This is a genomic window from Actinoallomurus sp. NPDC052274, assembly GCF_040679475.1.
GTDB lineage: Bacteria > Actinomycetota > Actinomycetes > Streptosporangiales > Streptosporangiaceae > Actinoallomurus > Actinoallomurus liliacearum.
Genome location: NZ_JBFAUT010000056.1, coordinates 14,546 through 64,257, shown reverse-complemented (window position 1 = coordinate 64,257; position 49,712 = coordinate 14,546). Strand labels below are relative to the sequence as shown.

49 protein-coding genes and 2 pseudogenes are annotated in these 49,712 nt (G+C 71.3%); 34 read left to right on the top strand and 17 right to left on the bottom strand.

Annotation, left to right across the window (positions count from 1 at the left end; translation table 11 throughout):
- On the bottom strand, nucleotides 1-666 hold a 666-nt coding region (locus AB0K82_RS35025; protein WP_364405299.1), incomplete at its 3' end, for a cobalamin-dependent protein.
- On the bottom strand, nucleotides 663-2,267 hold the full coding sequence (locus tag AB0K82_RS35020; protein WP_364405297.1) for a PP2C family protein-serine/threonine phosphatase: 1,605 nt from the start codon (nucleotides 2,265-2,267) through the stop codon (nucleotides 663-665). The genes AB0K82_RS35025 and AB0K82_RS35020, both read right to left, overlap by 4 nt.
- Before the next feature lie 366 nt (nucleotides 2,268-2,633).
- On the opposite strand from AB0K82_RS35020, the gene AB0K82_RS35015 reads away from it, so the two are divergent.
- The 8 genes from AB0K82_RS35015 to AB0K82_RS34980 all read left to right on the top strand — a co-directional run bounded on the left by AB0K82_RS35015 (nucleotide 2,634) and on the right by AB0K82_RS34980 (nucleotide 9,964).
- A complete protein-coding gene (locus AB0K82_RS35015; RefSeq protein ID WP_364405295.1) occupies nucleotides 2,634-2,771 on the top strand; it encodes a hypothetical protein in 138 nt (45 codons plus the stop codon).
- Nucleotides 2,772-2,797: 26 nt separating this feature from the next.
- Nucleotides 2,798-3,223, top strand: coding sequence for a GNAT family N-acetyltransferase (locus AB0K82_RS35010; RefSeq protein WP_364405293.1), 426 nt, complete (start codon nucleotides 2,798-2,800; stop codon nucleotides 3,221-3,223).
- 5 nt (nucleotides 3,224-3,228) lie between these two features.
- Nucleotides 3,229-4,521 carry an acyltransferase gene (locus AB0K82_RS35005; protein WP_364405291.1) on the top strand — a complete coding sequence of 431 codons (1,293 nt, stop codon included), beginning with the start codon at nucleotides 3,229-3,231 and terminating at the stop codon, nucleotides 4,519-4,521.
- Nucleotides 4,522-4,756: 235 nt separating this feature from the next.
- Entirely contained in the window at nucleotides 4,757-6,565 is a 1,809-nt protein-coding gene (locus AB0K82_RS35000) for a SulP family inorganic anion transporter (RefSeq protein WP_364405289.1), read from the top strand.
- Between the two features lie 57 nt (nucleotides 6,566-6,622).
- Complete coding sequence (locus AB0K82_RS34995) at nucleotides 6,623-7,084, top strand: universal stress protein (RefSeq protein ID WP_364405287.1); 462 nt, start codon at nucleotides 6,623-6,625, stop codon at nucleotides 7,082-7,084.
- A 175-nt stretch (nucleotides 7,085-7,259) separates the two neighbouring features.
- Nucleotides 7,260-7,667, top strand: a complete 408-nt coding sequence (locus tag AB0K82_RS34990) for a DUF202 domain-containing protein (protein ID WP_364405285.1) — start codon at nucleotides 7,260-7,262, stop codon at nucleotides 7,665-7,667.
- Nucleotides 7,664-7,954: a DUF202 domain-containing protein gene (locus AB0K82_RS34985; protein WP_364405283.1), complete on the top strand. Its 291-nt coding sequence runs from the start codon at nucleotides 7,664-7,666 to the stop codon at nucleotides 7,952-7,954. The genes AB0K82_RS34990 and AB0K82_RS34985 overlap by 4 nt, the downstream gene beginning before the upstream one ends.
- A gap of 222 nt (nucleotides 7,955-8,176) precedes the next feature.
- Complete coding sequence (locus AB0K82_RS34980) at nucleotides 8,177-9,964, top strand: adenylyl cyclase (RefSeq protein ID WP_364405281.1); 1,788 nt, start codon at nucleotides 8,177-8,179, stop codon at nucleotides 9,962-9,964.
- 153 nt (nucleotides 9,965-10,117) lie between these two features.
- Here AB0K82_RS34980 and AB0K82_RS34975 read toward each other — a convergent pair whose 3' ends face one another.
- Entirely contained in the window at nucleotides 10,118-10,363 is a 246-nt protein-coding gene (locus AB0K82_RS34975; protein WP_364405279.1) for a hypothetical protein, read from the bottom strand.
- Between the two features lie 594 nt (nucleotides 10,364-10,957).
- Nucleotides 10,958-11,176 (bottom strand): hypothetical protein, encoded by a 219-nt coding sequence (locus tag AB0K82_RS34970; protein ID WP_364405277.1) that lies wholly within the window; start codon nucleotides 11,174-11,176, stop codon nucleotides 10,958-10,960.
- Nucleotides 11,177-11,275: 99 nt separating this feature from the next.
- Between AB0K82_RS34970 and AB0K82_RS34965 the strand changes: the two genes are divergently transcribed.
- Nucleotides 11,276-12,691, top strand: coding sequence for an NAD(P)/FAD-dependent oxidoreductase (locus AB0K82_RS34965; protein WP_364405276.1), 1,416 nt, complete (start codon nucleotides 11,276-11,278; stop codon nucleotides 12,689-12,691).
- A gap of 32 nt (nucleotides 12,692-12,723) precedes the next feature.
- Nucleotides 12,724-13,149, top strand: coding sequence for an SPW repeat protein (locus AB0K82_RS34960; protein ID WP_364405274.1), 426 nt, complete (start codon nucleotides 12,724-12,726; stop codon nucleotides 13,147-13,149).
- A gap of 154 nt (nucleotides 13,150-13,303) precedes the next feature.
- On the opposite strand, the gene AB0K82_RS34955 is transcribed toward AB0K82_RS34960, so the two are convergent.
- Nucleotides 13,304-14,968: a beta-N-acetylhexosaminidase gene (locus AB0K82_RS34955; RefSeq protein WP_364405272.1), complete on the bottom strand. Its 1,665-nt coding sequence runs from the start codon at nucleotides 14,966-14,968 to the stop codon at nucleotides 13,304-13,306.
- A gap of 495 nt (nucleotides 14,969-15,463) precedes the next feature.
- On the opposite strand from AB0K82_RS34955, the gene AB0K82_RS34950 reads away from it, so the two are divergent.
- Nucleotides 15,464-15,985: a hypothetical protein gene (locus tag AB0K82_RS34950; RefSeq protein ID WP_364405270.1), complete on the top strand. Its 522-nt coding sequence runs from the start codon at nucleotides 15,464-15,466 to the stop codon at nucleotides 15,983-15,985.
- A gap of 445 nt (nucleotides 15,986-16,430) precedes the next feature.
- Nucleotides 16,431-20,033 (top strand): discoidin domain-containing protein, encoded by a 3,603-nt coding sequence (locus AB0K82_RS34945; RefSeq protein ID WP_364405268.1) that lies wholly within the window; start codon nucleotides 16,431-16,433, stop codon nucleotides 20,031-20,033.
- 204 nt (nucleotides 20,034-20,237) lie between these two features.
- Here the strand turns inward: AB0K82_RS34945 and AB0K82_RS34940 are convergent, their stop codons facing one another.
- Complete coding sequence (locus tag AB0K82_RS34940; protein ID WP_364405267.1) at nucleotides 20,238-21,149, bottom strand: NAD(P)-dependent oxidoreductase; 912 nt, start codon at nucleotides 21,147-21,149, stop codon at nucleotides 20,238-20,240.
- Nucleotides 21,150-21,273: 124 nt separating this feature from the next.
- Between AB0K82_RS34940 and AB0K82_RS34935 the strand changes: the two genes are divergently transcribed.
- The 3 genes and pseudogenes from AB0K82_RS34935 (at nucleotide 21,274) to AB0K82_RS34925 (ending at nucleotide 22,443) form a co-directional block, all read left to right on the top strand.
- Nucleotides 21,274-21,498: a YciI family protein gene (locus AB0K82_RS34935; protein ID WP_364405265.1), complete on the top strand. Its 225-nt coding sequence runs from the start codon at nucleotides 21,274-21,276 to the stop codon at nucleotides 21,496-21,498.
- A pseudogene (locus AB0K82_RS34930) lies at nucleotides 21,498-22,001 on the top strand (sigma factor); the annotation flags it as partial. The gene AB0K82_RS34935 and the pseudogene AB0K82_RS34930, both read left to right, overlap by 1 nt.
- Before the next feature lie 211 nt (nucleotides 22,002-22,212).
- Nucleotides 22,213-22,443 (top strand): tetratricopeptide repeat protein, encoded by a 231-nt coding sequence (locus AB0K82_RS34925; RefSeq protein ID WP_364405263.1) that lies wholly within the window; start codon nucleotides 22,213-22,215, stop codon nucleotides 22,441-22,443.
- A 4-nt stretch (nucleotides 22,444-22,447) separates the two neighbouring features.
- Here the strand turns inward: AB0K82_RS34925 and AB0K82_RS34920 are convergent, their stop codons facing one another.
- On the bottom strand, nucleotides 22,448-23,071 hold the full coding sequence (locus AB0K82_RS34920) for a DedA family protein (protein ID WP_364405261.1): 624 nt from the start codon (nucleotides 23,069-23,071) through the stop codon (nucleotides 22,448-22,450).
- A gap of 39 nt (nucleotides 23,072-23,110) precedes the next feature.
- Nucleotides 23,111-23,356 carry a hypothetical protein gene (locus AB0K82_RS34915; RefSeq protein ID WP_364405259.1) on the bottom strand — a complete coding sequence of 82 codons (246 nt, stop codon included), beginning with the start codon at nucleotides 23,354-23,356 and terminating at the stop codon, nucleotides 23,111-23,113.
- Nucleotides 23,357-23,504: 148 nt separating this feature from the next.
- Between AB0K82_RS34915 and AB0K82_RS34910 the strand changes: the two genes are divergently transcribed.
- The 3 genes from AB0K82_RS34910 (at nucleotide 23,505) to AB0K82_RS34900 (ending at nucleotide 25,625) form a co-directional block, all read left to right on the top strand.
- Entirely contained in the window at nucleotides 23,505-24,422 is a 918-nt protein-coding gene (locus AB0K82_RS34910; RefSeq protein ID WP_364405257.1) for an aminoglycoside phosphotransferase family protein, read from the top strand.
- A 118-nt stretch (nucleotides 24,423-24,540) separates the two neighbouring features.
- Nucleotides 24,541-25,149, top strand: coding sequence for a hypothetical protein (locus tag AB0K82_RS34905; RefSeq protein WP_364405255.1), 609 nt, complete (start codon nucleotides 24,541-24,543; stop codon nucleotides 25,147-25,149).
- A gap of 215 nt (nucleotides 25,150-25,364) precedes the next feature.
- Nucleotides 25,365-25,625 (top strand): hypothetical protein, encoded by a 261-nt coding sequence (locus tag AB0K82_RS34900; protein ID WP_364405253.1) that lies wholly within the window; start codon nucleotides 25,365-25,367, stop codon nucleotides 25,623-25,625.
- A gap of 21 nt (nucleotides 25,626-25,646) precedes the next feature.
- On the opposite strand, the gene AB0K82_RS34895 is transcribed toward AB0K82_RS34900, so the two are convergent.
- From AB0K82_RS34895 to AB0K82_RS34880, 4 genes are all read right to left on the bottom strand, one after another.
- On the bottom strand, nucleotides 25,647-26,633 hold the full coding sequence (locus AB0K82_RS34895; protein WP_364405251.1) for an aminoglycoside phosphotransferase family protein: 987 nt from the start codon (nucleotides 26,631-26,633) through the stop codon (nucleotides 25,647-25,649).
- A 57-nt stretch (nucleotides 26,634-26,690) separates the two neighbouring features.
- The gene (locus tag AB0K82_RS34890) at nucleotides 26,691-27,128 is read right to left on the bottom strand and encodes a hypothetical protein (protein WP_364405249.1); all 438 of its coding nucleotides are present in this window, start codon (nucleotides 27,126-27,128) and stop codon (nucleotides 26,691-26,693) included.
- A gap of 473 nt (nucleotides 27,129-27,601) precedes the next feature.
- Nucleotides 27,602-27,862, bottom strand: a complete 261-nt coding sequence (locus AB0K82_RS34885; protein ID WP_364405248.1) for a hypothetical protein — start codon at nucleotides 27,860-27,862, stop codon at nucleotides 27,602-27,604.
- On the bottom strand, nucleotides 27,859-28,185 hold the full coding sequence (locus AB0K82_RS34880; RefSeq protein ID WP_364405247.1) for a hypothetical protein: 327 nt from the start codon (nucleotides 28,183-28,185) through the stop codon (nucleotides 27,859-27,861). Before AB0K82_RS34880 ends, AB0K82_RS34885 begins: the two co-directional genes overlap by 4 nt.
- Before the next feature lie 33 nt (nucleotides 28,186-28,218).
- On the opposite strand from AB0K82_RS34880, the pseudogene AB0K82_RS34875 reads away from it, so the two are divergent.
- The 3 genes and pseudogenes from AB0K82_RS34875 to AB0K82_RS34865 all read left to right on the top strand — a co-directional run.
- A pseudogene (locus tag AB0K82_RS34875) lies at nucleotides 28,219-28,380 on the top strand (helix-turn-helix transcriptional regulator); the annotation flags it as partial.
- Entirely contained in the window at nucleotides 28,363-29,016 is a 654-nt protein-coding gene (locus AB0K82_RS34870; protein WP_364405301.1) for a DUF5753 domain-containing protein, read from the top strand. The pseudogene AB0K82_RS34875 and the gene AB0K82_RS34870, both read left to right, overlap by 18 nt.
- Nucleotides 29,017-29,028: 12 nt before the next feature.
- Nucleotides 29,029-29,133, top strand: coding sequence for a DUF397 domain-containing protein (locus AB0K82_RS34865; RefSeq protein ID WP_364405246.1), 105 nt, complete (start codon nucleotides 29,029-29,031; stop codon nucleotides 29,131-29,133).
- A gap of 131 nt (nucleotides 29,134-29,264) precedes the next feature.
- On the opposite strand, the gene AB0K82_RS34860 is transcribed toward AB0K82_RS34865, so the two are convergent.
- Nucleotides 29,265-29,660, bottom strand: a complete 396-nt coding sequence (locus AB0K82_RS34860; RefSeq protein ID WP_364405245.1) for a hypothetical protein — start codon at nucleotides 29,658-29,660, stop codon at nucleotides 29,265-29,267.
- A gap of 97 nt (nucleotides 29,661-29,757) precedes the next feature.
- On the opposite strand from AB0K82_RS34860, the gene AB0K82_RS34855 reads away from it, so the two are divergent.
- Nucleotides 29,758-30,363, top strand: a complete 606-nt coding sequence (locus AB0K82_RS34855; protein ID WP_364405244.1) for a TetR/AcrR family transcriptional regulator — start codon at nucleotides 29,758-29,760, stop codon at nucleotides 30,361-30,363.
- 367 nt (nucleotides 30,364-30,730) lie between these two features.
- On the opposite strand, the gene AB0K82_RS34850 is transcribed toward AB0K82_RS34855, so the two are convergent.
- The 3 genes from AB0K82_RS34850 to AB0K82_RS34840 form a co-directional block, all read right to left on the bottom strand.
- On the bottom strand, nucleotides 30,731-31,312 hold the full coding sequence (locus AB0K82_RS34850; RefSeq protein WP_364405243.1) for a helix-turn-helix domain-containing protein: 582 nt from the start codon (nucleotides 31,310-31,312) through the stop codon (nucleotides 30,731-30,733).
- A gap of 77 nt (nucleotides 31,313-31,389) precedes the next feature.
- Nucleotides 31,390-31,827, bottom strand: a complete 438-nt coding sequence (locus AB0K82_RS34845; protein WP_364405242.1) for a nuclear transport factor 2 family protein — start codon at nucleotides 31,825-31,827, stop codon at nucleotides 31,390-31,392.
- Nucleotides 31,824-33,401, bottom strand: coding sequence for a cytosine permease (locus tag AB0K82_RS34840; RefSeq protein ID WP_364405241.1), 1,578 nt, complete (start codon nucleotides 33,399-33,401; stop codon nucleotides 31,824-31,826). The genes AB0K82_RS34845 and AB0K82_RS34840 overlap by 4 nt, the downstream gene beginning before the upstream one ends.
- A 150-nt stretch (nucleotides 33,402-33,551) precedes the next feature.
- Between AB0K82_RS34840 and speB the strand changes: the two genes are divergently transcribed.
- From speB to istB, 12 genes are all read left to right on the top strand, one after another.
- Nucleotides 33,552-34,526 (top strand): agmatinase, encoded by a 975-nt coding sequence (gene speB / locus AB0K82_RS34835; RefSeq protein WP_364405240.1) that lies wholly within the window; start codon nucleotides 33,552-33,554, stop codon nucleotides 34,524-34,526.
- Between the two features lie 2 nt (nucleotides 34,527-34,528).
- Complete coding sequence (locus AB0K82_RS34830) at nucleotides 34,529-35,965, top strand: gamma-aminobutyraldehyde dehydrogenase (RefSeq protein WP_364405239.1); 1,437 nt, start codon at nucleotides 34,529-34,531, stop codon at nucleotides 35,963-35,965.
- A gap of 34 nt (nucleotides 35,966-35,999) precedes the next feature.
- Nucleotides 36,000-37,346, top strand: a complete 1,347-nt coding sequence (gene gabT, locus AB0K82_RS34825) for a 4-aminobutyrate--2-oxoglutarate transaminase (RefSeq protein WP_364405238.1) — start codon at nucleotides 36,000-36,002, stop codon at nucleotides 37,344-37,346.
- 21 nt (nucleotides 37,347-37,367) lie between these two features.
- The gene (locus tag AB0K82_RS34820; RefSeq protein WP_364405237.1) at nucleotides 37,368-38,801 is read left to right on the top strand and encodes an aldehyde dehydrogenase family protein; all 1,434 of its coding nucleotides are present in this window, start codon (nucleotides 37,368-37,370) and stop codon (nucleotides 38,799-38,801) included.
- A 205-nt stretch (nucleotides 38,802-39,006) separates the two neighbouring features.
- Nucleotides 39,007-39,960 carry a hypothetical protein gene (locus tag AB0K82_RS34815; RefSeq protein WP_364405236.1) on the top strand — a complete coding sequence of 318 codons (954 nt, stop codon included), beginning with the start codon at nucleotides 39,007-39,009 and terminating at the stop codon, nucleotides 39,958-39,960.
- A gap of 322 nt (nucleotides 39,961-40,282) precedes the next feature.
- Nucleotides 40,283-41,185: a hypothetical protein gene (locus tag AB0K82_RS34810; protein WP_364405235.1), complete on the top strand. Its 903-nt coding sequence runs from the start codon at nucleotides 40,283-40,285 to the stop codon at nucleotides 41,183-41,185.
- 151 nt (nucleotides 41,186-41,336) lie between these two features.
- Nucleotides 41,337-43,601: an Orn/Lys/Arg decarboxylase N-terminal domain-containing protein gene (locus AB0K82_RS34805; RefSeq protein ID WP_364405233.1), complete on the top strand. Its 2,265-nt coding sequence runs from the start codon at nucleotides 41,337-41,339 to the stop codon at nucleotides 43,599-43,601.
- Between the two features lie 156 nt (nucleotides 43,602-43,757).
- The gene (locus AB0K82_RS34800) at nucleotides 43,758-44,105 is read left to right on the top strand and encodes a hypothetical protein (protein WP_364405231.1); all 348 of its coding nucleotides are present in this window, start codon (nucleotides 43,758-43,760) and stop codon (nucleotides 44,103-44,105) included.
- 117 nt (nucleotides 44,106-44,222) lie between these two features.
- The gene (locus AB0K82_RS34795) at nucleotides 44,223-45,698 is read left to right on the top strand and encodes a tetratricopeptide repeat protein (RefSeq protein WP_364405230.1); all 1,476 of its coding nucleotides are present in this window, start codon (nucleotides 44,223-44,225) and stop codon (nucleotides 45,696-45,698) included.
- A 221-nt stretch (nucleotides 45,699-45,919) separates the two neighbouring features.
- A complete protein-coding gene (locus AB0K82_RS34790) occupies nucleotides 45,920-46,714 on the top strand; it encodes an SDR family oxidoreductase (protein WP_364405229.1) in 795 nt (264 codons plus the stop codon).
- A 99-nt stretch (nucleotides 46,715-46,813) separates the two neighbouring features.
- Nucleotides 46,814-46,993 (top strand): hypothetical protein, encoded by a 180-nt coding sequence (locus tag AB0K82_RS34785; protein WP_364405228.1) that lies wholly within the window; start codon nucleotides 46,814-46,816, stop codon nucleotides 46,991-46,993.
- Between the two features lie 107 nt (nucleotides 46,994-47,100).
- Entirely contained in the window at nucleotides 47,101-48,135 is a 1,035-nt protein-coding gene (gene istB, locus AB0K82_RS34780) for an IS21-like element helper ATPase IstB (protein ID WP_364405226.1), read from the top strand.
- Between the two features lie 282 nt (nucleotides 48,136-48,417).
- On the opposite strand, the gene AB0K82_RS34775 is transcribed toward istB, so the two are convergent.
- The gene (locus tag AB0K82_RS34775; RefSeq protein ID WP_364405225.1) at nucleotides 48,418-49,011 is read right to left on the bottom strand and encodes a hypothetical protein; all 594 of its coding nucleotides are present in this window, start codon (nucleotides 49,009-49,011) and stop codon (nucleotides 48,418-48,420) included.
- Nucleotides 49,012-49,712 lie beyond the last annotated feature (701 nt).

Here is a 49,712-nt window from a genome sequence, read left to right as displayed (position 1 = left end):
TGGGACGTACGGCCGGGCGAGGATCTCCTCGAGGCGGGCGGCCGCGGTGCGGGCGTCGGGCGCCCAGGCGTCGGCGCCCAGCCGGTCGGCGTAGCGGCCGTCGGGGCCGAAGGCCGCGCCGCCGGCCATGACCGGGACACCGGCGGCCTGGGAGGCGGTGATCGTGGCGTGCGCGGTGGGCAGGCGCGTGGGGATGGAGGAGGACAACGCCAGCGCGTCGGGTCCCGTACGGTGCAGGTGGTCGATCAGGTGCGGGACGGGTACCTGCGCGCCGAGGAAGTCGACGTGCCAGCCCCGCAGTCGCAGGGTCTCGGCCAGCAGGCGGGCGGGCAGCGCGTGCCACTCGCCGTCGACGCACGCCACCGTGATCCGGCCCCGCCGCGGCCGCCGGGGCGCGGACGCGTGGTGGGCCAGGGCGGCGACGACACGGTCGTTGATGGCCGTCGCGGTGTGCTCCCGGGCCACGCTGATCCGGTTCGCGGCCCACTCCGCGCCGACCCTGGCCTGCACCGGCGCGATCACATCGAGCAGCGCCGACTCGGCGTCCAGCCCGGCGTCCACCGCCGACAGCACGACGTCGACGGCGGTGTACTCGTCGCCCTCCCGCACGGCGTCCCACAGGCGGTCGGAGACCGCCTCGGATTTCAGGCGGTCCGTGACGGTCATCGCCGGGTCTCCTCGTGTCGTGAGCGTCGTTCCGCCGGCTCCGGTCCCCCGGTGTGCGGAGCGGTGATCGCCACGACGGCCATGTCGTCGTGGTCGCGGCTCCCGGCCCACTGCGCCGCGAGCATCTGCACGCGCTCCACCACCGCTCCGGCCGGCATTCCCCCGCATTCGGACAGCGCGTCCTTCAAGCGCTCATCACCGAACATGGCGTCGCCCAAGGGGCCGCCGCGGGCCTCGGTGATGCCGTCGGTGTACAGCACGCACGTCTCACCCGGCGCCAACTCGACCTCGGCGGTGGACGCGAAGATGTCGGGGAATGCCCCGATCAGGCAACCCCGCGTGGCGGCCTCCTCCACCGCACCGCCGGAACGGACGATCAACGGCGGCGGATGCCCGGCGGCGGTCAGCCGCAACCGCACCCGATCCCCGGCCCGCGCCGCCGACGCGAGCACGAGAGTGGCGAACCGGCTCGATCCCGTGGTCAGCAACGCGCCGTTGAGCAGGGACAGCATCCTCAGATGGTCATCGGCCATGGGCAGCAGCGCCCGCAGCGTGGTACGGATTCGGCCGGTGGTGACCGCCGCCTCCAGTCCCTTGCCGCACACGTCGCCCAGCACGACGAGAGACTCCTCGCCCTCCTCCGCGCCGGGATGGACCTCGTAGAAGTCACCGCCGACGAGCTCACTGCGCACCGACGCGCGGTACCCGCCGGCGAAGTCCACACCGTGCACGTGGTGCAACTGCGGCGGCAGCAGCTCACGCATGAGGACCTCGGTGATCGCGGCTTGATCGGCGAACGCGCGGGCCGCCGACAGCGCCGCGCCCGCCCGCGCGGCGAACAGCCGGGCGAAGTACTCCTCGTCGTCGCTGAACGCCGACCGGTCGTTGCGCCGCAGCAGGACGAACGCGCCGGCCGGGATGCCGTGTCCGGGCAGCGGTGTGATCGCCACCGCGCCGACCGGCCCGTCGAAGCCCTCCGGAATCACCCACGGCGACAGGTCGCGCGGGTCGATCCAGCGGGAGGGAATCGGCGGGAAGCCCCGCAGCGCCTCGCTCAGTCCGGGCACCTCGGCGGGGTCGGCCTGCACCGTGCGGCGGTGGACCGCGCCACCCCGGACGGCGAAGGCCGCCGGCAGCCGTTTTCCGACCGCGGGCGCGACGAGGACCGCGGCGTCGGCCAGGTGCTCGGCCGCCAGCCGTACCGCGACCTCCATGCACCGCTCGAAGTTCAGGGTCGACAGCAGCGCGTTGGACGCCTCCGCCAGGAGCGCCGTGCGCTTCCGCTCCTTCTCCAGCGCCGTCTCGGCGCGCCGCCGCTCGGTGTCGTCGGCCAGCCACCAGACCACGTTCCCGTCCGGCGAGCGGGTCGGGTACGCCGCGAGACCGTGCTCCCCCACCTCGCCCCGTACGGGCCCGGCCCCGTCTCCTCCCAGAGTGCGGTGCGCCTCCGCCAGCCACCCGGCCGTCGTCGCGGCGAGGCTCGCGCCCGGCGTCGCTCGCGGGAACAGCCGGACGGCGGCCTCGTTGAGCTCGACCACCCGGCCGTCGGCGTCGGCCGTCACGAGGGGGTACGGGGCCGCGCTCCCCGGTGCGCCGGTCACCCGCCCGGGGTCAGACCGGTCCGCGGAAGCAGTGCTGGAGACATCCACGCGTCGGGCCCACGGACGCGCGAGCCCCCACCACCTTTCCGGTCGAAAAGCTTGCCTGACGACAACCGTCCCTTATGGACGGTATAACAGCAAGTTCCGGCAGCGTCTGTCACGCTAGCCGCTCACCGCGGGTGCCCTGTCACAGGGTCACGGCCCCACGCGCCGCCCCGCCGCCGCCTCCTCGGGTGTCCGGGCCGTACGAAATCGCAAGTCATTCGACTCGTGCGCGCGCCGCGCCGCCGCGGGGCGTTGGGACGGCGGTGGCCTCTCGGCCGTCCGCCGGCCCGACCTCCCCTCATCGCACCGCGAGGAGCCGCCGTGCCTCCTGAGGCCAAGGACACCGAGGCCGTCACGGTCCGCCGGGTTCCGCTGGACCTGTTCGGGATGGCGTTCGGCATCGCCGGCCTGGCGGGCACGGCGTCCGCACCGGGCGGCCCGCCCCTACGTCCGCCGTGACCGGCGGATGAGCCTCCGTCTCGAGCGTGTTCACGCAGGTGATCCTGAGGAGCAGCCGTAGCTCCAGCATCCGGCATCACGCCGGTAACTGGCACAATACGGACCACGTGCAGCAGGGAGGACGCCTCATGACGGCCACCGTCCGCGACAACCCGGCCGAGAACCGCTTCGAGATCTTCGAAGACGGGCGACGGGCCGGGTTCGCCGTCTACAAGCTCAACGGCGACACGATCGCCTTCACCCACACCGAGGTCGACTCCGCGTTCGCCGGCCGCGGCCTGGCCCGGCGGCTCGTCACGACCGCGCTCGACGACGCCCGCCGACGCGGACTCGCCGTCCTGCCGTTCTGTCCGTACGTCCGCAAGGTCATCGCCGCGGACCCGGAGTCCTATCTCGACCTGGTCCCCCAGGACAGGCGGAGCCGGTTCGGGCTGCCCGAGACCACCGGCTGACGCCTGTGGACACGGACCGCTCCGCCTCGTCCGGCGCCCGGCTGGCCTGGCTCGACCTGCTGCGCGGGATCGCGGCCATGGTCGTCGCGCTGCACCACGCCACGTACTACTACACCCCACGGTGGCGGGCCGGGCTGGTCGACTGGTTCGATCCGGGGCTGTACGGCGTCCTGGTCTTCTTCCTGGTCAGCGGCTACATCATCCCCGCCTCGCTGGAACGCCACGGGCAGGTCCGCCGCTTCTGGATCAGCCGGGTGCTGCGCATCTATCCCCTGCTGACGACCGCCTGCGCGATCACCCTGCTGCCCTACCTGCTCGGCGTCCGCGGCCTGCGCGCCGGGCTGGAGGGCTACCGCCCGGCGACCGCCGTCCTGGCGCACCTGACCATGCTCCAGGACGTCCTCGCGGTGCCGAACGTGATCAACATGCTGTGGACGCTCTCGTACGAGATGCTCTTCTACCTGCTCGTGGTGGCCCTGTTCGTCACCAGGACGCACCGGTTGTCCGCGCCGATCGCCGTGACGCTCGCGACCGCGGCCGTGCTGGTCGGCGGGCTGCTGCCGATGGCGGCGCTGTCCAGGAGGGTCGGGATCGGACCGGTCGTCGCCCTGACCGCGGTGGTCATGGTGACCGCGATCGCCGCGGCGGTGTCGGCCCGGCCGTCGGTGCGCGTCGCGGGCGGGGTCCTCGGCGGTGTCCTGGCGCTCGCCCTGGTCTGCGTTAACGGCCGCGTCGGCCCCTGGCAGAGCCTGATCATCCTCGCCGTGATGTTCACCGGCACCGCGCTGTACCGCGCCGAACACCGGCAGATCCGCCCCCGCACGGCGGTGCTCTCGGCGGCCGCCGTGCTGGCCTGCGCGGTGCTCGCCGGAGCCTGGCACGCACAGGTCAGCATGCCACCGGCGCAGGCGGACGCCTTCGCGGTCTACTGGGCCGGCTCGCTGCTCCTGGCCGCCGTCACGTTCGCGGCGGGCTGGGCACTGCGCCGCCGCCGGATCCCCCGGTGGCTGACCGGCCTGGGCGCCATCAGCTTCTCCCTCTACCTTCTGCACCCGGTCCTGCTCATGGTGTCCGACCAGTTCGGCGGCACCCCCGACCATGACGACGCGTTCCGCCTCGCCGTCTTCGTCGCCGCCCTGATCGCGACCAGTGCCCTGACCTACCGGTACGTCGAGGTCCCGTTCCAACGCCTCGGCCGCCGCATCGGCCGCCGCGCGGCCCCGGCCGCCCGGCGGCCCGCCGACGGCGTCGCGGCCGCCCCGCTCGCCGCGCCGACAGCGGACAACGTCTCGTCGTAGTACGAGGCGGGACCGGTTCGTCCGGGCTTGTCCCCCCGCGTCCCGGAACCCGGCCAGCCTCGATGCGGCCGGTGGGGATGTGACCGGAGGGACCGAGCGTGTTGTCCCTCGGGATAGTCCATCGACGTCCTCGCCACTCATCGCGGCCGACGCCGTTACCGTCGGTAGTTGCCGCTGGTCAGGAAGTTCAGAACCGGCGACGACGGGAATTTCCGCACCTGCCGAGGAGCGTGAGATGCCGGGACGCACGCCATCCGGGTCGTCGTTCGAAGGTCCGGCGTACGGAGCGCCGCAGACCGGCATCGCCGTCGGGCGGCGCCTCGGCGGTCGTCTCTCCCGGCTCGGCGAGTTGCTGCCCGGCCGGGCGGACCTGGCGGCGATGCGCTGCCATCCCCGGCGGGACGTGCTCGCCGGGCTGTCGGTCGCGGTGGTGGCCCTGCCGCTGGCGCTGGCGTACGGCGCCGCTTCGGGCCTGGGGGCGCGGGCCGGGCTGGCGACCGCGGTGGTGGCCGGCGCGCTGGCGGCGATCTTCGGCGGCGGCGCCCTGCAGGTGTCGGGCCCCACCGGCGCGATGACCGTCGTGCTCATCCCCGTCGTGCATCGCTTCGGTCCCGGCGGCGTCATGCTGGCCGGGGCGATGGCCGGTGTCGTACTGATCGTCGCGGCCCTGGTCCGGCTGGGCCGGTTCGCGCGCTGCGTGCCCGCCGCGGTGGTGGAGGGGTTCGCGGTCGGAGTCGCGGTGGTGATCGCCCTGCAGCAGGTCCCGGCCGCGCTCGGGCAGGCCACCCGCCGCCACGACAAGGTGTGGCGCGAGGCCGTCCGGGCGGTCACGGACCATATCCACGAGCTCCGGCCGGCGCCGCTGCTGATGGCCGCGGCGGTGGCGGCGGTCGTGATGACGGGCAACCGGTGGCTGCCCAGGGTGCCGTTCCCGCTCGTGGCGATCGTCATGGCCACGGTGATCGCCGAAGCCTTCCCGCTCGGCCTGCACCGCATCGGCGCGGTGCCCGCCGGGCTGCCCGCGCCGTCGCTGGACTTCATGCACCCTGACCTGCTGGCGGCCCTGCTGCCGTCGGCGCTGGCCATCGCCGTACTGGCCGCGTTGGAGGGGCTGCTGTCGGCGGCCGTGGTGGACGCGATGGGCGGCAACCGGCCCAGCGACCCGGACCGGGAACTGTTCGGGCAGGGCCTGTCCAACCTGGCGGTGCCGCTGTTCGGCGGGGTGCCGGCCACCGCCACGCTCGCCCGGACGGCGGTCAACGTACGGTGCGGCGCCACATCCCGGCTGGCCGCGCTCACCCACGCCATCGTGCTCGCGGTGATCGCGTTCGCCGCCGGGGGCCTGGTCGCCGACATCCCACGCGCGGCGCTCGCCGGGCTGATGTTCGGCGCCGCCGTCCGGATGATCAAAGTGGCGTCGCTGGCGTCCATCCTGCGGACCAGCCGCATCGACACCCTGATCGTGGCGTTCACGTGCACGGTGACCGTCGCGGTCAACCTCATCGCCGCGGTCGCCGCCGGGGTCGTGATCGCGACGTTGGTGACGATCGCCACCCTCGCTCGCGGCAGCCGCATCGAGGCCGTCCCCTGTACGGCGGACGGTGCCGGCACCCCGCGACCGGACACCGCCGACGGGATGACCGGCGGGGTGCCCCGTGGGATGGCCGCCGACGGGGCGACCGACGGGGTGGCCGCCGGCGGGATCAGCCTGTACCGCCTCGACGGGCCCTGGTTCTTCGCCACGACGCACCGGCTGCTCGCGAGCTTCGCGCACCTCACCGGGCCCGGCGTGATCATCCTCAACATGGCCGGCGTCTCGGCCCTGGACCTCACCGCGGCCCGCGTCATCGGCGAAGTGATCACCTTCCTCCGCGCCCGCGGCGTCACGGTCCTGCTCGCCGGGGTGCGGCCCGACCACCAACGGCTGCTCGTCAACGCGGCCGACGCGCGACCGTCCCTGGTCGATCTCATCCATTCCGATCCGGACGCGGCGATCTCCCACGCGCGATCGCTGCTGGCCGGCGCCGACCGCCACCTCTCATGACGTCCGTTCGCGTCGATCGGCGCACGCCGACCGCGGCCGCCGCACCCGAGGTCCGACATGGGCGGTGGTGAGACCGTACTGGTGGGGGTGGACGGCGGCGACTCGGGTCGGGCGGCGCTGCGGGCGGCCGCGGCGCACGCGGCGGAGGACGGCGTCCGGCTGCGGGCCGTTCACGTACGGCCCGGCCCGCTGCCCGGCGAGTGTTTCGGCTGGCCGGCGATGGACCTGTACGACACGTCCTGGCGCGACGCCCTCGAACTCGACGCGTGGTTGTGCTGCACGCTCCTGCTCGGCGGGCGGAGCCTGGAGTGGGAGTTCGTCGTCACCGAGGGCAGGCCGGCCGAGGCACTGCGCGAGCGGGCCCTGCTCGACACCGCGTGCGCGGTGTACGTCGGCGCGCGGGTCCGTTCCCGGTGGGCGGCGCGCCTGCATCGGTGCACGGCCATGGACCTGGCGCGGGACTGCCCCTGCCCGGTACGAGTGATCAAGTTCGCGGACCGGGGTCCGATGACGCCGTGAGCCGTTCACCCGAGCCGTCCCGGCCCGCGAGTGGGTTCCAGGGACAGCAAGTGCTTCCCTTCGGTGCACATTCAGCACACCGATCGGCGATGTCACTTAACGTTAGATTCTGATTATTCTGCGTGAAAAGCACCATCGGACGCCTGTCGACACCGATCCTGGAGGCCATCCGCGCATGAACACGCCGCGTCAGCCTCAGCTCTCCGATCGCCGGCCGGCCGCGGCCGACCCGGGCGAAGCCGCGGCACCGGACGTACGGTTCCTGTTCGCGAACGAGCGGACGTTCCTGGCCTGGAGCCGGACGGCGCTCGCCCTCGTGGCCGCCGGACTCGCCGGCATTCAGGTCCTACGACCCTTCCCCGGGATCCCCTGGAGCCGCGACCTGCTCGGCGTTCCCCTCATGGTGCTGGGCGCCGTCATCGCGACGGTCGGCTATCTCGAGTTCCGGCGCAATCATCGCGCTCTGCAGCAGCGGAGGCCGCTGCCACGATCATGGCTGCCGACGATCCTGGCGGTGGCCGTCACCGTGACCGCGCTCACCTCCGTGGTGTTCGTCCTCGTCTCCACGGTCCGCAGCCGATGACCCCGGCGTCGCGGCCGGACCGCGACCCCGGCCTGGCGACGGAACGCACGCGCCTGGCCTGGACCCGGACCGCCGTCGCCGTCACCGCGCTCGACGTCGCGATCACCAAGGCCGACCCGGTCATCGGCCTGCCCGTCCTGGCGGCGACCTCCGTGTTCTGGGCGGCCTGCCGCCACAGGGGGCCGTACGGCCCTGCGTGGCGGTTCATGCTCACGACCGGGACCATCGTCGGGGTCTGCGCGGCGGCGCTCGTCGCGGTGCTGTTCGGCGGCCACGTCTCCCACTGAGCGACCGACGCGGCCTCGGACTTTCGCGGCCTCATGTCTGTTCAACGACTTATTTCATGCCTTAAATTGTCGCCGGACACACCAGCCGCCCGCCCGTCCGCACCCCGGGCGGAGCTTCGCCGACAGCAGAGGCAGGCCCGAATCCCGATGCACATCAGCGCGGCGCGAGGCCGCACGATCGGCCCGGGGCGTCGTCGCCCCTGGCGTCCGTCCCGCCGGGCGATGGGCGCCGTCGCCCTGACCGGCGCTCTCCTGACCGTCGCGATCCCGGGCGGGGTCGCCGCCGCGGCACCGCCCACGGCGGGCCCCGACCTCGGCCCGGGCGTTCTCGTCTTCGACCCGAGCATGCCGCAGGCGGACATTCAGGCCGCCGTGGACGCGGTCGCCAGGCAGCAGGTCGACAACGAGATGGGCACCCAGCGCTACGCCCTGCTGTTCAAGCCGGGCGTGTACGGGTCCGCCGCCGATCCCCTCAAGTTCCAGGTCGGCTACTACACGGAGGTCGCGGGGCTCGGCCGGTCGCCGTCCGACGTGACGATCAACGGCTCGGTCGACGTCTTCAACCGCTGCCTCGCACCGGACAACTGCATGGCGCTGGACAACTTCTGGCGCTCGATGGCGAATCTGACGATCAATCCGGCCGGGGGATCCGGGTGCCGTACGAACACCGAGTTCTGGGCCGTGTCGCAGGCCGCGCCGCTGCGCCGGGTGAAGATCACCGGTAACACCACGCTGATGGACTACTGCACCGCCGGGCCGCAGTACGCCAGCGGTGGCTTCATCGCCGACTCCGCGATCTCCACGTCGGTCACCAGCGGATCCCAGCAGCAGTTCTACACGCGCGACGGCAGCGTCGGCGGCTGGAGCAACGGCGTCTGGAACCAGGTGTTCTCCGGCGTGGCCGGCGCGCCGGCACAGTCCTTCCCCAAGCCGCCGTACACCACGCTGGCGACGACCCCTGCCTCGAAGGAGAGGCCGTACCTCTACGTCGACGGGTCCGGCGCGTACAAGGTCTTCGTGCCGGACGCCGCGCGCAACTCTCAGGGCACCACCTGGCGGGCCGGCCCGACCCCGGGCCACTCGCTGCCGCTGAGCTCCTTCTTCGTCGCACACCCGTCGGACCGCGTTTCGAAGATCAACTCGGCGCTCGCGCGGGGACGCAACCTGCTGCTCACCCCCGGCGTATACGACGTGGCGCACAGCATCGCGGTCAAACGCGCCGGCACCGTCGTGCTCGGTCTGGGCCTGGCCACCCTGACGGCGCAGCACGGCGCCGTCCCCCTGACCGTCGCCGACGTGCCGGGCGTCGACATCGCCGGTCTGACCATCGACGCCGGGCCGGTCGAGTCCCCGGCGCTGCTCCGGGTCGGCACGCCGCACGCCAAGGGCGGGCCGCACGGATCCGACGCGAGCCGGCCCACCGCCCTGCAGGACGTCTTCTTCCGCATCGGCGGACCGCACGCGGGCAAGGCCGCGACCAGCCTCGTGGTCGACAGCGACCACACGATCCTCGACGACATCTGGGCGTGGCGCGCCGACCACGGCACCGGCGTGGGATGGACACGGAACACGGCCGACACCGGCGTCGTGGTGAACGGTGACGACGTGACCGCGACCGGCCTGTTCGTCGAGCACTACCAGAAGTACAACGTCGTCTGGAACGGCGAGCGCGGCCGGACCGTGTTCTTCCAGAACGAGCTGCCGTACGACGCGCCCGACCAGGCGGCCTGGCGGCACGGTGGCGTGGACGGCTGGGCGGCCTACAAGGTCGCCGACGGCGTGCGGACCCACGAGGCATGGGGTTTGGGCAGCTACATCTACACCAACGTCGACCCGAGCCTGCACGCCACGAACGCCTTCGAAGTGCCGGTGACGCCGGGGGTGCGGATGCACGACCTGCTCACCGTCTCGCTCAACAAGGCCGGGACGATCGACCACGTGATCAATGGGATCGGCGACCCGGTGACACCGACCTACCAGGGCCCCACCAACGTGGTCGCCTACCCCTGAACCGCGGGAGCCGCGCCGCCGGCTCCCTTCGGATAGGACGTCGCCGGCACCCGCGGACGCGGACGCGGAGCCCGGATCTCCCGGGCTCCGCGTCCGCGATGTTCCAGCCGGTCTGTGATGTAAGTGGTTCAGCGACCCGCTGCCCACTGGCGTCTACCTCGGCGCTGTCGGGTCATGGGCGGTAGCCCTCGTGATGCCCAGGGTGCTCACCGGGATGCCCACCCTGTCCCGGGTGATGCCCAGGATGATGTCCGGGGTGATGTCCGGGATGCTCGCCCGGATGCCCACCGAACCCAGGATGATGCCCCGGGTGATGTCCAGGATGCTCGCCCGGATGCCCACCGTATCCGGGGTGCCCCGGATGGCCGGGGTGGCCGGGGTGGCCGCCCGGATGACCACCGTATGTAGGGTGCCCAGGATGGCCCGGGTGCGCGGGCTTTGTCGGCTTGGGATGCACCACCGGCGGCTTCGAATACACGGGCTTCGTCGGTTTCGGGTGCACAGGTTTCGTCGGCATGGGATGCACCGTGGGATGCACTGGATGCGTCGGCTTCGGGTGCACTGGATGCGTTGGATGCCCCGGATGCGTGCCGTGCACGCCGGGGTGAGTGGGATCGGGATGCACGCCGGTACCGATGACCGGTGACGCACTGCGTGCTGCGGCGACCGCCGCCTGCGGCGGTGTGGCCGATTGAGCGCTGGTCCCGAGCCCGATGAAACATCCAGCTGCGAGTGTGGCCGAGGCCGCGCACCCCAGAGGTTTCTTTATCGCAAACATTGCGTTCTCCGGAAATTGCGCGTAGATGGCGAAATCAAGCGCCATTCGCGAGATTTCCGGCAGCCTCTGCGCCTAACCGCAAGCCACGGTTCATCTTCCGTAAAGCATCGGCTGTCTCCCTGTCGATCCGGCCGTGGAATGCCCAGCCGACGTTCATGATCTCCCTGGGGCCCGCAGCCGCGGCGACTTGATCAGTGGGCTCGGTGCCACGTGGGTCAGGGCAGGGAGTGCAGACGGCGGCGGGCCTCGGCGACCAGGTCGGCGTCACCGCGCGCGGCGGCCTGGCCGTAATGGTCGCGCTGCCGCATCCGGGCCTGGCCGAGCGTCTCCTCCGCGGTCACCCTCTCCAGGTGGAACCGGAACACGAACTCCCGGGCCCTGCGCACCCGGTCGTCGGCGGGGTCGCCGCCGATCCACAGGATGCTCTCCGTCACCGGGCGACCCTTGCGTGAGAAGCTCATCGCCTCGGCCGGTGCGGCGCGGAGGCGCGCCCGAGCGCGAGTACGAGCAGGGTGGATCAGGGAGGACGAACGGTGGACGAGTTCGATGTCGTGGTGGTGGGCGCCGGCCCGACCGGGGAGAACCTCGCGGAGCGGGCCCACGCGGGCGGGTTGACCGTCGCGATCGTGGAGAGCGAGCTGGTGGGCGGGGAGTGCTCGTACTGGGCCTGCATGCCCAGCAAGGCGCTGCTGCGCCCGGCGGCCGCGCTGGCCGACGCGGGCCGGGTCGCGGGCGCGCGTGAGGCCGTGACCGGGTCGCTGGACGCGACGGCCGTGCTGAAGCGCCGGGACGAGTTCGCGTCGCACTGGAAGGACGACGGTCAGGTCGACTGGCTGGACTCGGCCGGGATCACCCTGGTGCGCGGCCACGGCCGGCTGGACGGGGAACGCCGGGTGGTCGTGGACACGCCCGATGGCGGGCGGCGCGTGCTGTCGGCGCGGCATGCCGTCGCGGTGTGCACGGGCACCCGGGCCGCGCTGCCGGAGCTGCCCGGCCTGGCCGAGGCGCGCCCGTGGACCAGTCGCGAGGCGACCGGTTCGCCGCGGGTGCCGGGGCGGTTGGCGGTGGTCGGCGGGGGCGTGGTGGCCGTCGAGATGGCCACGGCCTGGCGGGCGCTGGGCAGTGACGTGGTCCTGCTGGTGCGGGGTGACCGGCTGCTGCCGAAGCTCGAGCCCTTCGCGGGAGAGCTGGTGGCCGAGAGCCTGCGGGCGGCCGGCGTCGAGGTGCGGTTCGGCACGACGGTGACGGGGGTGCGCCGCGACGGCCCGGCGGTCCTGACGCTGAGCGACGGGGAGGCGCTGACGGCGGACGAGGTGCTGTTCGCGACCGGCCGGGTCCCGGCGACCGCCGATCTGGGCCTGGAGAGCGTCGGGCTCGAGGCGGGTAAGCCGATCGAGGTCGATGACACCGGCCTGGCGGTCGGCGTCCCGGGCGGCTGGCTCTACGCGGCCGGCGACGTCAACGGCCGCGCGCTGCTGACGCATCAGGGCAAGTACCAGGGACGGATCTTCGGCACGGTTATCGCCGACCGCGCCGCGGGCCGTGAGCTGGACCGGGCCCCCTGGGGCCGCAGCGTGGCGACCGCCGACGACCGGGCGCTGCCGCAGGTGGTCTTCACCGATCCCGAGGTCGCGGCCGTCGGCCTCAGCCTCGAACAGGCCGAACGCCGGGGGCACCGGGTGCGGGCGGTCGACTACGATCTGGGCGGCGTCGCCGGGGCCTCTCTCTACGCCGACGACTACCGCGGCCGTGCCCGTGCCGTGGTGGATCTGGACCGGGAGACGCTGCTGGGGGTGACCTTCGTCGGCTCCGGTGTCGCGGAGCTGCTCCACTCGGCGACCATCGCGGTGGCCGGTGAGGTCCCGATCGCGCGGCTGTGGCACGCGGTGCCCTCCTACCCGACCATCAGCGAGATCTGGCTGCGCCTCCTGGAGACCTACCGCGGCTGACACCGCCTTCCAGCCCAGCCACCGGCAACTCGATGCTGGAGCGCGAGCACGGCGTCGCCGAGGTCCGGGCACGGTACGACAGCGTCGCCGAGACACCGCCCGCACAGGTGGTCAACGGCCTGACGTTCCTGTCCGCCCTGTACCTGGCCATCTCCGCATGGGTCGTCGGGTTCAACGCGCGCGTGCCGCTGACCGTCAACGATCTGATCGTCGGCGCGGCCCTCGCCCTGTTGGCCATCGGCTTCACCTCCGCCTACGGACGGACCCACGGCCTGATGTGGACCACTCCCCTCATCGGGGTCTGGACGATCATCGCCCCCTGGGTGCTTCCCCGGCATACGGCGAGCACCGCTGAGATCGTGAACAACGCTCTCACCGGCACCGTGATCATCCTCTGCGGCCTCGCCGCGATCGGCATCGGTTTGATGCCCGCGGTCCGGCGGGAGTCCCGCTTCTGAATGAAGCACGTCCGGGCCGGCCCGTACCGACCGACCCGGACGCCGAGCCGACCCCGCGAGCGCGGGAACCGGCGTCGCGGCCGTTGGGCCGCGCGGACGCCGGACCGATCGTCCCAGCCGACGCGGGCCGGCCGGGACGATCGACGCGACGGGGTCAGCCGGCCTGGTCCCAGGGGATCTCCGGCGAGCGGTAGAAGTTGACGCCGAGCGCCGTCCAGCGCGGGCCCTGCGCGGCCAGTCGCGTCCGGTACTCATCCCACGACCGGCCCTGCTGCCGCGACCAGCCGATCTCGGCGATTCCGGGGAGCCGCGGGAAGGCCATGTACTCGACCTCGTGGATCTTGGTGAGCGTCTCGCTCCAGATCGGCGCCTCAACGCCGCGCACGTCCTTCTCCGTCACACCGGTGAAGATCGTGGTGGGGTCCCACTGGTACGACTTCTGGACGCTGACGTAACCCGCCCAGTGCAGGCCGTACGGCGAGTTCTTGTCGTACTGCATGTCCAGGTAGGCGTGGTTGGCGGGCGCCAGGACCAGTTGGACGCCCTTCTGCACCGCCGCGGTGGCGAGCGCGTCGCTGACCGGCTTGGTCCCGTCGGCGATGCTCCAGTTCTGGGCGAGGGTGGCCGGGCCCGGCTTGACGTCCGCCTGCGCGATCTCGTTCCAGCCGATCATGTTCTTGCCGTGCGCGTGGACGATCGGCTGCAGGCGGTCGATGAACTTGACGTAGTCGGCGAGCGGTGTGCTGTGCGCCTCGTCCCCGCCGATGTGGACGTACGAGCCGGGGGTCAGCTTCGCCAGCTCACCGATCACGTCGTTGAGGAACCGGTACGTGATGTCCTTGTCGACGCACAGTGAGCTGAAGCCGACGTTCGTGCCGGTGTAGAGCGGCGGCGCCTTGCCGTCGCAGTTCAGCTCCGCGTACGACGCGAGCGCGGCGTTCGTGTGACTCGGCGTGTCGATCTCCGGGACGACCGTGATGAAGTGCTTCTTGGCGTAAGCGACGATGTCCTTGTACTGCGCCTGCGTGTAGTAGCCGCCTTGGCCGCCGCCGACCTCGGTGCTGCCGCCGTAGGTGGCCAGCCTCGGCCAGCCGTTGATGGCGATGCGCCAGCCCTGGTCGTCGCTGAGGTGCAGGTGCAGAACGTTGATCTTGTACATCGAGACCTCCTCGATGTACCGCTTCGCCTCGTCGACGGTGAAGAAGTGCCGGGCCACGTCGAGCATCGCGCCGCGCCACGTGAAGCGCGGCTGGTCGGCGATGTGCACGGACGGGACGGTCCAGGGGCCGGGCCGTACGCTGCGCGCCTCCACCTTGGCGGGCAGCAGCTGCCGGAGCGTCTGGACGCCGTAGAACAGGCCGGCGGCGGTGGCGGCCTGGATCTGCACGCCGCCGCCCGTGACGTCGAGCCGGTACCCCTCCGATCCGAGGCCGGCCGCCGAGCTCAGGCGCAGGGAGATGGCGTGCGGCGAGCCGGCGGGTCCGGACACGACCGGCAGGCGGTACCCGGTCGACGGGCGGACCAGTCCGGCCAGGAACGTCGCCACGCCGGCCGCGTCGCGGGAGCGCGACGCCACCACGATCTTGGTTGCGCGGGTCAGAGTGAAGGATTTCCCGGGGACAGTCCGCATGGACACCGGAGCCGGGATGATCCGGGGTCCCGCCGTCGCCGCCTCCGCCTGCAGCGGCCCGGTCAGGGCCGTGACCAGCGGGCTCGCCGTGGCCACCACCGCGGCGGCGGTGAGCCACGTGCCGGGATGGCCGGCTGTCCGGTCGGCGCGCCGCTGGGGCGTCAGTGCGCCAATTAGTTTCCTCACCATGAGTTAGATCGAACATAGATTTCGAAATGTCGTCAAGGGGGCCGAAAAGGTCTCATGACCTTCGAATCGGCGTCTTGCACTGGGCGCCGCGCCCGCCGACCGTCGTGATGCGATCCGCGCGGCGCTCGAGTGGCCTGATCCGGCCGCCCCTGCCAGTGCGGGCCCCATTACGATCAACAGGCTGCGCGCCGGACCATGAGGCCTGTCCCGGGTCGAGTCACGGGTGCCGTCTCCCTACGATCGCTCACCCTCTGAAGGTTGGCAGATGCCAAGGATCTTCGCTCGCCTACGGACACCTCGGGCACGTCTGGACCTCACCTACGGAGTGCCGGAGCTCCAGGCGGCCCGGAAGGCCGTCCACGAGGAGAACCGCCGGGAGCTGAGCCGCTTGGTGAGGGACTGCACGGATGACGACGACAGGTCGGATCGCGTGTTCGTCGCCGCCTCCGCCGCGGTGGAAACACGCCCGAGGATCCGACTCCGTGGGTCTGGCTCGTGCAGATGGCCCGCGGCCAGCAAGTCGGTCTCGAAGAGACAATGCGCCGCTGGAACGGGCTGACGGCGCTCGCGCCGCAGCATCGCCGCGGACATCACCAGATGCTCATCTCCATCTCTCCCAAATGGGGATATCCAGGGGATGTGATGGATGAATTCGTGGAGAGCGTGGTCGATACCGCGCCGGACGGGTCGGCGCTCCACCTGCTGCGGGTGGCCGCCCAGGTGGAGCATTGGTTGGACCTTTCGGAACGGCCGTCCATCGCCTACCTCATGGATGAGACGCAAGAGACGCGAGCCCGTACCGCGATCGCCCGGTGGCTTCATCCCAGTGGCACCGATCCCCGAGGTATCATCAGCGGCCATAACCTGGCCGCGTTCTGGCACTGCATTCGCGGTCGTCTCGACGAAGCCAGGCCGCACTTCGAGCAGACCCGCGGTTATTGCGATCAGTTCCCCTGGGCCTATCTCAACGGCGACGCGCTCGAGACGTATGCGGAGTACCGCCGCAAGGCCGGTTGACCGGCGCGCGTACCAACCATCCTCGGCCTGCGCCCCACCCGCTCCGACGCGCCGGCGGCACCCGTGCGGAAGTCTCGGGAACCAGCGCCGCGGCCGCACGGATCGCCCCTTTCGTTTCCTTCGCGAGCCGGCGCGGTCGGCGTTCACCGAGCGTTCCGTCCCCGCCGATGACGCGGGCAGGGCGAACAGCGGGCGGCAGGCGTACGCGATCTCGGTGCGCCGCGGTGGCCTGATCCGGCCGCGCCGGACCGAGCCGGAGGCCTTGACCACGGTCGACTTCCTCGAGCTGCATACCGTTCTTGCGGCATTCTGTTCGTATCTTGCAATGAACTGTCGGTGAATTTAGCCTCAAGGGTGCGTCCCCCCACATGCCCCGCCCGGCAGGTGGCCCCGCCCAACGCGCCCCGCCCGCGTGCGGTCGGCGCTGTTCGAAACGAGAGGCGCAATGAGACCGAAGCACGCACGGCTGCGGTTGCTCGCAGGAGGCGCAGTCATCAGCCTCATCACATCCGTGGCCGCCGTCCTGGGGGTGGCATCGCCCGCGTCCGCCGCGGACGGCCCCAACCTGGCGGCGGGCAAGACCGTCTCGGCCAGCAGTCACACCGACGTCTACACCCCGGCCAACGCCAATGACGGGAACCAGTCGACCTACTGGGAGAGCGCCAACAACGCCTTCCCGCAGTGGATCCAGGTCGACCTCGGCGCGGCCGTCAGCACCGACAAGGTCGTGCTCAAGCTGCCGACCGCGAACTGGGGCGCGCGGACCGAGACGTTCGCCGTCCGGGGCAGCACCGACGGCACGAACTTCACCGACATCGTCGGCTCGGCGGGGCACACGTTCGACCCCGCGAGCGGCAACACGGTGACCGTCGGATTCAACGCGGTCGTCACCCGGTACCTACGGCTCGACATCACCGCCAACACGGGCTGGCCGGCCGGGCAGATCTCGGAGTTCGAGGTGTACGGGCCGGCCACCGGCGACCAGCAGCCGCCGACCGCGCCGACGAACCTGGCCTACACCGAGCCCTCCTCCGGCCAGATCAAGCTGACGTGGAACGCCGCCACGGACAACGTCGGCGTGACCGGGTACGACGTGTACGCCAACGGCGCGCTGCGCGGGAGCGTGGCGGGCAACGTCCTGACCTACACCGACACCCAGCCGGCCGGCGCGACGGTCACCTACTACGTCCGGGCGAAGGACGCCGCGGGGAACCAGTCGCCGAACAGCGACACGGTGACCCGTACGGGCAGCGGCGGGACCGGCACCGACCTCGCCGCGGGCAAGCCGATCACGGCCTCGTCCCACATCTACGACTTCGTGGAGACGAACGCGAATGACGGCAACGTGGGCACCTACTGGGAGGCCGCGGCCAACGCCTACCCGGACACGCTGACGGTGAACCTGCGGGTCAAGGCCGACCTCGGCTCCGTCGTCGTCAAGCTCAACCCGGACGCCTCCTGGGGCAGGCGCACCCAGACGATCGAGGTGCTCGGCCGGGCGAGCCACTCCGGGTCGTTCACCAGCCTCGTCGCCGCCAAGTCGTACACCTTCGACCCCGCCTCGGGGAACACGGTGACGATCCCGGTGACGGCCACGGCCGTCGACGTGCAACTGAAGTTCACCGCCAACTCCGGTGCCACCGGCGGCCAGGTCGCCGAGCTGCAGGTCATCGGCACCCCGGCGCCGGCCCCCGACCTGACGATCACCGACGCGTCGTGGACCCCGGCGTCGCCGACCGAGACCGACTCCGTCTCGCTCAAGGCGACGGTGAAGAACACCGGGACGGCCGCGTCCGACGCGACGGACGTCAACTTCTACCTCGCCGGGCAGAAGGCCGGCACCGCGGCGGTCGGCGCCCTGGCGGCAGGGGCCTCCACCACGGTCACCGCGTCCATCGGGACCCGCGCCGCAGGCACCTACCCGCTGACCGCCAAGGTCGACGAGGCCGACAACGTGGTGGAGCTGAACGAGGACAACAACTCCTACACGAGCCCGTCCGCGCTGGTCGTCGCGCCGGTCGCCAGCTCCGACCTGGTCGCCTCGTCGGTGACCTGGACGCCCGGCAACCCCGCGGCCGGCAACACCGTGACGTTCGCCGTGACGGTGAAGAACCAGGGCACCGTCGCCTCGGGCGCGGGCTCGCACGGCGTCACGCTGACGCTGCTCGACGCGAACGGCAACACCGTCAAGACCTTCACCGGCTCGGTCAGCGGGACGATCGCCCCGGGCGCCACCGCCGGAACGGTGAGCCTCGGCTCCTGGACGGCGGTGAACGGCAGATACACCGTCAAGGTCGTGCTGGACAATGACGCGAACGAACTCCCGGTCAAGCAGGCGAACAACACCAGCACGACGCCGCTGTTCGTCGGACGCGGCGCGAACATGCCGTACGACACCTACGAGGCCGAGGACGGCGTCCTGGCCGGCGGGGCGACCGTCGTCGGCCCGAACCGTACGATCGGCGACCTGGCCGGTGAGGCGTCCGGCCGCCGCGCGGTGAAGCTCGCCACCACCGGCAGCAGCGTGGAGTTCACCACCAAGGCGAGCACCAACACGCTCGTCACCCGCTTCGCCATGCCGGACGCCTCGGGCGGCGGCGGGATCAACTCGACGCTGGACATCTACGTCGACGGGACGTTCCTCAAGGCCATCGACCTGACCTCGCACTTCGCGTGGCTCTACGGCAGCGAGACGAGCCCGGGCAACTCGCCGGACTCCTCGCCGCGGCACATCTACGACGAGGCGCACGTCATGCTCGGCACGACCGTCCCGGCCGGGCACAAGATCAGGCTGCAGAAGGACGCGGCCAACACGGCGGCCTACTACTCGATCGACTTCATCGACACCGAGCAGGTCTCCCCCATCGCCAACCCCGACCCGGCCAAGTACGCGGTGCCGGCCGGCTTCACCCAGCAGGACGTGCAGAACGCCCTGGACAAGGTGCGGCAGGACGCCACCCTGGTCGGCGTGTACCTGCCCGCGGGCACGTACCAGACGTCCGGCAAGCTCCAGGTCTACGGCAAGGCGATCAAGCTGGTCGGCGCCGGCCCCTGGTACACCCAGTTCCAGGCGCCCACCGGCCAGGAGAACACCGACATCGGGATCCGCGCGGACGCGACGGCGAACGGCTCGACCTTCTCCGGCTTCGCCTACTTCGGCAACTACACCTCGCGGATCGACGGGCCGGGCAAGGTGTTCGACCTCCAGAACGTCGCGAACGACACGATCGACAACATCTGGGTCGAGCACATGGTCTGCATGTACTGGGGCAACAACACCGACCACATGACGATCACCAACGCGCGGATCCGGGACACGTTCGCCGACGGGGTCAACATGACCAACGGCAGTTCGGACAACCTGGTGTCAAACGACGAGGCCCGCAGTACCGGCGACGACAGCTTCGCGCTGTTCGCCGCGACCGACTCCGGCGGCACCGGCGAGAAGAACAACGTCTTCCAGAACCTCACGGCGATCCTGCCGTGGCGTGCGGCGGGCGTCGCGGTGTACGGCGGGCAGGACAACACCGTCAAGAACGTCTACATCGCCGACACGCTGACCTATTCCGGCATCACGATCAGCTCGCTGGACTTCGGCTACCCGATGGAGGACTTCGGACCGGATCAGACGACGTTCGGCAACATCTCGATCGTGCGGGCCGGCGGCCACTTCTGGGGCGCGCAGACCTTCCCCGCGATCTGGATGTTCTCCGCCTCGAAGCAGTTCCGGGCGATCCGGGTCAGCGACGTCGACATCATCGACCCGACGTACTCCGGGATCATGTTCCAGACCGACTACGACACCAGCGGCCGGCCGCTGAACCCGGTCACCGACACCGTGCTCACCAACATCACGATCACGGGCGCGCACAAGAGCGGCGACGCCTACGACGCCAAGTCGGGGTTCGGCCTCTGGGCTAACGAGCTGCCCGAGCCCGGTCAGGGCCCGGCGGTCGGCTCGGTCACCTTCCACAACCTCAAGCTGAGCGACAACGCCGTCGACATCAGGAACACGACGTCCACCTTCACGATCAACGTCCAACCGTAGGAGACGACGAGACGCCCGGCCGGGATCTCCCGGCCGGGCGTCCTCCTCGTCCGTGCGACGCCGCCGGGATCACTCGACGCACGGCCACGAGCCGGGTCACTCGGCGCACGGCCACGAGCCGGGTCACTCGGCGCACGGCCACGAGCCGGGTCACTCGGCGCACGGCCACGAGCCGGGTCACTCGGCGCGCGGCCAGGAGCCGGGTCACTCGGTGCGCAGCCACCGGCCGGACTCCTCTTCGAGCAGTCTGACGGCCAGCAGCTCCCCGTCCGCGGTCCCGTACCGCGCGGCGGCCCGCTCGTAGATTCGCCTGACCGCCTCCGACAACTCGAAGGGCACCTGGTGCGCGCGGGCGAGATCGGTCACGGCCGCCAGCTCCTCGTAGCAGCGGTCCACGCCGAAGGTCGTCATGTAGTCCCCGGCGAAGAGCGCGTCGAGGTCCCGGCGGATGAACCGGCTCTCGGCGGCGCTGTCGGCCAGTGCCCGGCGGAGCGTGGCCAGGTCGACTCCCATCCGCAGGCCCAGCAGCAAGGACTCGGCCGTGGCCACCGCCTGCCCGAACCAGAGCAGATTGACGATCAGCTTCACGGTGTACCCGCTGCCGTGTCCCCCGACGTGCGTGATCCGGGCGGGGTCGCCCAGCACCTCCAGGAGCGGCCGGTGACGCTTCAGCACCGCGCCGTCCCCGCCGACGAAGAACTGCAGCGTCCCCGCCTCGGCGGCGGGCACGCCTCCTCCGACGGGCGCGTCCAGGACGTCGATCCCGCGCGCGGCGGCCAGCCGCCGGATCGGGTCCGCGGCGGCCGGGGAGTTGCTGGACATGTCGATCCACACGGCACCGGACGGCAGCGCGTCGACCAGCCCGCCGCCGACCATCGCCGCGGCGACCGCCTCGGCGCCGGGCAGCATCGTGATCAGCACGTCCGCGGACCGCGCGGCCTCCGCGGTCACCGGAGTCCAGGCGGCGCCGCACGCCTCGACCACGTCCGCGCGCGCCGGGTCGATGTCGCTCGCCAGCACCCGGTAACCGTCGGCCCGTGCGAGGTTCCGGCACATCGGAGTGCCCATGCGGCCCACGCCGACGAATCCGACCCTCGTACCGTCCGCACCGCCCATGACCGACTACTCCCCCGAGGACCAGGAGGCGAACCCGCCTCGCTCGCCAAGGATGTCGCACGTGTCGAGAACCGCCCTTCGCCGTTCGTCGTTCCTGACGGACGATCCCCTTCGAGGAGGAGACATGAAATACCTGCTGCTCGTCTGCATGGACGAGGACGTGGAGCGCAACGCCGATCCCAGCGCCTGGATCGAGGAGATGGAGGGCCGGGGCGTACGGCTGACGGGCAACCGGCTCCGTCCGGTCCGGGACTCGACGACGGTACGCCGGAGGGACGGCGAACTGCTCATCGCCGACGGGCCGTTCGCCGAGACCAAGGAGCAGATCGGCGGATTCGACATCCTCTAGTGCGCCGACCTCGACGAGGCGATCGAGGTGGCGTCGAAACATCCGGCGGCGGAGTTCGGCACCGTCGAACTCCGGCCGTTCTGGACCGAGTGAGCGCCCGGGACGCCGTCGCCGCCGCCTACCGCGACGAACGGGCCACGGTGCTGGCGACCCTCATCCGCCTCACCGGCGACTGGGAACTGGCCGAGGAGTGCGTCCAGGACGCCTTCGAGGCGGCCCTGATCCACTGGCCCGGCGAGGGCGTCCCCCGCCGCCCCGGGGCGTGGCTGACCACGACCGCGCGCAACCGCGCCCTGGACCGGCTGCGCCGCGGCACGGTCGAGGCGGCGAAGCTCAGGGAGGTGGCCGAGGTGCCGGGTTCCGGAGACGGCGCGTGGGACGACGACCGGCTGCGGCTGATCTTCACCTGCTGCCACCCCGCGCTCGCGCTGGACGTCCGGGTCGCGCTCACCCTGCGGACGGTCGCCGGCCTGACCACCGAGGAGATCGCCCGGGCGTTCCTGACGCCGGTGGCGACGATGGGGCAGCGGCTCTTCCGCGCCAAGCGGAAGATCAAGGAGGCGGGCATCCCGTACCGGGTGCCCCCCGCCGGACCTGCTGCCGGAGCGCACGCCCGAGGAGACCGACTGGGCGCGAATCGCCGCCCTGTACGAGCGGCTGGCGGGCGTCGCGGCCTCCCCCTTCGTCGAACTGAACCGGGCGGTCGCGGTCGCGATGGCCGAGGGGCCGGCGGCCGGGATGGCGCTCGTCGACGCGCTGTCCGGCTCCGGCGCGCTGGAGGGCTACCACCTGCTCCCGGCGACCCGCGCGGACCTGCTGCGCCGCCTCGGCCGGTGGGCGGAGGCCGACACCGCCTACCGGCAGGCGCTCGCCCTCGCGCCCGGCGAACCCGAGCGGCACTACCTGCGCCGCCGCCTCGACGAGATCCGCGGCCGGATCGGGTGAACGATCAGTCGGTGCGGCGGCGACGGCGGTACCAGTGGTACAGGAAGCGGGCCAGGAGCACCGCGCCCAGACCGGCGAACAGGTAGATCTGGTACCGGAAGACCTGCTGGGAGATCGACGCGATGTGGGTGCCCGCCGCGTACCCCAGCCCGGTCCACATGCCGACCCACAGCACCGCGCCCAAGAGGTTGAAGGCCAGGAACCGTGGCCAGGGCATGCCGGTGATGCCGGCGAGGATCCCGTTCGCCTGGCGGATCCCCTCGACGAAGCGGGCGATGGTCACCACCTTGCCGCCGTGGTGGACGAAGAAGTGCTCCGCGCGGCGCAGGCGCTCGGGCGTGAGCAGCACGTACTTGCCCCACCGGTGGACGAGGGCGGAGCCGCCGGTGCGGCCGATCAGGTAGCCGACGTTGTCCCCCGCCACCGCCGCCGCGACGGCGATGACGCCGATGAGGACGATGTTCAGCCGCCCGGCCCCCGCGTAGACGGACGAGGCGACCAGGATGGTCTCGCCGGGAGCGGGCACGCCGAAGTCCTCGACGAAGATCAGGATCCCGACCGCGGCGTAGCCGTACTTGTCGAGCACCGGGGCGAGATGGGCCAGCGGACCGGGCAACGGCGGCGCCATGCCCCTCCCCCTACCCGTTCGGGTGCTCCGGCCGCGGGTTCAGGCCTCCTCCATCGCCTCGCCCAGGGCGTGCAGCACCCTCCGGTGCTGCTGGTCGGCGAGCCAGTGTCCCGCGCCGATCACCAGCGCGACCGGCCACTCCACCACCTCGAAGGCCGCGAGGAGCCCGAGGCCGGCGTAGTAGATGAGCTTCTCGGGCGGCGGCAGCACCACCTGCCCCAGGACCGGCAGCTCCACAGACCGTCCCAGATGATGTTCGATCTTCTCGATCGCCAGCTCGGACATCGCACGGCACCTTCGGCTCGGCATCGCCGTCACCACGGCATACCCCCTCCGACCTGGCCTCATGCCAGGAGCCGGTCAGATCCGCCCGTCCCCAGCACGGCGGCGAAACCGGTTGCCCGCGCGGCGTGGTGGCCGTCACACTCCTCCGGTGGTCGATACGTACGAGGACGGGCGCGCGGGGATCGACGCGGGGCTGGTGAGGCGGCTGCTCGCGGCCCAGTTCCCCCAGTGGAGCGACCTGCCGGTCAGGCCGGTGGAGGTCGACGGGTGGGACAACCGCACCTACCGGCTCGGCGACGAGATGACGGTACGCCTGCCGACCGCGGCGGGCTACGTCCCGGCGATCGACAAGGAGCACCGCTGGCTGCCGGTCCTCGCCCCGTCGCTGCCGGTCCCGATCCCCACGCCGCTCGCGAAGGGGACGCCGGGCGAGGGATATCCGTTCCCCTGGTCGATCCGCCGCTGGCTGGACGGACGACTCGTCAGGCCGCACCGCATCGCCGACCTGCCCGCGTTCGCCGCCGACGTGGCCGGCTTCATCCGCGCCCTGCAGCGCGTCGACGCCACCGGCGGGCCCGCGGCGGGCGCGCACAGCTTCTACCGGGGCGCCTCCCTGACCCACTACGACGACGAGACGCGGCGCTGTCTCGCCGCGCTCGACGGCCGCGTCGACACCCGCCGGGCGGCGGCCGTGTGGGACGCCGCCCTGGAGGCCGAGTGGAACGGCTCGCCGGTCTGGTTCCACGGCGACATCGCCGTCAACAACCTGCTGGTCAGAGAGGGAAGGCTGGCCGCCGTCATCGACTTCGGCACCTCCGGGGTCGGCGACCCCGCCTGCGACCTGGTCATCGCGTGGTCGTTCTTCGCCGGCGAGAGCCGGGAGACCTTCCGGGCCGCCGTCGACCAGGACCCCGGCACCTGGGCGCGAGCCCGCGGCTGGGCCCTCTGGAAGGCCCTCCTCTGCCTCACCGAGAACAGCCCCGGTGCCGCCGATCACCACCATGTGGTCGACGAGGTCCTCGCCGACCACGCGTCCCTGCCCCGTACGGCTCCCCCCGTCGGGTGACCACGGGATCCCCCGGCGAGCCGGCCGGTCCGGTCATCCGGGGGGAGGTCGCGGATCGCGCCGCCTGGAAGCTTCGAGGTACGGGCAACACGGCCCGTACGTTCGCAAGGAGCCGTACATGGCAATTCCCCTCGCCCGGATCGCGGCGGCCGGGGCCGGTGGCCTCGTCCTGCTGACGGGCGCCGCGTCGCAGGCCGCCGCCGCACCTCCCAGGGAAGGGCACGTCACCGGGGACGCCTGGGTGAGGTACTCCCTCGACCCGCAGAATCCCCTGCGGCGCTTCGTCTTCGACGCGCACGGCAACGCGTTCCGGTTCGACGGCAAGCAGATGGTCATGGGGGCCGCCCACGGCACCGTACGATTCGACCATCCCGTTCCCCAGCCGGACGGCACCGTGCGGCACTACTGGGGCACCGTGCGGGTCGACTACCTGATGACCGCCGGTCCCGTCGCCGTCGTCTCGGGGACCAGCGAGGGCGTGATCGGCGAACCGGACGGCACCCGCATGGCGTTCAGCGTCTACGCCGACCCCCGCGGCCACCGGTACGACCGGATCGGCTTCTCCTGGGGCGCCGTCGACGGCCGCTGCCTCCGCATGGGCCTGGCCCCCGCGCCCTTCACGACGTACGCGTCCGGCAGGGGATACCGGGTCCAGCACGCCGAACTGCCCGCGGTCCCGGACGGCGCCCAGCCACCTGTCGACCCGCCACCCTGCACCGAGAAATAGAATGTGAGATCATTGTCCTTGTCGTCCTCGATGACCGAGGGCGGCAAGGACCGGTAACGATGTCCTGACCTACCCCGTCTTCGACGGACGGTACGACCGTCCGGGGCCGTGCGGACACGGCCGCAGAGGACGTCGCGGGCGAGAAGGTCGCACTGAAGACCACGGACGACTCCGGGTCGGCGGCCTTGCCTCGGACTCAATGGCGAGTCGGGGCGGTGGCCGTCATGTGGAGGTCGGCGCGCTTCCGTTACCGGCTGATCCACAGGAAGAGCTCATTGAAAATCCCCCGCGATCTACGACAGCTTGCCCGCCGTGCCGAAGCCGCCGGCTGGACCATCACCCTGACCAGCAACAACCATCTCGCCTGGAAGCCGCCGTCAGGGCGCACCGTGTTCTGCCCTTCGACTCCGTCGGATCACCGTTCCGTCCAGAACGTCATCGGCAAGCTCCGTCGGGCCGGGCTGAACACCCGCTGACGGCCGGGTCGAAACGGCTCGTCACCGCGCCGGGCAGCGCGCGAGACGGTCGAGGACCCGCGTCAGCGAGGCGGTGGTGAGGTCGCGGACGCGCGCGTACTCCTGCTCCGGATACTGCCGGGGCCCGTTCTCCACCAGCATGATCAGGTACAGGTAGGCCCGGTAGAGGTCGAGGCGGACGCGGGCCGCCGAGGTCAGCTCGAGCGGGGTCACCTCCCGGTAGCCGGCCAGCAGCGGGTCGTCCTCACGCAGTTCGCCGAAGATGGTCGGCGTCACGAACTCCGCGAGCGGGTCACCCCAGAACGCCCGCTCGTGGTCGATGATCGCCTGGATCCGCGGCGTGGCGGTCAGGTCGAGGAAGACGTTCCCCGGCCACACGTCGAAGTGCACGAGGCGCGGCGTCACCACCTCGTCGAGGACGGGTGAGGCCGCGGTGAGCACCGCGCCGATCTCCTCGACCGGCAGCGGCAACGGCGTCGGGTACCGCTCGACGTCGGCCAGCAGGGCTCCGGCCATCGCGAGGTACGCCGCACGCCAGGTGGGCCCGGTGATCCCCGCGTACGGGTAGCCGAAGACCGCGCCGGTGACCGTGTGCAGCCGCGCCAGGTGGCGGCCCAGCTCCCGGCGGAGCGCGTCCGCCCCGTCCGGCTCGACGTCGTTCCAGGAGACGCCGTCGAGCGCGTCGAGCAGCAGACAGTCACCGCCGAGCACCGGATCGTCGAACACCGCGCCCAGCAGCGCCGGCACCGGCACCCCCGCCGCCGCGGCCAGCTCGTACGCCTCGGCCTCCGTCCGCAGCAGGAAGCGCTCGTAGCTGAGCTGTTCGAGCTCCGGGGACGGCGACAGCTTCAGCACCACCTCGCGACCGTCGTCGAGGGTGAGCCTCCAGACCGCGTTGACGAACCCGTCCGTCAGCTCGACCGACGCGACCACGCCCGCACCGAGGGCCCGCCGCGCCAGCGCGTCCAGTTCGACACCGCTCAGGCGCCTTTTGGTCCTGCTCTCCACGGCCCGATTGTGCGATCAGACCCGTCGCCCGTCCACCGCGTTCCATCGCCCGCCGCGTCAGGCCGTACGCTCCGGCCGCCGGTCGGCCCGGCCTTCCGGACACCGCTGATCCCCATCCCGGTTCGGACAGCAGACCACGGTCAGGTCGACGAAGCCGCCGCCCCTGAGCCACCAGGCCCACACGAGGTCGTTGCCCCGGCGCAGGGTGTCGAGGGCGTTCGCGGCCATGGTCTCCAGGGACGGTGCCTGCCGTTGTTGTTCGAGGTGCATCCGCTGGTCGGCGATGTCGGCGTACTGCTGCGCCAGCCAGGCCACCGCGTCGGTGGGGTCGTCCCAGGTGCCTTTGACCATCCGTGCGGGCTTGGCGAGCCAGGCGCTGGTGGCCTCGGGCGGGACGACGGCGCTCTGGAAATCTGTAGTGCCGGCGCGACGCGCGTCATCGAACGGTTTGATCGCCTCGCCGGCGCCTCGGAACAGGTACGCGTGGAAGTGCACTGGTCAGTCCTTAGGATCGTGGGTGCGTCCCCCCGACTTCGCCTCGGGGGGACGCACCATCACTCACCGCATGCCGATGACGGCGATCTCGACGCAGGCCTCACCGTCCTCGCCGGTATAACCACCGCACCGACGCACGGCCCTGCGCCACACCGCTTCGTTCACGAACCTCACCCCCTTCTCTCCTCGCGGTGCCCCTCCACGAACAGCGGAGGGAGTCAGAACACGCCGCCTCCAGCGCCGACGCTCCTGCCGGGCCGCGACCGCGTCCGGGGAACCGCCGTCGGCTTGGCGGTGATCAACTTCTGGATGAGGACGGCCGGGGGTGGTGGCCAGGGGGTGAACGTCCAGCCGGAGCCGAGGGGCCGCGCGCAAGGCTCGGCAAGGGCCCGCACCACCGGCGGTTCGTGCCCTTTCGAGACCCGTTCCGAGCGACTTCACCGAGCATTAGCCCGCGCCGGCCGGAGCCGACATCACCAGACCGGCGTCGTCTCAGGAATGGCGGAGTTCTCCGGGTCCGGCGAGGGCGGGCGGGGCCAGGTCTCGGCGATGGCCTGGCGAAACTCGGCCAGCACCCGGCCGTACAGCGCCCAGCGCTGTTGCTCCAGCTCCCGCTGCGTGCGGCCACGGATCTTGTACTTGCCTGACGCGGAAACGGCGACCCACTCCCGAGTGAGTGGATCCTCCCCCACGGTGTAGCCGGGGATCACCGGAACCGGATGTCGCCCGTTCATCGGACGAAGCCCGCGACGTCGGCCCGGGACAGGCTCACCCCGGGCTTGGCGAAGACGGCATGGACGACCTTGCCGGTGTCCGAGACCTCGGCCCAGAGGAAGTCGGCCACGGCCATGCTGATCAGGACACCGCGACCACTGGTGTCCATCGGATCAGGCCGCCTCTCCTCCGGCAGCGCTCCGGGATACGGATCCCGAACCCGCAGGTGGATCCAGCGAGCATGGGTCTTGATGCCGATCCAGACGCCCGGATCGGCCTGGGACGACGGCGCCCCTAAAGCGCGGACGCAGGTGATGGCGTTGGTGAGGCTGACGCCAGGCACAGCCCGACGGTCCGACGACGCCGTCTCGCCCGCGAACTCCGCAAGCTGCGCGAACATGCGGGATTTACGGCAGACCAGGTGACCCGCAAGCTCGAGTGGGCGGAAGGCAAGGTCAACCGGCTGGAGAAGGCGCAGACTGTTCGGCCGCGCGTCACCGACATCAAGGCGCTACTCGAGTTGTACGACCTGACCGACGAGACAACGCACGAAGCCCTGCTCACCCTCACTCGCGAGGCACGCCAGCGCGGTTGGTGGGCGGCCTATGGCCCGCTGTCCGACAGCTACGTCGAGTTCGAGGCCGAAGCCAACAAGATCTTCACATTCGAGCTCGCGGTCATCCCCGGCCTGCTTCAAACACCCAGCTACACCGCCGCTCTACAGCGGGCGTGGACGACACGAGATGAGGCTGAGGTCAAGCGGCTCGTCGACCTACGGATGGAGCGACAGAAGATCCTCGACTCGGAGAACCCGCCTCTCCTGTGGGCAATCATCGACGAAACCGCTGTCCTCCGCTCCTTCGGCTCACCGGAGGCCAAGGAAGAGCAGTTCCAGCGCCTCATCGACACCGAACCGCTCGAACATGTCAATGTCCAGATTCTGCCGATGAGCGTGGATCCGCATCTTGGCCTATCCGGCCCTTTCGCGATCCTGGATTATGAGGGTGATCCATCCATCGTCTACCGCGAGATCCGCCCCAGAAGCAGCCTGTATGTGGAGGGTGAGGCCGAAGTAGAAGAGCGTCGCCAAGTCTTCCAACGCCTGAGCGCGTCCGCGCTCGGGGTCAGCGAGTCTGCCAGCTACTTGAGGCGGCTCATCGACCACCAGAGATGAAAGGGCAAGACCGTGTACCAGCCCCCCTCCGGCGACTGGCGCAAGTCCTCCCGCTCTCAAGAGGGAGATGGCAACTGCGTCGAGGTCAGCGTCGTAGCCGAGCCGCAGCGCCCATAAGGCCGGAAGAAGACCGGCGGCCCCGGGAACAGGGCGCTCCTGGGGCCGTCGGCGTGTTCGGCGGGGCGGGTCGGTGATCGCGGCCTGATCACTGGCATCCACTGCGCTGTAGCGGCAGCGTCCGCCAGTGATCAAGGGCGGGGAGCGCGGGTCATCAGGTATGCCGCCGTCAGGGCGATGGCCAGGCCGCTGTCCCAGCCGATGGTCGAGGCGGCCTCCGCGGCGCCGCCGCGCGCGAGGTAGACGGCGGCAGTCAGGGCCAGTGCCGCCTTGTCGGCGATCAGCAGTGCCCACACCGCACCGTGCACCCGGGGCCGCAGCGCCAACAGGACGAACAGCCCCGCACACAGGAACAGCCCGTACATCCGCCAGGTCTGGACGACCAGCACCGTGTCGTCGGCCCGGGTGACGTCGGAGATGGCCGAGACCGCGGCGGCCAGTGCCGACACCGCCGCGAGCCAGGTGAGCACGCGGCCGGCGGCCCGCCATCGGGACGGGACAGCGGCGACGGACAACGCAGAATTCATGATCAGCTCCCCTATGCGACAGGGTGTCGCGTTAGCGGGTAGCATGACATGCCGAGACGCTTGATGCAACGAGTCGTCGCATTAGATCCGAGGAACCATGCCCCAGCCCCGGCCCGGAGGCCGCACCGCACGCACCCGCACGGCCGTGCTCGAAGCGGTCATCGACCAACTGACCGAGACCGGATACGCGGGGCTCAGCGTCGACGCCGTCGCCCGCCGCGCGGGCGTCCACAAGGCGACGCTCTACCGCCGCTGGGGCACCGTCGACGGCCTCCTGCTCGACGCGCTGACCCTCTTCGCCGACCGGTCCGTGCCCATGCCCGACACCGGCACCCTCGACGGCGACCTGCGCGACCTCGCCCGCTCCGCCCTCGCGGTCCTCACCGACCGCGCCGGGCAGGCACTGATCCGCGCGGTGGTGTCGGCCGGCCACGACAGCCAGGTCGCCGAAGTCATCCGCGCCTTCTGGACCGGTCACAACACGATGGTCGCCCGCATCGTCGAACGGGCCGCCGATCGTGGCGAACTCCCCGCCGACACCGACCCCACCGACGTGTCCCGCGCCATCGGCGCTCCCCTGTACATGCGCCTGCTCGTCACCGCCGAGCCCCTCGACACCGCGGCCGCCGACCAGTCCGCAGCGGTCGTGGCCGCCGCCGCCCGCGCCGGCGTCTTCACCCACGACACCGAACTTCCCGACTGACGCTCCGCCCGCCCGTTAACCGGCAGCCCCACAAAGTGATCACTGGCACCTACTGCGCTCTTACGGCAGCATCCGCCAGTGATCACGTGAACCAGCCCGCCCGCGCCGGGCACAAGGCTCGGCGAAGGTTGCGCTTTCAGGTGGTTCTGCCCGATGAAGGACCCACTCCCGTCGGTTTCGCCGAGCGTTCGGTTCGTTTCGCCGCGCCGTGGCGCTCTCCCGGAGAGCGGGCGGGGCCGGCCGGAGGTCTCGGTCGGCGGCGCGACGTTCGGCCACAACCGTGGCTCGGCCACAACCGTGGCTCGGCCACAACTGCGTTCGTCCGCGGCGGTGCTCGTCCCCGTGAGCGACGGGGAGGGCGTGGGGGTCAGGACTCCCAGGGGGCGGGGACGATGACCCACAGCGCCTCGGCGCTGACCTTCTCGTCGGGGTTGAGCCAGCTGTGCGGCTCGCGGCCGGAGAACGTCAGCGTGTCCCCTTCGGCCAGCAGCGTCGCCGACTCGCTGAACTGCACCCGGAGGGTGCCGCGCAGGACGTGTACGACCTCGACCTCGCAGTTGAGGGTGTACAGCTCAGCGCCGCCGGTGCCGCCGGGCTCGATGACGGAGCGCACGAGCTGGACCCGCCCCTGGCCGCGTGGGGTCAGGAGGCGTTCTGCCGCGCCGTGGCCGGTGAGCTGGATCGCCGGAGCTTCGTCCTTGCGGACGACGTCGGTCTTCGGCGCGGTGAACAGCTCGCCGACGGGCAGCGACAGCGCGGCGCACACCGTCACCAGCGTCGACACGCTCGGCGAGGTGACGTCCCGCTCGATCCGGCTGATGAAGCCCTTGGTCAGCCCGGTGCTCTGCGCGACCTGGTCGATCGTCAATCCCTGGCGCTGCCGCGCGTCGCGCAGCCGGGCGCCGATGCGGAGTTCCTGGTTGCCGGCGGCGATCGGCACTGACTTCATCCGACCCCTAATCCTGTCGTGGCGGCGCGGCGGCGGCCGGTCGGGGCCGCCGTCCGCACTCTACTGGGCCGGTCGATTCACCGATCGTCACCGGTGGCCGGGGCGGGTGACAGGTGCTCGTGGACGGCGAGCCAGCGCGGGCCGACCCGCTCGAAGACGATGGTCTCGCGCTCGAACACGGTGCTGGTCTCGCCCTGTGCCGCGACGGTGGTCTCGACGTCGTGACCGAACACGGCGCCGTCGCGGCCGACCATCCGTACCCGCCCGTTCGACGAGCGACAGGACAGGACGCGGAATCCGTCCTCGGTCTCCCATCGCTCCCACAGCCGCTCGTACTCGGCGCGCGAGCCGATCCGTACGTCGCTGGTGTGGAAGATGAAGGTCGCGTCGGCGGCGAAGGCGTCGAAGTAGGCGCCGGTGTCGTGGCGGGCGAACGCGGCCACGAGGTCGCGGGCCGCGGCGAGCACCTCCTCGGTGTCGGACGCCGGGGCCGTCTCCGCTGCTTCATCGGTCATGCGCTGGGCCTTTCTTCGGGAGCGCCGGTGAGGACCTTGGTCCGGCGCCGTACGCGGTGGACGGACGCCTTGGGATCGTCGACGACCGCCGGCCTGGCGGCGGACCGTGCGGGCACGGCCCGCGGGCCCTCGTCGGGGAAGACGTAGGAGGGCTCCGGGAACAGGTACAGGGCGGCGACGTACAGCACCACGGCGCTGACCAGGGTGACGACGAGGCTGATGTCGATCCCGCCCGCGACGTCGCGGAACGGCCCCCGCAGCAGCGGCGGGACGTTCGCGAACAGCAGGCCCGCCGCGGTGGCGACGATCCAGGTGCCCATCGAGCGCCAGTTGACGCCGCGGTTGAACCAGTACGCGCCGCCTCGCTGGCCGCGGTTGAAGACCTGCAGGTCGGCCGACACGTAGTGGCCCCGGCGCACGAAGTAGCCGATCGACATGATCACCATCCACGGCGACGTGCAGAGGATGATCAGCGTGGCGAACGCGTTGATGCTGTCGACCAGGTTGAATACGAACCGGCCGACGATGATGAAGACGAACGCCAGCGTGCCGATGAGCAGGGTGGACCGGACCCGGTTGAGCCGGGGGAACACCGAGGAGAAGTCCAGGCCGGTGCCGTACAGCGCGGTGACGCCGGTGGACATGCCGCCCAGGAAGGCCACCACGAGCAGCAGCAGCGCGTACCAGAGCGGGGAGACCTTGATCAGGCCGGCGGTGTAGTCGGCGGCGTTCGTGACGAGCGTCGCGGTGGCGACGCCGAACAGGAACGGGATCAGGCTGCAGAGCTGGGCGAAGAACGGCGCCGCCATGAGGGTGCGGGGCCGGTACGTGTCGGGGATGTAGCGCGACCAGTCCCCCAGGAAGGCGCCGAAGGAGATCGGGTTGGCCATCGTGATGAGGACGGAGGCGACGAAGGTCGCGGTGAACGACCCGCCGAGGTAGAGGTGCGGGTCGCCGGCGTACGAGGCGTGGAAGCTCCCCGAGTAGGCGACGATCGCCAGCAGGATGAGCGCCGTGCCGAGGACGACCACGACCTTGTTCACCAGCAGCATGAACGCGTAGCCGTACACGCAGATCACGATGACCAGCAGGCCGAACGCCGCGTAGACGAGGCCGCGCACCAGGTCGTTGTCCGGCACGTCGAACAGCCGGTTCGCCCCTCCGACGAACGCGTCGCCGCTGACCCAGACGGAGATCGCGTAGAAGGCGATCGCGGTGAGCAGCGACAGGTACGAGCCGACGATCCGGCCGACGACGCCGAAGTGCGCGCCGGACGACACCGCGTTGTTGGTGCCGTTGCGCGGGCCGAACAGGGCCATCGGCGACAGGATGAGCGCGCCGAGGAACACGCCGGTGACCGTGGCGAGCACGGCGTTCCAGAAGGACAGACCCGAGGCGATCGGGATCGTGCCGAGGATGATGGTCGCGAACGTGTTGGCGCCGCCGAACGTGATGCGGAACAGGTCGAGCGGCCGAGAGTGCCGGTGGTCGGCCGGGATCGTCTCGATTCCGTAGGGCTCGACCTCGGTGGCCTTCGGCCGTGCGGCGGGTTCGTCGACGGACTCGGGGGTCATCTGGCTCCTTCCCGCTGTTTGTGCAGGTTAGTGGGGGTATGCGGAGTAACGCGCCTGCCGAGTGGTGCGTAATGCTTGCAGATGGTTTCTTCACAGACAACCCCTGTTGCCCTATGGTTACCTCGCCAGGTAGATGAGAGGAACCCCCGCATGTCTGACGACCTGCCGCGCAGCACTGAGAACGGCCGTGTCGGCCCGGTGGTGGCCAGCGTCGTGCCCCGCTTCGCGGGGCCCGCGACCTTCGCCCGGCTCCCCCGGCTCGACGAGGTCTCCGACGTCGACGTCGCCGTGGTCGGCGTGCCCTTCGACGCCGGCGTGAGCTACCGGCCGGGCGCCCGGTTCGGCCCCGCGCACGTCCGGGAGTCGTCCCGGCTGCTGCGCCCGTACAACCCGGCGCTGGACGTCAGCCCGTTCGGCCGGCAGCAGGTCGCCGACGCGGGCGACATCGCGGTCAACCCCTTCTCGATCGACGAGGCCGTACGGGCGATCGAGGCGGGTTCGGACGCGCTGCTCGACCGGGCGGGCCGGCTGCTGACCATCGGCGGCGACCACACGATCGCCCTCCCTCTGCTGCGGTCGCTGACGCGCCGCCACGGTCCGGTCGCCGTCGTCCACTTCGACGCGCACCTGGACACCTGGGACACCTACTTCGGCGCGGCCACCACCCACGGCACCCCGTTCCGCCGGGCGTCCGAGGAGGGCCTGCTCGACCTGTCCGGCTGCCTGCACGTCGGCATCCGGGGCCCGCTGTACGACGCGGCGGACCTGACCGAGGACGCCGAGCTCGGCTTCCAGACGGTGCACGCCCGGGAGATGGAGGACCTCGGCACGCGCGGCGTGACCGAGCGGATCCGCGAGCGTGTGGAGGACCGCCCGGTCTACGTATCGGTCGACATCGACGTGCTCGACCCGGCCTTCGCGCCCGGCACCGGAACGCCCGAGTCCGGCGGCCTGCTCAGTCGCGAGCTGCTCGCCATCCTCCGCGCGTTCGCCGGCCTGAACCTCGTCGGTGCCGACATCGTCGAGGTCGCGCCGGCCTACGACCACGCCGAGATCACCGGCATCGCGGCCTCCCACGCGGCGTACGAACTGCTGTCGGTGATGGCCCTGAGCGACGGGAAGTGACCATGGAACGCATCCGGAACGTCATCGACGGCAGGAGCGTCGACGCCGCCTCCGGCCGTACGAGCGAGGTGATCGACCCGTCGACGGGCGAGGTCTACGCGACCGCGCCGGTCTCCGGGAGCGAGGACGTCGACGCGGCGTTCGCCGCGGCCGAGCGGGCGTTCCAGACGTGGCGGGACACGACGCCGTCGGAACGGCAGCGCGCGCTCCTGGCGATCGCCGACGCGATGGAGGCGCGGGCCGAAGAGTTCGTCCGCGCCGAGGTGCGCGACACCGGCAAGCCCGTCGCGCTGACGGCGACGGACGAGCTGCCGCCGATCGTCGACCAGATCCGCTTCTTCGCGGGCGCCGCCCGCGTGCTGGAGGGACGCTCGGCGGGCGAGTACGCGCCCGGCCTGACCTCGGTGATCCGGCGCGAGCCGATCGGCGTGTGCGGCCAGATCACCCCGTGGAACTACCCGCTGATGATGGCGGTGTGGAAGTGGGCGCCGGCCGTCGCCGCCGGGAACACCGTCGTGCTCAAGCCGTCGGACACGACCCCGGCCAGCACGGTCCTGATGGCCGAGCTGATGAACGAGGTGCTGCCGCCCGGCGTCGTCAACGTCGTGTGCGGCGACCGCGAGACCGGCCGGCTCGTCGTCGACTCACCGGTCCCGCAGATGGTGTCCATCACCGGTTCGGTCCGGGCCGGCATGGAGGTCGCCTCGGCGGCGTCCCGCGACCTGAAGCGCGTGCACCTGGAGCTGGGAGGGAAGGCGCCGGTCGTCGTGTTCGACGACGCCGACGTCGCGGCCGCCGCCGAGGGCATCGCGGCGGCGGGGTACTTCAACGCCGGGCAGGACTGCACCGCCGCGACCCGCGTGCTCGCCGCCCCGGAGATCCACGACGACCTCGTCGCCGCGCTCGCCGAGCAGGCCCGCGCGACCCGCACCGGGCGGCCCGACGACGCGGACGTGGCGTTCGGCCCGCTCAACAACGCCGGGCAGCTCGACCGCGTACGGGGCTTCCTGTCCCGGCTGCCCGACCACGCCACGGTCGAGGCCGGGGGCGACCGCGTCGGCGGCGACCTGGCGTCCGGCTACTTCCACGAGCCGACCGTCGTCTCCGGGCTGCGGCAGGACGACGAGATCGTCCAGAACGAGGTGTTCGGCCCGGTCATCACCGTGCAGCGGTTCACCGCCGAGGACGAGGCCGTACGCTGGGCCAACGGCGTCGACTACGGCCTGGCCTCCAGCGTGTGGACCCGCGACCACGGCCGCGCCATGCGCGTGACGCGCCGCCTGGACTTCGGCTGCGTCTGGGTCAACACCCACGGCGTCCTCGTCGCCGAGATGCCGCACGGCGGGTTCAAGCACTCCGGGTACGGCAAGGACCTGTCGATGTACGGGTTCGAGGACTACACCCGGATCAAACACGTCATGCACCACATCGCATACTGAGCGGCAGACAACGCACCACCTGGAGAACCACAGCATGACCCCGCCCCCCGGCATCGAACAGCGCCGCGTCCTCAAGACCGCCATCCCCGGTCCCCGCTCGGCCGAACTGCACGCACGCAAGAACGCCGCGGTCTCCGCGGGCGTCTCCACCGGCCTGCCCGTCTACGTCGAACGCGCCGGCGGCGGCATCCTGGTCGACATCGACGGCAACCAGCTCATCGACTTCGGCTCGGGCATCGCCGTCACCACGGTCGGCAACTCGGCGCCGCGCGTGGTCGAGCGGGTGCGGGCGCAGGTCGCCGACTTCACCCACACCTGCTTCATGATCACCCCGTACGCGGAGTACGTCGAGGTCGCCGAGGCCCTGAACGAGCTGACGCCGGGCGAGCACGAGAAGCGCTCCGCGCTGTTCAACTCCGGCGCCGAGGCGGTGGAGAACGCCGTCAAGATCGCCCGCTCGCACACCGGCCGGCCGGCCATCGTGGCCTTCGACCACGCCTACCACGGGCGTACGAACCTGACCATGGCGCTCACCGCGAAGAACATGCCGTACAAGCACCGCTTCGGGCCGTTCGCCAATGAGATCTACCGGGTGCCGATGGCGTACCCGTACCGCTGGCCGACCGGCCCGGAGAACTGCGCCGACGAGGCGTTCGACGCGTTCGTCTCCCAGCTGCACGCCCAGGTCGGCGAGGAGAACACGGCCGCGGTGATCATCGAGCCGATCCAGGGCGAGGGCGGGTTCGTCGTGCCGCCCGCCGGCTACCTCGCGCGGATCGCGGAGTGGTGCCACGACAACGGCATCCTGCTCATCGCCGACGAGATCCAGACCGGTTTCTGCCGCACCGGCGACTGGTTCGCCTGCGACCACGAGGGCGTCGTCCCGGACCTGATCACCACGGCCAAGGGCATCGCCGGCGGCCTGCCGCTCGCCGCGGTGACCGGGCGCGCCCAGGTCATGGACGCCGTCCACGGCGGCGGCCTCGGCGGCACGTACGGCGGCAACCCGGTCGCGTGCGCGGGCGCCCTCGGCGCGATCGAGACGATGAAGGCCGAGGACCTGCCGGCGCGGGCCCGCGCGATCGAGGCGCTGGTCGTGCCGCGGCTGCGGGAGCTGGCCGCCAAGTACCCGCAGATCGGCGACGTCCGCGGCCGTGGCGCCATGCTCGCGATCGAGCTGGTGTCCGACCCCGCGGCGAAGACCCCGGACGCCGGGCTGACCGCCGCGGTGAGCCGGGCCTGCCACGCCGCCGGCCTGGTCACCCTGACGGCGGGAACATACGGCAACGTCCTGCGGTTCCTGCCTCCGCTGTCCATCACCGACGACCTGCTCACCGAGGGCCTCGACATCCTCGAGCAGGCCTTCGCGGCGTCCGTCTGAGTCCGGAACGAGGTCGCAGTCTTGTCAGACGTCATCCCCTTCCACCTGTCCGGCGCGCCCACGACCGGCGCGGACACCCTCGAGGTGACCTCCCCCTGGGACGGCTCCGTCGTCGGCGTCGTCTCCGTGCCGACCGACGCCCAGGTCGAGCAGGCCGTCGCCGACCTGGACGCCGTACGACGCGAGGCCCAGGCCACCCCCGCGCACGTACGGGCCGCCGCGCTCGACCACATCTCGCGGCGGCTGGCGGAGCGCGCCGAGGAGATCGCCCGGCTGATCACCGCGGAGAACGGCAAGCCGCTGGTCTGGTCGCGCGGTGAGGTCTCCCGGGCCGTCTCGACCTTCCGCTGGGCCGCCGAGGAGGCCCGTCGTTTCTCCGGTGACCTGCAGCGCCTGGACACCGACGCGGCGGCGACCGGACGGCTCGCCGTCGTCCGGCGCTTCCCGCGCGGCCCGGTGCTCGGCATCGCGCCGTTCAACTTCCCGCTGAACCTGGTCGCGCACAAGGTCGCGCCGGCCATCGCGGCCGGCGCCCCGATCCTCGTGAAGCCGGCGCCCGCCACGCCGCTGTCCGCGCTGCTGCTCGGCGAGATCATCGCGGAGACGGACCTGCCTCCCCGGATGGTCTCGGTGCTCCCGGTGCCGAACGACCGGATGGCCGCCCTGGTCGACGACCCCCGGCTCCCGGTGATCTCGTTCACCGGGTCCGGCCCGGTCGGCTGGGCGATCCAGCGGCAGGCGCCGCGCAAGCACGTCACCCTGGAGCTCGGCGGGAACGCCGCGGTGGTCGTGAACGAGGACTGGCCGGACCTGCCCGGCGCGGCCCGCCGGATCGCGCTGTTCGCCAACTACCAGGCGGGCCAGTCCTGCATCTCCGTCCAGCGGGTGCTCGTGCACGCGAGCATCTACGACGCGTTCGTCGCCGACCTCGTCGCCGAGGTCGAGCGGCTCCCGACCGGCGACCCGACGGCCGACGGGGTCCAGGTCGGCCCGGTGATCAACGACGCGGCGGCCGAGCGGATCACGGACTGGATCGACGAGGCCCGGCGGGGCGGCGCGTCGGTCCTGACCGGCGGCGGCCGCGACGGCCGTACGGTGGCGCCGACCGTTCTCTCCGACGTCCCCGCCGGGTCCGCGCTGGCGGAGGAGGAGGTCTTCGGGCCGGTCCTCACGGTCGCGCCGTTCGGCGACCTGGACGAGGCGTTCGAGATCGTGAACGCCTCGAAGTACGGGCTGCAGGCGGGGATCTTCACCACCGACGTGCAGGCCGCCTTCCGGGCGCACCGCGACCTGGAGGTCGGCGGTGTGATCGTCGGCGACGTTCCCAGTTTCCGGGCGGACCAGATGCCGTACGGCGGGTGGAAGGAGTCCGGCGTCGGCCGGGAGGGCGTCCGATCCGCGATGAACGACCTCACCGAGGAGCGCGTCCTGGTCCTCACCGGTCTCGACCTCTGAGGCCGTATTCCCGCGGCCGGGGCCGCCGTCACCGGCGGCGGCCCCGGCTACAGGGTCGATGACGGCACCGACCGGTGACATTACCGGGCGTGACGAAAACGGCAAGTGCCGTGCGCAAAGGACTTCGGCATATCGCTTTCCGGGTACGCCGAGGTAGCCCGGCATCCGTCAGCGGCGCGTACGGGAGCCGCCCTAACCTCGACTCATGGACGTCGCGGACGGCGAGGACGGAATCCCCGGAATCTCGATGCCGGGAAACGCCTCCCGAGACCATTCCTCCGGTGCCACGGAGTTCTCCGTCGCACTGCGGACGGCGATTCACGAGAGCGGCCTCACCCTGGAAAGCCTGCGGAACCGGCTCCGGCAGCGGGGAGTTTCGGTCAGCGCCGCCACATTGAGTTACTGGCAGAGCGGGCGGAGCAGACCACAGCGCCCCGACTCCATCGCCGCCGTCGGCGCGCTCGAGCGGATTCTCGAGCTGCCGTCCGGCGCCCTGACCGACCGGCTGGGACCGCGCCGGCGCCGTGGCCAGACGGGGAGCGGGCCGCTGTCTCCGGCCCGCCTCTGGCCCGACCCGCGCCCCGTCGTCACGATGCTCGCTCAGCTCGACCGCTCGTCCGACCACCGGCTCGAATGGCTCAGCGTGCACGACGTCTACGAGGTCGACGCGCACCGGCGGCCTCGCGCGCTGTCGGTGCGGCAGGTGGTGCGGGCGTCGGGCGACGACGTCGACCGGCTCGTCGCCGTGCACCGCGCCGAGGCCGCGACGGATCCGCCGCCGGCGCTCGGCGGGCTCCGGTACGGCCGGCGGGGGCGCGTCCGCCATGAGGCGGGCTTCGTCGCCTTCGAGATCTTCTTCGACCGGGTGCTCGCGCGCGGTGACACCGCGGTCGTCGAATACGAGCTCGAGTTTCCGGGAGACCGGCCGATCGCGCGATTCTATGATCGCCGTTTTCGCCATCCGGTAAGGGATTACCTGGCCGTCGTCCGGTTCGACCGGCGAAGGTTGCCGGCGCGTTGCTACCGCTACGACCGCGCCGGCGTCGATGTTCCCCGGCACCGCACCGCCGAACTCTGGGTCGGGCCGTCGGGCGGCGTCCACATCATGCGCAACGGCATGGCGGGCGGGATCATCGGACTGGAGTGGGAATGGGAATGATCACAAAGCCGCGTTAACTGATATTAACAGTGAATTCTAGACGCCATGGAAAACGTTGACGGCCGCTCGCGGCGACGATCATCATCCCTTCAGCCCCCCCGAGAAGGAGCGTGCGGGGCTCGCCGACCGTGATTCCCGACCGGATCACCCCGGACCTCGGTGCCCCGCCTGCCGAGGTCCGGGGTGATCGCCTTCGTCGGGGCCTTGCCAACCGGGCGACCTGACTGAGATCTTTCATGGCGTACACAGCCCTGTCCGTACCCAGTCAGGCCAGGCCGGGGGGTGGCCTTCCGCAACCGGAGGCACTCGAACAGTGCGGAGCATGGTGGAGGACGATCTCCTCCAGGTGGTTCGGAGCGGTCCCTTCGACGTGGCGCTGCAGGCCGCCATCCAGGCTCGCGGCCTCACGCTGGAGACCCTCCAACGGCGGCTGCGGGAGCGACGCGTCCATGTCAGCCTCTCCAGCCTCAGCTACTGGCAGCGCGGGCGGACCCGCCCCGGGCGCGCCGACTCGCTGCGGGCGGTGCGCGGCCTGGAGAGCATCCTCGAACTGCCGCGCAACTCCCTCATCACGCTGCTCAAACCGCCCGACAACCGCCCGGCCGGGACCTGGTCGCCGCCGGCCGGGATCTTCGCGAACCACGGCGCCCTCGACCTGCTCGACGAGATCGGCGACCGGACGGACGGCCGGATCACCTGCCTGAGCCTGCACGACCGCTACGTCCTCGGCCCGGACCGGGACCTTCGGTCGGCGCAGACCCGCGCGGTCCTCCAGGCGCAACAGCCGGGGGTGGACCGCTGGCTCTGCGTGTACCACAACGAACACGGCGTGCTGCCCACGTACAAGGAGGCGAGCCGCTGCAGGTTCGGCCGGATCCGTACCGACGAGGCGAAGGCGATGGTCGCGTCGGAGCTGCTGTTCGACCGGCCGCTGGCACGCGGCGAGACCTACCTGATCGAGTACGGTTTCGGCTTCTCCCCGCCGGGGCCGCCCGACACCGAGGAGGGCCGGGGCTTCCGGTTCCCCCAGCACGAGTACCTCCTCGAGATCGAGTTCCACCCGTCGACCGTCCCGGCCCGCTGCTACCGGACGTGGCGTCCGGACGGCGCCGCCCGGACGGCGGAGGAGACCGACCTGCGACTGTCCAGCGCCCACACCGTCCACGTCATCGAGTTCGGACTGCAGGCCGGTGGATACCTCGGGATCGGGTGGGAGTGGGACTGACGTGCCGGGAGAGGTGACCCTGAGCGTTTTCGTCGGCACTTTCCGTTGATGACGGCCGGTGTTACAGTTCGCAGTGATTCCAGCACGCGGAGTGTCGGCCGGTGACGGCGCCCCGTCGGCACGTCCCCCCGAGCGCCGTGGAGGTCCTGGCATGGAACGCGCGATTCTCCTCTCCGTCGACGAGCGGCCCGACGCCGACTCGGCGGTCGCCGAACAGCTCCGCCGCCTCCGCACGGCGATGGAGGAACACGACCTGCGGGTGCGCTGGACCCATCGCAGCGCCGACGCGCTCGCGGTGATCCGCTCGGACGCGACGCTGACCGGGCTGCTGGCCGGGTGGGACGCTCCCGGCGCCGAGGAGATCATGGCGGCGGTGATCAAACGGTTCCACCGGCTGCCGGTCTTCCTGCTCACCGCCGAGCAGGAGCCGCGCGACATCCCGCTGTGGGTCTACGAGGTGATCCAGGGCTATGTCTTCCCGCTGGAGGACACCCCCGACTTCATCGCCGGGCGCATCGCGCACGCCGCCGAGGAGTACACCGAGCAGACGCTCCCGCCGTTCTTCGAGGCGCTGCGCCACCTGGAGGACCACCACCGCTACTCCTGGCACACCCCCGCCCACGCCGGCGGCGTGGCGTTCCTCAAGTCCCCGGTGGGCCGGGCGTTCTTCGACTACTACGGCGAGCGGCTGCTGCGCACCGACCTGTCGATCTCGGTCCCCGAGCTGGGGTCGCCGCTGGAGCACACCGGCCCGATCGGCGACGCCGAGCGCAACGCCGCCCGGATCTTCGGCGCCGAGCGGACGTACTTCGTGATGAACGGCAACTCGACCGCCAACCGCATCGTCGGCCACCACGCGGTCGCCCGCGGCGAGTTGGCGCTGATCGACCGCAACTGCCACAAGTCGATCCAGCACGCCCTCGCCATCAACGGCGCCCGGCCGGTCTACCTGGCCCCCGAGCGCAATGGCCTCGGCCTGGCCGGCCCGATCCCCGCCGGAGCGCTGGCGGGGGCCACCGTACGCGACCGGCTCGGCGGCCACCCGTTCACGGCGGGCGCGGCGGCGCCGGAGCCCACGTACGCGGTGGTCACCAACTCGACCTATGACGGCCTGTGCTACGACGCCGTAGGCGTCGCGGAGCTGCTCGGCGCGTCGGTGCCACGGGTGCACTTCGACGAGGCGTGGTTCGCCTACGCCCGGTTCAACCCGCTCTACGCCCGCCGCTACGGCATGGCCGTCGACGAGCGGTCCCTGCCCGGGGCGGACCGGCCGACGGTCTTCGCCACCCAGTCCACGCACAAGCTGCTGGCGGCGCTGTCGCAGTCGTCGATGCTGCACGTGCGCCCGTCGCCGCGCGCGCCCGTGGACCACGACCGGTTCAACGAGACCTACCTGATGCACGCCAGCACCTCACCGCTCTACCCGATGATCGCCTCACTGGACGTGGCCGCCGCGATGATGGACGGGCCGTCCGGGCCCTTCCTCACCGGGGAGGCGATCGTCGAGGCGATCCGCTTCCGGCAGGCGATGGTGCGGCTGGCGGCCCGGATCCGTGAGGACGGCGCCCGCCCGGACTGGTTCTTCGGCGTGTGGCAGCCCCCGCGGGTGACCGATCCCCGGACGGGCGAGGCGGTGGCGTTCGAGGACGCCGACCTGGACCTGCTGTCCACCGAGCCCGGCTGCTGGACACTGTCGCCCGGCGCCGCCTGGCACGGGTTCGACGGCCTGGACGACGGCCACTGCATGCTGGACCCCATCAAGGTGACGATCACCTGTCCCGGCGCGGACGCCGCCGGCGGCACCACGGAGTGGGGCATCCCCGCCAAGATCGTGTCGGCCTACCTCGAGCGGCGCGGCATCGTGGTGGAGAAGACCGGCGATCACACGCTGCTGGTGCTCTTCTCGCTCGGCATCACGAAGGGCAAGTGGGGCACCTTGATCGACGCGCTCATCGACTTCAAGAACGCCTACGACGGTGACCTGCCCCTGGCGGAGGTGCTGCCGGGGTTCGGCCCGTCCGGGGTGACGCTGCGCGCGCTCTGCGCACAGGTCCACGGCAAGCTGCGTGATTCGAAGCTCGACGTCCTGCTCGACGAGGTCTTCACCGATCTGCCCACCCCGGTCCTGACGCCGGCCGACTGCTACCAGGCGCTCATCCGGTCGCGCACCGAGCGGGTTCCGCTGAGCGAGCTGGCCGGCCGCGTCTCCGCCACGACCGTCGTCGTGACGCCGCCGGGCATCCCGATGCTGATGCCGGGTGAGTCCACCGGTCCGGACGACGGGCCGGTGATGAGCTACCTTCGCGCCCTGGAGGACTTCGACCGGGCCTTCCCCTACATCGACACCGACATCCACGGGGCGCACCGCGACGACACCGGCCGGTACTGGATCGAGTGCGTCGCCGAGGGCGACTGAGCCTGCGCACCGCGGCGGCTCAGGGAGCACGGCGCCGGCCCCCGCCGCGCGTCTCGGGGGCACGGACGGCCATGCGCAATCGCCACCATCAGCCGTATTGTCCCCATATGGGGGGTTCGTACGCGGCGGGTGCCGTGGACCTGTGAGGCGGGTGCGATGGCCGAGCAGGGGGACCGGATCGGCGGGGCCGAGGCGCTGGACGAGGAGCTCGCCGCGACGGTGCGCGGTTCGGGCGCCTCGGCCGGCGCCGTCTTCCTGGGCACCGGTGAGCAGCGGGGGCTACGGCTCGTCGCCATGTGCGGCGTGCCGGAAGAGCTCATCGCGCCCTGGCAACGCCTCCCGGCGCTCCGGTCCAGTCCGCTGCTGGACGCCGTGCGGGAGGATCGTGTCGTCTGGGTGGCCTGCCAGGGCGACATGGCCCGCATGTACCCGCACGTCGCGGCGCTGCTGCCCTACCGGTACGCCCTCGCCGCCCTGCCGCTGTCCGGGCCGTGCTCGCCCTGAAGAGGACTCGGTGATCCGTCCACTCGGGCCGGAAGCGAGCGAAGACGCGACCACGGGCGCACGCGAGCCGCCGGCCCCACCGGCGACCGTCGTACGTGATCTCTAGACTCCCCGGCCATGTCAGCACCCCCGACGTCGCTCGACATGGCGTACGCCCTTCTTCAGGAGGGCCGGCCGGTCGACGCCGAACAACTCATGGTGAGAGAGCTCCAGGCCGTCGAGCGAAGGCACGGCCGCGGCAGCCCGGAGTGGGCGTCCGCCCAGTGCGACCTCGGCAACCTCCTGTTCGGCTGCGGCCTGCCGGACCGGGCCGTCGAGTGCTTCCGCAGCGCGTGCGCGGGTCCGATACCCGAGGACCCCGAGGCGCACAAGGAGCATCTGACCTACCGGCTCAACCTGGGCGCCGCGCTGATGATGACCGGCCGGCTGGAGGAGGCCGACGCCGAGCTGCGACGCAACCTCCAGGAGCGGCTGGCCTTCTACGGCCGCTCGCATCCCGGCTACGCCTTCGGCCTCGAATCGCTGGCCGACGTCCTCCTCAAGCGCGGCGCCGTCCAGGAGGCGCGGGAGGCGATCGAGGAGGTGACCGCCAATTTCTGGCGCAACGGCCACGAGCGGGTCGCCACCGCGCTGGCGCTCCGGGCGGAGATCGTGACGGCCGAGGGCGGGACCGATCCCCTCTTCCCCGGGCTGGACCAGCTGCCCGACGAGCTCGTCGAGCAGGTGGCGACGACGGTGCTGAACCGGACCGACGTGGCGACGGCCGGCGCGGCGGGCCAGGCGGTCCTGGCCGGCCTGGTCAGCGCGCTGGAGGCCCGGTTGGGGCCCGATCACCAGGCCACGCTCAACGCGCTGTCGCTGTCGGCGAACCTGGGCCGTCACCTCGGAGACGGGGCCGGGCGCATCGCGGCGATCCGATCCGTGCTCGCCTCGTACGACCGTCAGGGCCGGGCCGAGGAGGCCGTGATGGCGACGCTCGGCCTGGCGATGGCGCAGAGCGACGCGGGTGACCTGGCCGGGACGCTGGAGACGTACGCGCAGGCGCGTACCCGCGCGGACGCCATCGGCCGTCCGGAGCTCAGCAGCCAGGTGCTGCGCAACTGGGGGCTCGCGCTGTCGGAGGCCGACCGGCCGGCCGAGGACGAGAAATGCCTGCGCGAGGCCCTGGCGGCCGCCGAGCTCGGGCATGACTACGAGATACTCGGCCGCGCGCGGATCGCGCTGGGTCTGTTCCTGCAGCACCGGGAGCGCCTGGCCGAGGCGCAGCAGGTGGTCGAGGCGGGGCTGGCCACCCTGGACGTGGCACACCCGGACGCCATCGTGGGGCGCAGCCACCTCAAGGCGATCATGGATGGTCGTTCGTGCGGATGCGGCGACATCGAGGGGACGATCGCGGAGGCGTTCCGTGAGTTCGTCATGGGCCGGCTGCCGCAGGACCTCCTGGAGCGGCTCGACGTCACCGTGAAGGACGGCGAGTTCGCCATCCGCGTCGAGCTGCGCCGTGAGCCGGCCGAGGACGAGATCGCGCACCTGAACCGGGTGATCGAGAGCGCGAACGCCGAGTTCCGCCGGCGGCTGGCGCACGCCGAGTAGCGCGCGGCGGCCGCGATGCCGTGGACGGGGCCGAAGGGCGCGGCGATTCCCGAGACGTCCGCGATCCGCGCCGCGTGCCCGTCCTGTACGCGCCGGTCCGTCGCCCGTCACGGAGCGGCCGGCGCGTCGAACGGGCGGGTCGTTCCCGCCGGGGGGGAGCCGGCGCGTCCAACGGGCGCGTCGGTGGCGCTCCGCGAGCGCGCCGGAGTGAAGATGGATCGATGAACATCGATCTGTCGGGCCGCCGCGCCCTCGTTTCCGGATCCAGCCAGGGCATCGGGCTGGCCATCGCCACCGAACTCGCCCGTGCGGGCGCGGCCGTCGTCGTGAACGGGCGCGGGGAGGACAAGACCGAGCGGGCCGCCGCCGCCATCGCCGACCAGGTGCCGGACGCGGAGGTGTCCGCCGTCGCCGCCGACCTGGCGACGGCGGAGGGCGCGGCCGAGCTCCGGGAGCGGGTGCCCGACCTGGACGTCCTCGTGAACAACCTCGGCATCTTCGGCGTCCGGCCGGCCCTCGAGATCGACGATGACGAGTGGCGCCGGTACTTCGAGGTCAACGTCCTGTCGGCCGTCCGCCTCACGCGTACCTATCTGCCCGGAATGATGGAGCGCGGCTGGGGCAGGGTGCTCAACATCGCGAGCGACTCGGCGGTCGCCATCCCCGCCGAGATGGTGCACTACGGCATGACCAAGACGGCCCTGCTGGCGGTCTCGCGGGGCTTCGCCAAGGCCGCGGCGGGCAGCGGCGTCACCGTCAACTCGGTCATCGTCGGCCCCACCCACACGCCGGGCGTCGAGACGTTCGTCGGCGAGCTCGTCGGTGAGGACCTGCCCTGGGACGAGGCGGAACGCCGCTTCATGCGCGAGCACCGGCCGGACTCCCTCATCCAGCGGCTCATCGAGCCCGCCGAGATCGGCCGCCTGATCGCCTACCTGAGCTCGGACCTGGCCTCGGCGACGACCGGCGGCGCCGTCCGCGCCGACGGCGGCTACGTCGACTCGATCCTCCCCTGAGCCTCTGCCGTGGCGGAAGCGACCGTGGCCCGGACAGTCACTCCTGACGTCCCCCGATAAGCGAGGGGCGCGACACAACCCGGGACAAGGAGCTTCAACATGACCCTCCACGAGAACACGGGCGCCGACAAGCCCGAGACGAGCGCGGCCGGCGGCACCCTCCGCGACCTCCTCGGCATCATGGGCGTGGTCGCCCTGCCGGTGCTGGCGCTGGTGATGTGCCAGCAGCCCGGCCACGTTGGTCTTACGAGCGGTTCTTGGCCCCACCCGGCGAGTTAGCTTTGGCCCCACTGTGTAGCCGGGTGGTTACGGTTCAGCGAGTTTTGGCCCCACCCGTGGTGTTGCGGTGAGAGTCTCGGTGTGCCTGGAAGCACCTGGGGGTTGGCGTGGCGCGGGACCACAGGGCGGAGCAGTTCGCAGCGATCCGTAGCGATTCGCGGCTGGAGGGCCTGTCGGTGCGGGCGCTGGCTCGCAAGTACGGGGTGCATCGCCGGACGGTGCGTGAGGCGTTGGCCTCGGCGTGGCCGGCGGCGCGTAAGAAGCCGCCTCCACGGTCGTCGCGGTTGGATCCGTTCAAGCCGGTGATCGATCAGATTCTGTGGGCGGATCTGGATGCCCCGCGCAAGCAGCGGCATACGGTCCGGAGGATCTTCAACCGGTTGGTCGCCGCTGACGCCGCCATCGACCAGGCATGCCGGATGCTGCGGCTGCCGACCCTGCGCAACCAGTTCGCTGCCATCGCCGATGCCGCCGACCGTGAGCAGCTCACCTACCGCGGGTTCCTGGCCGAGTTGCTGATGGCCGAGTGCGAGGACCGGCAACGCCGCCGCTCCGAACGCCGGATCAAGGCCGCCGGGTTCCCCCGCCAAAAGTGGCTGAACGACTTCGATTTCGAGGCCAACCCCAACATCAACGCCGCCGCCGTCCACACCCTGGCCAAATGCGAGTGGGTCAAGCACGGCCACCCGCTCTGCCTCATCGGCGACTCAGGCACCGGCAAGTCCCACCTGCTCATCGCGCTGGGCACCGAGGCCGCCATGGCCGGCTACCGGGTCAAGTACGTCCTGGCCGCCAAGCTCGTCAACGAACTCGTCGAGGCCGCCGACGAACTGGCACTCAACAAGACCATCACCCGCTACGGCCGCGTCGATCTTCTCTGCATCGACGAACTGGGATACATGGAACTCGACAAACGCGGCGCTGACCTGCTGTTCCAGGTCCTCACCGAACGCGAGGAAAAAGCCAGCGTCGCCATCGCCTCCAACGAAAGCTTCGGCGGCTGGACCAAGACCTTCACCGAACCCCGCCTCTGCGCCGCCATCGTCGACCGGCTCACCTTCAACGCCACCATCATTGAGACCGGCACCGACTCCTACCGACTCGCCCAAACCCGCGCCCGTCAGGCCACCGAACACGCCTGACCACCAACGGACCGCATTCTTCGACCCTGCCGAAGAAGAGAACCGGCCCGCCCAGCGGAGGGCAGGCCGGCCTTGTTCGGTTCATCGCGGGTGCCCTGTGGGTCGCCCAGCGCGATCGTTTGAAGACACGCCCTCCGCCTTAGAAGCGGTGGGGAGGTTACGGCAGAGCCAGGAGGTGGCCCTGTCAGCCTTCCCGGTCCCCGCGGTCGGCGAAGGCCAGCAGCGCTTCGACCACCTCCGCGTGAGAGGCGTTGAAACGCGCACTCCTCGCGACGGTGTACTTCACCACCAAAGGATGCCCTTGAGGCAGACCTCCAGGGCCCTTTCGTGAGACATGTCGCCGTTGTGATAGCGCACGGTGGCGTAACGGTCCAGGTTGACGCCCTTGGCGTGGGCGTCCAGCACCTCCGGATGAGTGGCGTCGTCTCGCCGTGCGACGGCGTAGCGCCACACGTTGATGCCCTTGGCGTGCGCCTCCAGCGCCTCAGCGTGAGAGGCGAGGCGGCGTGCCTCGCCGTACCAGCCAACGTCGATGCCCTTGGCGTGTGCCTCCAGCACCTCCGGGTGAGAGGCGCCGACCTCTCGCGCGAAAGCGTACAAACACACGTCGATGCCCTTGGCGTGTGCCTCCAGCACCTCCGGGTGAGAGGCGCCGACCCTCCGCGCGTCGGCGTAGCCCCACAGGTTGATGCCCTTGGCGTGCGCCTCCAGCACCTCCGGGTGAGAGGCGCCGGCCCTCCGCGCGTCGAGGTACTCGTGGTAGCAGCGCTTGCCGATGACGCCGAACCGAGCGCTCAGGCGGTCCAGGAACGAGACCCGGGTCGCTGCCCGAACGTTGGTGGTGAGAGGTGATTTGGTGTTGGTGATCTCGGACATGCGAGAACTCCTCATTTCAAGAATCTTGTTTGTGCTCCGTGCAGCTCTACAGTCCTGAAGTGATCAGTCACGGCACGTCGCTGTGACCACGACATCACCGGGCTGCCGGCAAACCGGAGGCCAGGCTTGGCCTGATCGCACACTGCCGGCCGTTGAGCCGCGGCCGGATGGCATGGATGAGCCGGCCACCCTGACGGTGGTCGGCGACACCACCGCCTCGGCCAGCTACTGCTCTACGGCCGCGTGGACCACCGCACCCGCATACGAGCAGGTGCCGGAACAGCAACCCTGAGCGACGTCGACGACCATGGCATCCCACGCACGCCACCTGACCAGACCACCCCGCCTCGCCCGAGGTGGGGCCAAATCTCGTTCACCGGACTCTCCACCAAGATCACTAAATGGGGCCAGCTAAAGCTCGTACCCGGGGCCAGGTGTCGTACGTCGAATCAGCCACGTCAACTACACCTGCATCTACTGCAGCGGACAGTTCTGCAGCCTGTGCGACGGACACCCCAGCGACGGGTCCTGCATCAGCTAGTCCTGAGCCGACTCGCCTGATCCGCTGACTGACGGCGTGGGGGGGGGCCCCCCCCCCCCCCCCCGGGGCCGGGGGGGGGGCGGGGGGGGGGGCCCGCCCCCGCCGCCCGCGCGCCCCGGGCCCGGCCCACCACGCCCCGCGCCGCGGCGCCGGCCAGGCC

What these genes read in the sequence shown, in the direction of transcription:
- AB0K82_RS34860 (WP_364405245.1), bottom strand. Translation starts at nt 29,660, where the DNA reads ATGAATTCTGCGTTGTCCGTCGCCGCTGTCCCGTCCCGATGGCGGGCC.
- speB (WP_364405240.1), top strand. Translation starts at nt 33,552, where the DNA reads ATGTCTGACGACCTGCCGCGCAGCACTGAGAACGGCCGTGTCGGCCCG.
- AB0K82_RS34905 (WP_364405255.1), top strand. Translation starts at nt 24,541, where the DNA reads ATGGCAATTCCCCTCGCCCGGATCGCGGCGGCCGGGGCCGGTGGCCTC.
- AB0K82_RS34980 (WP_364405281.1), top strand. Translation starts at nt 8,177, where the DNA reads ATGGGCGCCGTCGCCCTGACCGGCGCTCTCCTGACCGTCGCGATCCCG.
- AB0K82_RS34785 (WP_364405228.1), top strand. Translation starts at nt 46,814, where the DNA reads ATGACCCTCCACGAGAACACGGGCGCCGACAAGCCCGAGACGAGCGCG.
- AB0K82_RS34840 (WP_364405241.1), bottom strand. Translation starts at nt 33,401, where the DNA reads ATGACCCCCGAGTCCGTCGACGAACCCGCCGCACGGCCGAAGGCCACC.
- AB0K82_RS34920 (WP_364405261.1), bottom strand. Translation starts at nt 23,071, where the DNA reads ATGGCGCCGCCGTTGCCCGGTCCGCTGGCCCATCTCGCCCCGGTGCTC.
- AB0K82_RS34985 (WP_364405283.1), top strand. Translation starts at nt 7,664, where the DNA reads ATGACCCCGGCGTCGCGGCCGGACCGCGACCCCGGCCTGGCGACGGAA.
- AB0K82_RS34830 (WP_364405239.1), top strand. Translation starts at nt 34,529, where the DNA reads ATGGAACGCATCCGGAACGTCATCGACGGCAGGAGCGTCGACGCCGCC.
- AB0K82_RS34940 (WP_364405267.1), bottom strand. Translation starts at nt 21,149, where the DNA reads ATGGGCGGTGCGGACGGTACGAGGGTCGGATTCGTCGGCGTGGGCCGC.
- AB0K82_RS34885 (WP_364405248.1), bottom strand. Translation starts at nt 27,862, where the DNA reads ATGAACGGGCGACATCCGGTTCCGGTGATCCCCGGCTACACCGTGGGG.
- AB0K82_RS34960 (WP_364405274.1), top strand. Translation starts at nt 12,724, where the DNA reads ATGCTGGAGCGCGAGCACGGCGTCGCCGAGGTCCGGGCACGGTACGAC.
- gabT (WP_364405238.1), top strand. Translation starts at nt 36,000, where the DNA reads ATGACCCCGCCCCCCGGCATCGAACAGCGCCGCGTCCTCAAGACCGCC.
- AB0K82_RS34935 (WP_364405265.1), top strand. Translation starts at nt 21,274, where the DNA reads ATGAAATACCTGCTGCTCGTCTGCATGGACGAGGACGTGGAGCGCAAC.
- AB0K82_RS34775 (WP_364405225.1), bottom strand. Translation starts at nt 49,011, where the DNA reads ATGTCCGAGATCACCAACACCAAATCACCTCTCACCACCAACGTTCGG.
- AB0K82_RS34815 (WP_364405236.1), top strand. Translation starts at nt 39,007, where the DNA reads ATGGACGTCGCGGACGGCGAGGACGGAATCCCCGGAATCTCGATGCCG.
- AB0K82_RS34795 (WP_364405230.1), top strand. Translation starts at nt 44,223, where the DNA reads ATGTCAGCACCCCCGACGTCGCTCGACATGGCGTACGCCCTTCTTCAG.
- AB0K82_RS34805 (WP_364405233.1), top strand. Translation starts at nt 41,337, where the DNA reads ATGGAACGCGCGATTCTCCTCTCCGTCGACGAGCGGCCCGACGCCGAC.
- AB0K82_RS34990 (WP_364405285.1), top strand. Translation starts at nt 7,260, where the DNA reads ATGAACACGCCGCGTCAGCCTCAGCTCTCCGATCGCCGGCCGGCCGCG.
- AB0K82_RS34925 (WP_364405263.1), top strand. Translation starts at nt 22,213, where the DNA reads ATGGCCGAGGGGCCGGCGGCCGGGATGGCGCTCGTCGACGCGCTGTCC.
- AB0K82_RS34915 (WP_364405259.1), bottom strand. Translation starts at nt 23,356, where the DNA reads ATGTCCGAGCTGGCGATCGAGAAGATCGAACATCATCTGGGACGGTCT.
- AB0K82_RS34850 (WP_364405243.1), bottom strand. Translation starts at nt 31,312, where the DNA reads ATGAAGTCAGTGCCGATCGCCGCCGGCAACCAGGAACTCCGCATCGGC.
- AB0K82_RS34955 (WP_364405272.1), bottom strand. Translation starts at nt 14,968, where the DNA reads ATGGTGAGGAAACTAATTGGCGCACTGACGCCCCAGCGGCGCGCCGAC.
- AB0K82_RS34945 (WP_364405268.1), top strand. Translation starts at nt 16,431, where the DNA reads ATGAGACCGAAGCACGCACGGCTGCGGTTGCTCGCAGGAGGCGCAGTC.
- AB0K82_RS34790 (WP_364405229.1), top strand. Translation starts at nt 45,920, where the DNA reads ATGAACATCGATCTGTCGGGCCGCCGCGCCCTCGTTTCCGGATCCAGC.
- AB0K82_RS34800 (WP_364405231.1), top strand. Translation starts at nt 43,758, where the DNA reads ATGGCCGAGCAGGGGGACCGGATCGGCGGGGCCGAGGCGCTGGACGAG.
- AB0K82_RS34810 (WP_364405235.1), top strand. Translation starts at nt 40,283, where the DNA reads ATGGTGGAGGACGATCTCCTCCAGGTGGTTCGGAGCGGTCCCTTCGAC.
- AB0K82_RS34855 (WP_364405244.1), top strand. Translation starts at nt 29,758, where the DNA reads ATGCCCCAGCCCCGGCCCGGAGGCCGCACCGCACGCACCCGCACGGCC.
- AB0K82_RS34995 (WP_364405287.1), top strand. Translation starts at nt 6,623, where the DNA reads ATGGGCGGTGGTGAGACCGTACTGGTGGGGGTGGACGGCGGCGACTCG.
- AB0K82_RS34845 (WP_364405242.1), bottom strand. Translation starts at nt 31,827, where the DNA reads ATGACCGATGAAGCAGCGGAGACGGCCCCGGCGTCCGACACCGAGGAG.
- AB0K82_RS35000 (WP_364405289.1), top strand. Translation starts at nt 4,757, where the DNA reads ATGCCGGGACGCACGCCATCCGGGTCGTCGTTCGAAGGTCCGGCGTAC.